The 56,193-nt window shown below is 62.0% G+C and carries 54 protein-coding genes (1 of these 54 running past the window's edge); 15 read left to right on the top strand and 39 right to left on the bottom strand.

What is annotated here, in order from left to right; translation table 11 throughout:
• Positions 1-213: 213 nt before the first annotated feature.
• Positions 214-1,290 carry an S-methyl-5-thioribose-1-phosphate isomerase gene (mtnA, locus tag M8Q45_RS05320; protein WP_249873840.1) on the bottom strand — a complete coding sequence of 359 codons (1,077 nt, stop codon included), beginning with the start codon at positions 1,288-1,290 and terminating at the stop codon, positions 214-216.
• Between the two features lie 106 nt (positions 1,291-1,396).
• Here mtnA and M8Q45_RS05315 point away from each other — a divergent pair, with 106 nt between their 5' ends.
• The 5 genes from M8Q45_RS05315 to M8Q45_RS05295 all read left to right on the top strand — a co-directional run bounded on the left by M8Q45_RS05315 (position 1,397) and on the right by M8Q45_RS05295 (position 6,384).
• A complete protein-coding gene (locus M8Q45_RS05315; RefSeq protein WP_249873839.1) occupies positions 1,397-2,728 on the top strand; it encodes a TRZ/ATZ family hydrolase in 1,332 nt (443 codons plus the stop codon).
• A 60-nt stretch (positions 2,729-2,788) separates the two neighbouring features.
• Complete coding sequence (gene ubiG, locus M8Q45_RS05310; protein WP_249873838.1) at positions 2,789-3,487, top strand: bifunctional 2-polyprenyl-6-hydroxyphenol methylase/3-demethylubiquinol 3-O-methyltransferase UbiG; 699 nt, start codon at positions 2,789-2,791, stop codon at positions 3,485-3,487.
• A gap of 4 nt (positions 3,488-3,491) precedes the next feature.
• Positions 3,492-4,163 (top strand): N-acetylmuramic acid 6-phosphate phosphatase MupP, encoded by a 672-nt coding sequence (mupP, locus tag M8Q45_RS05305; protein WP_181288831.1) that lies wholly within the window; start codon positions 3,492-3,494, stop codon positions 4,161-4,163.
• A 197-nt stretch (positions 4,164-4,360) separates the two neighbouring features.
• The gene (locus M8Q45_RS05300; RefSeq protein ID WP_249873837.1) at positions 4,361-5,101 is read left to right on the top strand and encodes a YciK family oxidoreductase; all 741 of its coding nucleotides are present in this window, start codon (positions 4,361-4,363) and stop codon (positions 5,099-5,101) included.
• A gap of 356 nt (positions 5,102-5,457) precedes the next feature.
• Positions 5,458-6,384 (top strand): GGDEF domain-containing protein, encoded by a 927-nt coding sequence (locus tag M8Q45_RS05295; protein WP_249873836.1) that lies wholly within the window; start codon positions 5,458-5,460, stop codon positions 6,382-6,384.
• A 482-nt stretch (positions 6,385-6,866) separates the two neighbouring features.
• On the opposite strand, the gene M8Q45_RS05290 is transcribed toward M8Q45_RS05295, so the two are convergent.
• The 7 genes from M8Q45_RS05290 to M8Q45_RS05260 all read right to left on the bottom strand — a co-directional run bounded on the left by M8Q45_RS05290 (position 6,867) and on the right by M8Q45_RS05260 (position 14,762).
• Positions 6,867-7,637 (bottom strand): iron-containing redox enzyme family protein, encoded by a 771-nt coding sequence (locus tag M8Q45_RS05290; protein ID WP_283939121.1) that lies wholly within the window; start codon positions 7,635-7,637, stop codon positions 6,867-6,869.
• 79 nt (positions 7,638-7,716) lie between these two features.
• Positions 7,717-10,176, bottom strand: coding sequence for an EAL domain-containing protein (locus tag M8Q45_RS05285; RefSeq protein WP_249873834.1), 2,460 nt, complete (start codon positions 10,174-10,176; stop codon positions 7,717-7,719).
• Between the two features lie 190 nt (positions 10,177-10,366).
• Positions 10,367-12,262 carry an ABC transporter ATP-binding protein gene (locus M8Q45_RS05280; protein ID WP_249873833.1) on the bottom strand — a complete coding sequence of 632 codons (1,896 nt, stop codon included), beginning with the start codon at positions 12,260-12,262 and terminating at the stop codon, positions 10,367-10,369.
• The gene (locus tag M8Q45_RS05275; protein WP_187293339.1) at positions 12,192-12,794 is read right to left on the bottom strand and encodes a DsbA family protein; all 603 of its coding nucleotides are present in this window, start codon (positions 12,792-12,794) and stop codon (positions 12,192-12,194) included. Before M8Q45_RS05275 ends, M8Q45_RS05280 begins: the two co-directional genes overlap by 71 nt.
• A gap of 36 nt (positions 12,795-12,830) precedes the next feature.
• Complete coding sequence (gene trhO, locus M8Q45_RS05270) at positions 12,831-13,772, bottom strand: oxygen-dependent tRNA uridine(34) hydroxylase TrhO (RefSeq protein ID WP_249873832.1); 942 nt, start codon at positions 13,770-13,772, stop codon at positions 12,831-12,833.
• Between the two features lie 156 nt (positions 13,773-13,928).
• Positions 13,929-14,228 carry a BolA family protein gene (locus tag M8Q45_RS05265; RefSeq protein WP_249873831.1) on the bottom strand — a complete coding sequence of 100 codons (300 nt, stop codon included), beginning with the start codon at positions 14,226-14,228 and terminating at the stop codon, positions 13,929-13,931.
• 12 nt (positions 14,229-14,240) lie between these two features.
• Positions 14,241-14,762, bottom strand: a complete 522-nt coding sequence (locus M8Q45_RS05260; protein ID WP_030141033.1) for a DUF2059 domain-containing protein — start codon at positions 14,760-14,762, stop codon at positions 14,241-14,243.
• Positions 14,763-14,953: 191 nt separating this feature from the next.
• Between M8Q45_RS05260 and M8Q45_RS05255 the strand changes: the two genes are divergently transcribed.
• Complete coding sequence (locus M8Q45_RS05255; protein WP_030141034.1) at positions 14,954-16,348, top strand: class II fumarate hydratase; 1,395 nt, start codon at positions 14,954-14,956, stop codon at positions 16,346-16,348.
• 171 nt (positions 16,349-16,519) lie between these two features.
• Here M8Q45_RS05255 and M8Q45_RS05250 read toward each other — a convergent pair whose 3' ends face one another.
• The gene (locus tag M8Q45_RS05250) at positions 16,520-17,482 is read right to left on the bottom strand and encodes a DMT family transporter (protein ID WP_249873830.1); all 963 of its coding nucleotides are present in this window, start codon (positions 17,480-17,482) and stop codon (positions 16,520-16,522) included.
• A gap of 191 nt (positions 17,483-17,673) precedes the next feature.
• Here M8Q45_RS05250 and M8Q45_RS28525 point away from each other — a divergent pair, with 191 nt between their 5' ends.
• Complete coding sequence (locus M8Q45_RS28525; protein WP_502940217.1) at positions 17,674-17,943, top strand: DUF6316 family protein; 270 nt, start codon at positions 17,674-17,676, stop codon at positions 17,941-17,943.
• A 226-nt stretch (positions 17,944-18,169) separates the two neighbouring features.
• Here the strand turns inward: M8Q45_RS28525 and M8Q45_RS05240 are convergent, their stop codons facing one another.
• Positions 18,170-19,354, bottom strand: coding sequence for a thiolase family protein (locus tag M8Q45_RS05240; protein WP_249873829.1), 1,185 nt, complete (start codon positions 19,352-19,354; stop codon positions 18,170-18,172).
• A 104-nt stretch (positions 19,355-19,458) separates the two neighbouring features.
• Positions 19,459-20,970: a polyphosphate:AMP phosphotransferase gene (pap, locus tag M8Q45_RS05235; protein ID WP_249873828.1), complete on the bottom strand. Its 1,512-nt coding sequence runs from the start codon at positions 20,968-20,970 to the stop codon at positions 19,459-19,461.
• 179 nt (positions 20,971-21,149) lie between these two features.
• On the opposite strand from pap, the gene mnmC reads away from it, so the two are divergent.
• From mnmC to M8Q45_RS05210, 5 genes are all read left to right on the top strand, one after another.
• Entirely contained in the window at positions 21,150-23,132 is a 1,983-nt protein-coding gene (gene mnmC / locus M8Q45_RS05230; RefSeq protein WP_249873827.1) for a bifunctional tRNA (5-methylaminomethyl-2-thiouridine)(34)-methyltransferase MnmC2/FAD-dependent 5-carboxymethylaminomethyl-2-thiouridine(34) oxidoreductase MnmC1, read from the top strand.
• A gap of 273 nt (positions 23,133-23,405) precedes the next feature.
• Positions 23,406-25,178: an N-acetylglutaminylglutamine amidotransferase gene (locus tag M8Q45_RS05225; RefSeq protein WP_249873826.1), complete on the top strand. Its 1,773-nt coding sequence runs from the start codon at positions 23,406-23,408 to the stop codon at positions 25,176-25,178.
• Positions 25,179-25,181: 3 nt separating this feature from the next.
• Positions 25,182-26,927 carry an N-acetylglutaminylglutamine synthetase gene (gene ngg, locus M8Q45_RS05220; protein ID WP_249873825.1) on the top strand — a complete coding sequence of 582 codons (1,746 nt, stop codon included), beginning with the start codon at positions 25,182-25,184 and terminating at the stop codon, positions 26,925-26,927.
• A gap of 200 nt (positions 26,928-27,127) precedes the next feature.
• Positions 27,128-28,318 carry an osmoprotectant NAGGN system M42 family peptidase gene (locus tag M8Q45_RS05215; RefSeq protein WP_283939011.1) on the top strand — a complete coding sequence of 397 codons (1,191 nt, stop codon included), beginning with the start codon at positions 27,128-27,130 and terminating at the stop codon, positions 28,316-28,318.
• A 206-nt stretch (positions 28,319-28,524) separates the two neighbouring features.
• On the top strand, positions 28,525-28,752 hold the full coding sequence (locus tag M8Q45_RS05210; RefSeq protein WP_030141043.1) for a YheU family protein: 228 nt from the start codon (positions 28,525-28,527) through the stop codon (positions 28,750-28,752).
• On the opposite strand, the gene csrA is transcribed toward M8Q45_RS05210, so the two are convergent.
• The 3 genes from csrA to M8Q45_RS05195 form a co-directional block, all read right to left on the bottom strand.
• Positions 28,741-28,941 (bottom strand): carbon storage regulator CsrA, encoded by a 201-nt coding sequence (gene csrA, locus M8Q45_RS05205; RefSeq protein WP_249873824.1) that lies wholly within the window; start codon positions 28,939-28,941, stop codon positions 28,741-28,743. The genes M8Q45_RS05210 and csrA overlap by 12 nt on opposite strands.
• A 148-nt stretch (positions 28,942-29,089) precedes the next feature.
• Complete coding sequence (locus tag M8Q45_RS05200; RefSeq protein WP_198797736.1) at positions 29,090-29,422, bottom strand: YnfA family protein; 333 nt, start codon at positions 29,420-29,422, stop codon at positions 29,090-29,092.
• 60 nt (positions 29,423-29,482) lie between these two features.
• A complete protein-coding gene (locus M8Q45_RS05195) occupies positions 29,483-30,298 on the bottom strand; it encodes an SDR family oxidoreductase (RefSeq protein ID WP_030141045.1) in 816 nt (271 codons plus the stop codon).
• Between the two features lie 293 nt (positions 30,299-30,591).
• Here M8Q45_RS05195 and M8Q45_RS05190 point away from each other — a divergent pair, with 293 nt between their 5' ends.
• Entirely contained in the window at positions 30,592-30,744 is a 153-nt protein-coding gene (locus M8Q45_RS05190) for a DUF3309 family protein (protein WP_018606531.1), read from the top strand.
• A gap of 57 nt (positions 30,745-30,801) precedes the next feature.
• On the opposite strand, the gene M8Q45_RS05185 is transcribed toward M8Q45_RS05190, so the two are convergent.
• From M8Q45_RS05185 to ccmA, 12 genes are all read right to left on the bottom strand, one after another.
• On the bottom strand, positions 30,802-32,895 hold the full coding sequence (locus M8Q45_RS05185; protein ID WP_249873823.1) for an LTA synthase family protein: 2,094 nt from the start codon (positions 32,893-32,895) through the stop codon (positions 30,802-30,804).
• Positions 32,896-33,285: 390 nt separating this feature from the next.
• Positions 33,286-34,161 carry a polyamine aminopropyltransferase gene (gene speE, locus M8Q45_RS05180; RefSeq protein WP_249873822.1) on the bottom strand — a complete coding sequence of 292 codons (876 nt, stop codon included), beginning with the start codon at positions 34,159-34,161 and terminating at the stop codon, positions 33,286-33,288.
• Between the two features lie 265 nt (positions 34,162-34,426).
• On the bottom strand, positions 34,427-34,834 hold the full coding sequence (locus M8Q45_RS05175) for a hypothetical protein (RefSeq protein WP_249873821.1): 408 nt from the start codon (positions 34,832-34,834) through the stop codon (positions 34,427-34,429).
• A 14-nt stretch (positions 34,835-34,848) separates the two neighbouring features.
• Entirely contained in the window at positions 34,849-36,051 is a 1,203-nt protein-coding gene (gene ccmI / locus M8Q45_RS05170; protein WP_249873820.1) for a c-type cytochrome biogenesis protein CcmI, read from the bottom strand.
• A complete protein-coding gene (locus M8Q45_RS05165; protein WP_249873819.1) occupies positions 36,044-36,517 on the bottom strand; it encodes a cytochrome c-type biogenesis protein in 474 nt (157 codons plus the stop codon). Before M8Q45_RS05165 ends, ccmI begins: the two co-directional genes overlap by 8 nt.
• Complete coding sequence (locus M8Q45_RS05160; RefSeq protein ID WP_249873818.1) at positions 36,514-37,050, bottom strand: DsbE family thiol:disulfide interchange protein; 537 nt, start codon at positions 37,048-37,050, stop codon at positions 36,514-36,516. Before M8Q45_RS05160 ends, M8Q45_RS05165 begins: the two co-directional genes overlap by 4 nt.
• Positions 37,047-39,035 carry a heme lyase CcmF/NrfE family subunit gene (locus M8Q45_RS05155; protein ID WP_249873817.1) on the bottom strand — a complete coding sequence of 663 codons (1,989 nt, stop codon included), beginning with the start codon at positions 39,033-39,035 and terminating at the stop codon, positions 37,047-37,049. The genes M8Q45_RS05160 and M8Q45_RS05155 overlap by 4 nt, the downstream gene beginning before the upstream one ends.
• A gap of 3 nt (positions 39,036-39,038) precedes the next feature.
• Entirely contained in the window at positions 39,039-39,494 is a 456-nt protein-coding gene (gene ccmE / locus M8Q45_RS05150; protein WP_249873816.1) for a cytochrome c maturation protein CcmE, read from the bottom strand.
• A complete protein-coding gene (ccmD, locus tag M8Q45_RS05145; RefSeq protein WP_007939192.1) occupies positions 39,491-39,667 on the bottom strand; it encodes a heme exporter protein CcmD in 177 nt (58 codons plus the stop codon). Before ccmD ends, ccmE begins: the two co-directional genes overlap by 4 nt.
• Complete coding sequence (locus M8Q45_RS05140; RefSeq protein WP_030141054.1) at positions 39,664-40,419, bottom strand: heme ABC transporter permease; 756 nt, start codon at positions 40,417-40,419, stop codon at positions 39,664-39,666. The genes ccmD and M8Q45_RS05140 overlap by 4 nt, the downstream gene beginning before the upstream one ends.
• A gap of 94 nt (positions 40,420-40,513) precedes the next feature.
• Positions 40,514-41,182 (bottom strand): heme exporter protein CcmB, encoded by a 669-nt coding sequence (gene ccmB, locus M8Q45_RS05135; protein WP_249873815.1) that lies wholly within the window; start codon positions 41,180-41,182, stop codon positions 40,514-40,516.
• A complete protein-coding gene (gene ccmA / locus M8Q45_RS05130) occupies positions 41,179-41,814 on the bottom strand; it encodes a cytochrome c biogenesis heme-transporting ATPase CcmA (RefSeq protein ID WP_030141056.1) in 636 nt (211 codons plus the stop codon). Before ccmA ends, ccmB begins: the two co-directional genes overlap by 4 nt.
• Before the next feature lie 189 nt (positions 41,815-42,003).
• On the opposite strand from ccmA, the gene fliK reads away from it, so the two are divergent.
• Together fliK and M8Q45_RS05120 are read left to right on the top strand one after the other, a co-directional pair.
• Positions 42,004-43,575 (top strand): flagellar hook-length control protein FliK, encoded by a 1,572-nt coding sequence (gene fliK / locus M8Q45_RS05125; RefSeq protein ID WP_249873814.1) that lies wholly within the window; start codon positions 42,004-42,006, stop codon positions 43,573-43,575.
• Positions 43,572-43,895, top strand: coding sequence for an EscU/YscU/HrcU family type III secretion system export apparatus switch protein (locus M8Q45_RS05120; protein WP_030141058.1), 324 nt, complete (start codon positions 43,572-43,574; stop codon positions 43,893-43,895). The genes fliK and M8Q45_RS05120 overlap by 4 nt, the downstream gene beginning before the upstream one ends.
• A gap of 142 nt (positions 43,896-44,037) precedes the next feature.
• On the opposite strand, the gene M8Q45_RS05115 is transcribed toward M8Q45_RS05120, so the two are convergent.
• From M8Q45_RS05115 to flhF, 13 genes are all read right to left on the bottom strand, one after another.
• Entirely contained in the window at positions 44,038-44,433 is a 396-nt protein-coding gene (locus M8Q45_RS05115) for a DUF2802 domain-containing protein (RefSeq protein ID WP_030141059.1), read from the bottom strand.
• 1 nt (position 44,434) lies between these two features.
• A complete protein-coding gene (locus tag M8Q45_RS05110; RefSeq protein WP_024778681.1) occupies positions 44,435-44,920 on the bottom strand; it encodes a chemotaxis protein CheW in 486 nt (161 codons plus the stop codon).
• Positions 44,921-44,992: 72 nt separating this feature from the next.
• On the bottom strand, positions 44,993-45,865 hold the full coding sequence (locus M8Q45_RS05105) for a CheW domain-containing protein (protein WP_249873813.1): 873 nt from the start codon (positions 45,863-45,865) through the stop codon (positions 44,993-44,995).
• 227 nt (positions 45,866-46,092) lie between these two features.
• Positions 46,093-46,884, bottom strand: coding sequence for a ParA family protein (locus M8Q45_RS05100; RefSeq protein ID WP_249873812.1), 792 nt, complete (start codon positions 46,882-46,884; stop codon positions 46,093-46,095).
• A 49-nt stretch (positions 46,885-46,933) separates the two neighbouring features.
• Complete coding sequence (gene motD / locus M8Q45_RS05095; protein WP_249873811.1) at positions 46,934-47,818, bottom strand: flagellar motor protein MotD; 885 nt, start codon at positions 47,816-47,818, stop codon at positions 46,934-46,936.
• A gap of 4 nt (positions 47,819-47,822) precedes the next feature.
• Positions 47,823-48,563 carry a flagellar motor protein gene (locus M8Q45_RS05090; protein WP_030141064.1) on the bottom strand — a complete coding sequence of 247 codons (741 nt, stop codon included), beginning with the start codon at positions 48,561-48,563 and terminating at the stop codon, positions 47,823-47,825.
• Positions 48,563-49,696, bottom strand: coding sequence for a protein-glutamate methylesterase/protein-glutamine glutaminase (locus M8Q45_RS05085; RefSeq protein ID WP_249873810.1), 1,134 nt, complete (start codon positions 49,694-49,696; stop codon positions 48,563-48,565). Before M8Q45_RS05085 ends, M8Q45_RS05090 begins: the two co-directional genes overlap by 1 nt.
• Positions 49,697-49,744: 48 nt before the next feature.
• Complete coding sequence (locus M8Q45_RS05080) at positions 49,745-52,006, bottom strand: chemotaxis protein CheA (RefSeq protein WP_249873809.1); 2,262 nt, start codon at positions 52,004-52,006, stop codon at positions 49,745-49,747.
• Between the two features lie 30 nt (positions 52,007-52,036).
• A complete protein-coding gene (locus M8Q45_RS05075; protein ID WP_030141067.1) occupies positions 52,037-52,822 on the bottom strand; it encodes a protein phosphatase CheZ in 786 nt (261 codons plus the stop codon).
• A gap of 18 nt (positions 52,823-52,840) precedes the next feature.
• Positions 52,841-53,212 carry a chemotaxis response regulator CheY gene (locus tag M8Q45_RS05070; RefSeq protein WP_003183998.1) on the bottom strand — a complete coding sequence of 124 codons (372 nt, stop codon included), beginning with the start codon at positions 53,210-53,212 and terminating at the stop codon, positions 52,841-52,843.
• A 167-nt stretch (positions 53,213-53,379) separates the two neighbouring features.
• Positions 53,380-54,123, bottom strand: coding sequence for an RNA polymerase sigma factor FliA (gene fliA, locus M8Q45_RS05065; RefSeq protein ID WP_030141068.1), 744 nt, complete (start codon positions 54,121-54,123; stop codon positions 53,380-53,382).
• Positions 54,120-54,950 carry a flagellar synthesis regulator FleN gene (gene fleN, locus M8Q45_RS05060; protein WP_003184001.1) on the bottom strand — a complete coding sequence of 277 codons (831 nt, stop codon included), beginning with the start codon at positions 54,948-54,950 and terminating at the stop codon, positions 54,120-54,122. The genes fliA and fleN overlap by 4 nt, the downstream gene beginning before the upstream one ends.
• A gap of 116 nt (positions 54,951-55,066) precedes the next feature.
• On the bottom strand, positions 55,067-56,193 hold the 3' portion of the coding sequence (flhF, locus tag M8Q45_RS05055) for a flagellar biosynthesis GTPase FlhF (RefSeq protein WP_181287414.1). 223 nt of this gene lie beyond the right edge of the window; only the last 1,127 of its 1,350 coding nucleotides appear in the window; the start codon falls outside the window, past its right edge; it ends in the stop codon at positions 55,067-55,069.

Genomic DNA, 56,193 nt, shown 5'->3' with positions numbered 1-56,193 from the left:
ACCGATGACAGGCTGGAATGGGACGAGAGGGGCTCAGAGGCGCTGGGAATCGCGATTCGTGGCTGGATTCGGCTAATTTTCGGGCTTTGCCGGCCCCATCGCGAGCAAGCTCGCTCCCACAGGGATTTTTGTATGCCTGGGAATTCAGGCACGCCGCGCATCCAATGTGTGGGAGCTTGCTCGCGATGGGGCCAGCTCAGACGCCGAAAGCCTTCAATGCAAGCGCTTGCGACACATCAACTGCGCCATCTTCGCCGCATCCGGCCGCTCGACGATGCCTTTCTCCGTCACGATGGCATCGATCAGGTCCGCCGGGGTCACATCGAAGACCGGGTTGAAGGCATCGGCGTCCGCCCCGACCCGCTTGCCGCCGACTTCCAGCAATTCACGGCCATCACGCTCTTCGATCGGAATATCGTCGCCACTGGCCAGGTTCATGTCGATGGTCGAGCTCGGCGCCACCACCATGAAGCGCACGCCGTGGTGCATGGCACACACCGCCAGTTGATAGGTGCCGATCTTGTTCGCCACGTCGCCATTGGCGGTGATGCGGTCGGCGCCGACGATCACCCAGGTCACGCCCTTGGTCTTCATGATGTGGGCGGCAGCGGAGTCGGCGTTGAGGGTCACCGGAATGCCTTCGTTGGCGAGTTCCCAGGCGGTCAGGCGAGACCCTTGCAGCCAGGGACGGGTTTCGTCGGCATAGACGCGCTCGACCATCCCCTCGATGAACGCCCCGCGAATCACCCCAAGGGCGGTACCAAAGCCACCGGTGGCCAGGGCGCCGGTGTTGCAATGGGTCAGGATGGCCTGGGCGTTGCCCTGGTGTTTGCGGATCAGGTCGACGCCGAGCTGGGCCATGGTCAGGTTGGCCTCGCGGTCGCTTTCATGGATCGCGATGGCCTCAGCCTCAAGGGCTGCCAGCGGGTCGGCCTGCTCCTTGAGACGCGCCAATCGGTCGCGCATGCGATCCAGCGCCCAGAACAGATTGACCGCCGTCGGCCGGGAATCGGCCAGCAAGGCAAAATCCGCTTCCAGCGCCGCCTGCCAGTCTCCGCCCTCGGCCAACCGCGCCCGCGCCGCCAGCACCACGCCATACGCCGCACTGATGCCGATCGCCGGCGCACCGCGCACCACCATCGAACGGATGGCCTCGGCCACGCCGGCCGCGCTGGTGTAGCCGATCCAGTTTTCCTCGAACGGCAAAACACGCTGATCCAGCAGATAAAGAGCGCCATCGCGCCAATCGATGGCCTTCACCTTCTCCGCAGCCAACAGTCGATCGCGCATCCTTCACCCCGCACTCATGAACAAAAGCCGCCGATTATAGCGATCCCTCCGCGAAGACGCTCGGGTATACTTCGCCATCCTTTATAACCCATGGAACCGTTCCACGATGCCCAAGCCTGCCGTTGCGCTCGACTTATTATTGCTGCCGACCTGGTTGGTGCCTGTCGAACCCGCCGGTGTCGTGCTCAAGGATCATGGTTTGGGCATCCGTGATGGCTGCATCGTGTTCATCGGGCCACGAGCCGAGGCGTTGAAGTGCGATGCCACGGAAATCCGCGAGCTACCTGGCATGCTCCTCAGCCCGGGCCTGGTCAACGCCCACGGCCACGCGGCCATGACACTGTTCCGTGGCCTGGCGGATGATTTGCCGCTGATGACCTGGCTCGAACAGCACATCTGGCCCGCCGAGGGCAAATGGGTCGATGAAGATTTCGTCCGCGACGGCACCGACCTGGCGATCGCCGAGCAGATCCAGGGCGGCATCACCTGTTTCTCCGACATGTACTTCTACCCCAAGGTTGCCAGCGAGCGTGTCCATAACAGCGGCATCCGCGCGCAAATCGCCATCCCGATCCTCGACTTTCCGATACCCGGTGCCGCCAGCGCCGATGACGCCATTCGTCAGGGCATCGAGCTGTTCGGCGATCTCAAGCACCATCCACGGATCAAAGTCGCATTCGGCCCCCACGCGCCGTACACCGTGGGCGATGAGAACCTGGAGAAAATCCGGGTGATCGCCGAGGAGCTGGACGCGGCCATTCACATGCACGTTCACGAAACCGCCTTCGAAGTGCAGCAGGCTGTGGATAACACCGGCGAGCGGCCAATGGCCCGGCTGGCCCGGGTTGGCCTGTTGGGACCGCGCTTCCAGGCGGTGCACATGACTCAGGTCAGCGACGAGGACCAGGCCCTGCTGGTAGAACACAACTGCAGCGTGATCCATTGCCCGGAATCGAACCTGAAACTGGCCAGCGGTTTCTGCCCGGTGGAGCGCCTGTGGCAGGCCGGCGTCAACGTCGCGGTCGGCACGGACGGCGCAGCAAGCAACAATGACCTGGACCTGCTGGGCGAAACCCGCACCGCCGCCCTGCTGGCGAAAGCCGTCGCCGGCTCGGCCACCGCACTGGATGCCCATCGGGCCTTGCGCATGGCCACGCTCAATGGCGCGCGGGCGCTGGGTATCGAGTCGATCGTCGGTTCACTGGAGGTCGGCAAGGCCGCCGACCTGGTGGCCTTCGACCTGTCCGGCCTGGCGCAACAACCGATCTACGACCCGGTATCGCAGTTGATCTACGCCACCGGCCGCCATTGCGTGAAACACCTGTGGGTGGCCGGCAAGCCGTTGCTGGAGGACGGTCGCCTGACTCGCATGGACGAGGCGCAACTGACCGCCACGGCCCAGGCCTGGGGCCGCCGGGTGAGCGGCCAGAACGAATAGCACGCCCCTTGAGCCACGGCTCGGGGTCACTGATTTTTCAAGTTTTTCGAGGATCTGCACATGAGCAACGTCGACCACGCTGAAATCGCCAAGTTCGAAGCCCTGGCCCATCGCTGGTGGGACCGCGAGAGCGAATTCAAACCGCTGCACGACATCAACCCGCTGCGGGTCAACTGGATTGACGAGCGGGTCAGCCTGGCCGGCAAGAAAGTCCTCGACGTCGGTTGTGGCGGCGGCATTCTCAGCGAAGCCATGGCCCTGCGTGGCGCCACCGTCATGGGCATCGACATGGGCGAGGCGCCGCTGGCGGTTGCGCAATTGCATCAATTGGAATCGGGCGTCAGCGTGGAGTACCGGCAGATCACCGCCGAAGCCCTGGCCGAGGAAATGCCCGGCCAGTTCGACGTGGTGACTTGCCTGGAAATGCTCGAACACGTGCCGGACCCTTCGTCGGTGATCCGCGCCTGCTTCAAGATGGTCAAGCCCGGCGGCCAGGTGTTCTTCTCCACCATCAACCGCAACCCGAAGGCCTACCTGTTCGCGATCATCGGCGCCGAATACATCATGAAGCTGCTGCCACGCGGCACCCACGACTTCAAGAAATTCATCCGTCCTTCCGAACTGGGCGCCTGGAGCCGCATGGCCGGGTTGACCGTCAAGGACATCATCGGCCTGACCTACAACCCGTTGACCAAGCACTACAAGCTGGCCGCCGACGTTGACGTCAACTACATGATCCAGACCCTGCGCGAGGAATAAGTCGATGCGTCTCAAAGCGGTTCTCTTCGACATGGACGGCACGCTGCTCGACACCGCGCCAGACTTCATCGCCATCTGCCAGGCCATGCGCGCCGACCGTGGCCTGCCGCCGATGAACACCCAGCACATCCGCGACGAAATTTCCGGCGGTGCCCGGGCGATGGTCGCCGTGACGTTCTCGATGGACCCGGAATCGCCAGGGTTCGAGGAGCTGCGCCAGGAATTCCTCGACCGCTACCTCAAGGGATGCGCGGTCCACAGCCATTTGTTCGATGGCATGGCCGAAGTGTTGGCCGACATCGAGGCGGCCAACCTCATCTGGGGCGTGGTCACCAACAAGCCGGTACGTTTCGCCGAGCCGATCATGCAGCAGTTGGGCTTGGCCGAGCGCTCGAAAGTGTTGATTTGCCCAGACCATGTGAAAAACAGCAAGCCGGACCCGGAACCGCTGATCCTGGCGTGCAAGATGCTCGACCTGGACCCGGCCAGCGTGCTGTTCGTGGGCGATGATCTGCGGGACATCGAGTCCGGCCGCAGCGCCGGCACCAAGACCTGCGCGGTGACCTACGGTTATATCCACCCGGACGACAACCCCAAGCACTGGGGCGCGGATGTGGTGATCGACCACCCCCTGGCGCTGCGTGAAGTGCTGGATAACGCGTTGTGCAGTTGCTGATCTGAGTACCGCTTTTGTGGCGAGGGAGCTTGCTGTGGCGAGGGGATTTATCCCCGTTGGGTCGCGAAGCGCCCCCAAAATATATCTGCCACCGCAGTACATCAAATCGAACCCAGCGGGGCGGTGCGACGTTTCGCTAAATTCCCTCGCCACAACTGCGCACCACTACGCATTGTTTTGTTTCGTGAGGTTTCTTTATGTTTGACTACTCCGCCCGCCCCGACCTGCTCGAAGGCCGCGTCATCCTGGTCACCGGTGCCGGTCGTGGTATCGGCGCCGCTGCCGCCAAGGCTTATGCCGCCCATGGCGCTACCGTTCTGTTGCTGGGCAAGACCGAGGCCAACCTGACCCAGGTCTACGATGAAATCGAAGCGGCCGGTCATCCACAGCCGGCGGTGATCCCCTTCAACCTCGAAACCGCCCTGCCCCATCAATACGATGAGCTGGCAGCCATGATCGAGACCGAGTTCGGCCACCTCGACGGCCTGCTGCACAACGCCTCGATCATCGGCCCTCGCACGCCGCTGGAGCAGTTGTCCGGTGAGAATTTCATGCGCGTGATGCACGTGAACGTCAATGCCATGTTCATGCTCACCAGCACCCTGCTGCCATTGCTGAAGCTGTCCAAGGACGCGTCCGTGGTGTTCACCTCCAGCAGCGTCGGGCGCAAGGGCCGGGCGTATTGGGGGGCTTATGGCGTCTCCAAGTTCGCCACCGAAGGGCTGATGCAGACGCTCGCCGACGAAGTCGACACCGTTGCGCCGGTGCGCTCCAACAGCATCAACCCCGGCGCCACCCGCACCAGCATGCGGGCCCAAGCCTATCCGGGGGAGAACCCGCTCAACAACCCGACGCCCGAGGAAATCCTACCGGTCTACCTCTACCTCATGGGACCAGACAGCCAAGGCGTCAATGGCCAGGCTTTCAACGCGCAGTAACTGCCCACCTCTCGTCGCGGCGGTTTACCGTCGCGGCGCAGACACCTTCGGTGCATTACCCAGCGAAGCGCCAAGACCTTGCCGCCAGCTGCCCCTCTTATCGCCCCTCACCCGTCAGTAACATGCTGATTTTTTGCGTGTTTTTTTAAAGATGAACCGAATGGCACGACTTTCGCTCTAACCACTCAAGCACGCCATGTCCGGCAAGCAATGGACGTTGAGACGGGATCCGCCAGCGCAAGAAAGCGGACTAAACTCAAACCAATGTCCTTCGGGACTGAAGGATCAGTACGACGCGTAGCCCAGTGCCGCTTCACCCGCCGGCCAGGATCGACTCAGTTAGGGGCTCACGCCATATGAAAACGCCCACGCAGACCAATGCGATCGACTTTGACAGCGCCAAGCTGCAGCGCCTGGGCCTTGCCCAGCCGTCGCCGCTCGTGACGCGGCCCGTCAGCCTTTCACAACTGCGCCAGCAATTGAGCCAGCAGTTGCAGACCAGCCTGGAGCCGCAGAGGATCCTTGGCCTGTTCTTCCGCGAAGTGCAGCGGCTGGTGCCCTTGGATGCGCTGGCCTACCAGCACAAACCCAGCGACCTGCGCCTTGAATTTGGCCAGCGCGGACATCACAGCCTCAGTTACAACCTTAGCCATGAAGGCGAACACCTGGGTGAACTGGTGTTCCGCCGCAACCAGCGCTTCACCAACTCGGAGCAGAGCGAACTCGAGTCGATACTCTCCACGCTGTTTTTCCCACTGCGCAACGCCTTGCTCTATCGCGCCGCCACGCAAAGCGCCCTGCGCGATCCGCTGACCGGTACCGGCAACCGTATCGCCATGGACCAGACGCTGGAACGTGAGATCGACATGGCCAGGCGTCACATGCAGCCACTCTCGCTGTTGATGCTGGACATCGATCATTTCAAGCGGATCAACGATAGCCATGGACATGGCGTCGGCGACGAAGTGCTGAAAGCCGTGGCCGACTCGATCAAGAGCCAACTGCGCAATGTGGATATGGTGTTCAGGTTTGGTGGCGAAGAATTCCTGATCCTGCTGGCCAATACCAGCCGGGACGCGGCGGCCATGGTCGGCGAACGGCTGCGTTACGCCGCCCAGGCACAGGATTACTTTGCCGCAGGCACTCGGATCGAACTGACCGTCAGCCTGGGATGCGCAACGCTGCTGCCCGGTGAGTCTGCTGAAAGCCTGCTGCGCAGGGCCGACAGCGCGTTATACGTGGCCAAGCGCGAAGGCCGGAACCGGCTGACGATGGCGGGCTGAGACTTGTTCTGCTTCTCGTCGACACACCGCCTTCGCGAGCAAGCTCGCTCCCACAGGGATTGGCGGCGCACTTCAAATTTCTGGGTCACCACAAAAACCAATGTGGGAGCGAGCTTGCTCGCGAAGGGGCCAGAACAATCAACGCAAGGTTGACGGTCAGACCGCTTTCGCGAGCAAGCTCGCTCCCACAAGGGAATGGCGGTGCACTTGAAACTTCCGGTCACCACAAAACCAATGTGGGAGCAAGCGCGCTCCCACGAGGGAATGGCGGTGCACTTGAAACTTCCGGTCGCCACAAAACCAATGTGGGAGCAAGCGCGCTCCCACAAGGGAATGGCGGCGCATTTGAAACTTCCGGTCGCCACAAAACCAATGTGGGAGCGAGCCTGCTCGCGAAGGGGCCGGATCAGTCAACGCAGGTTGATGGTCAGACCGCTTTCGCGAGCAAGCCCACTCCCACAGGAGGGTCAAGCTATTGGGGATCAGCTACCCGCCAACGCCAGGCGTTCACGGCTGGGCGCGGTTTTCTCTGCAACGCCTGAGTGTTCCAGTTGCATGCAGCGCTCCAGGAACAGATACATATAGTCGTAGCTTTTGCAGACGGCCTGGCGCAGTTCCATCTGCAACGACTTGCTCGGATTCGTGCCCGCCAGGGTGCAGATGATCTCCAGCGCTTCCCAAGGGTGGGCATCGTCATACTGGGCGTGCATCTTCAGCCACTTCATGGCCCGCTTGCGGTCTTCCTCGGCGAAAGCCGCCGCGTAGACGCCACTGGAACAGACCACCGCCGACCACTCCCCGGTCGCGCCCTCGATGGCGTAGTTGGTCGCGGCAATCGCCACGATCAACGAGTCCGCCGAGCTGGTGTGCCAGCACCAATGACTCAACGCATGCAGCTCAGGTGGCACCTGCTGCGCCTGCAGATCTTCGAGTGTCACGCCATGAGCGGCGCTCCAGTTCACCCAATAATCGGCATGATTGAGTTCGACACGAATGTTGCGCATCAGCCAGCGGCGCGCCATGTCCTCGCCGGGATGGCGGGCAAAGCGCGTCTTGGTGAGGTTTTGTGCCATGTACAAGGCGAACTGTTCGACGACGGGCCAACCACCGATAAGGTAGTGGCGCATGGTCTTGGCGCTGAGTTTGTTGTCGCGCATGCGTTGATACAGTTCGTGTTCTACAACCCGGCGCTTGCTCTCGCCGCAATCTGCAATGAGCTGCTGTGCCCATTGCGGATAGCTCTTGGCGTCCATGAGCGGGCCTGTTCGGTTGAATGTGTCGATCACTGTCGGGCTCCTTTTGATTGTGATTTTCTGCGGATCAACAAGAGTTTCAGCGGAACGTGCCGGGGGCCTTGAACAACAACGGCTGAGGCCTGGCCGGCCTACATTGCAACGTGTCACAGGTAAACATCTGTGGCCGCTCGATGACATACCCCTGAGCGTAGTCCACACCGATTTCCAGCAATGCCTGCTCGATCTGGGCCGTTTCAACAAACTCGGCAATCGTACGCTTACCCATGACATGGCCGATATGATTAATCACTTCGACCATTGCCCGGTTGATCGGGTCGTCCAGCATATCCTTTACGAAACTCCCGTCGATCTTCAAGAAGTCTACAGGTAAATGTTTCAAGTAAGCGAATGAAGACATTCCGGCGCAAAAGTCATCCAGTGAGAAATAACAGCCCAAACCTTTGAGTTCATTGATAAAGCGGATCGCGCTACCCAGATTCGAAATGGCGCTGGTCTCAGTAATTTCAAAACAAATCATTTCCGGCGGAATCGAGTAGGCCGCGAACTGTTTACGCAAGAAGTCCAGGAACGCCTGATCTCCTATAGTCGTGCCTGACAGATTAATCGCACACATGGCCAACGGGCCTTGCCGGGATTCGTTCAGGCATTGGCGAATGATCCTGAAGACATTCTCCACCACCCAGCGGTCCAACGAAGTCATCAAGCCATAGCGCTCCGCCGCCGGAATGAAACTGTCCGGCAGAATCATCCGCCCGGCCTCGTCATGCAGGCGCAGCAATATCTCGATATGCCCACCGCCATGATCCCCCGGGCCCAATGCGGCGATCTCCTGGGCGTAAAGGCAGAAACGGTTTTCCTCCAGGGCCATGTGCAAGCGCTGCACCCAGGCCATCTCGCCGAAGCGCAGGGACAACTCCGAGTCGTCGGCATGGTAGACCTGGACCCGGTTGCGTCCCTTTTCCTTGGCCATGTAGCAGGCCATGTCGGCGGCACGCAGGGACGCCTCCAGGGTGGTCGGGCTCTGGGCGATATGCACCAGGCCGATACTCACGGTGGTCACGAATGGCCGGCCTTTCCAGACGAAATGCAGGTTCTGTACGGTCTGGCGCAGGCCTTCGGCAATTTTCTCCGCGGCCTCCGGCGAGCAGTTTTCCAACAGGATGCCGAATTCATCACCGCCCAATCGCGCCAGCGTGTCGTTTTCCCGCAACCCCGATTGCAGCAATGCACAAATGTGTCGCAACAACTCGTCACCGGCCGCATGGCCACAGGTGTCGTTGACCAGCTTGAATTGATCCAGGTCGAGAAACATGAGGGCGTGGCGCCCGACCTGGCGAGTCAGGTTATGCAGCGCTTGTTCGAGGCGGTACTCGAATTCTCGGCGGTTCGCCAGGCCGGTCAGGGCATCGTGAGTGGCTTGCCAAGACAGATTGGCAATGTACTGGCGCTCCTGGGTCATGTCGTGCAGCACCAGCACCGCACCACTGACTTTGCCGGCGTGGCGGATCGGCGCCCCCACCAGGGTGACCGACACCGTGCTGCCGTCCAGGCGCTGGATCAATTTGGAATGCTCGCTGCCGCCCCCCAATCGTCCGCTCAAGATATGCTCGATCAAGGTCAGCCCTTCAGTCTGGGCATTGTCATCGAGCAGATTGAACAGCGCCGCCAGGGGCAACCCCGTGGCGTGCTCGGCTTTCCAGTGGGTCATCGCTTCCGCGGCGGGGTTCATGTAGGCAATGGCGCCCTCGACGTCGGTGGTGATCACGCCGTCGCCAATCGATTGCAGGGTGATCTGGGCCCGCTCCTTCTCCAACTGAAGCGCATTGGCGAAGACCTGCCGCTGGGCCAGCAGTTTATGGGTGCGCAACAGCGCGAGGACAATCAACCCAAGGGCCGTGGCGAAATTGGTCACGAGCAACAGGCGCAGGATAAACCGCGAGCCCTCGCCCAAGGCATCACTGAATGCCTTCGCGGCTGGGGTCACGGAATCGTTGATGGCGAAGATCTGTGCCTTCCAGCCACGGATATCCGTTTCCGAGGCTTGGCCGGCGCTGATGCTGGCGTGCATCTGCCGGGCGACGTTATCCAGTTCAATCAGGTAGCCATCCCCCACCGTCCAGAGATCGATGGCCTCCTCCAGATAGCTGAAATGACGGAAATTGAGATACAGCCAGATCACGCTGGCTACGTCGTCGGGATGATTGCCGCCCTTGAGAATCCCGGCCCGCGCGGCGTCGAGATCAGGCGGCTGGCGATCCAGTGCTACCCGCAGCTCGTGACCGCCCTCGGGCACGGCGATGGCTTGCTGGTACTTGAGAAAAATCGCCTCGTCACGGCTGTCAGCGTAAAGGTTGAGGTAATAAATGGCGTCTTTCTGGCCCTTGGACCAAAGGCTTTCCCCTGCTACATAACCGCGGACTGCCGACAACACGTAAAGACTGACGCCTCCAAGCAATGCTTGAAATAGCACAACGGCGATAAAAGGCCAGACGATACCCAACAACCGTGGCGTTCCGAGAGTCCGCTTTTGCTTCATGAGGTCCCTTGCACAGACATTGCCATTGAGCACCCGCGAGAATTCCGCTCCTGATTCCACAGCCTAGGCTAGTTTTCAATCCTTCGAACGTCGGGATGACCGGATCGCCTGGCTTTTGGTGGAGATTTGGAAAAATCGGGGGATTTGGCTGATTTTTTTCCGATACTAAGCACAGAAAAGTGCAGGAAACTCAAGGTCGCTGTGTTTGTTGCAAGTGACCATAGAGCCTTGCGTACAAACCACCCTCGGCAATCAGTTGCAAATGGTCGCCGTCTTCGGCGATTTGCCCGCCGTCGAATACCAATACTCGGTCCGCCTGTTTCACCGCGGACAACCGATGAGCGATGATCAAAGTGGTACGCCCACTCAAGAACCGCGCCAATGCTTGGTGAAGGTTGTACTCGGTGGCGGCGTCCAGCGCCGATGTCGCTTCGTCGAGAATCACCACCCGTGGATTGGCCAACACCATGCGGGCGATAGCCAGCCGCTGGCGTTGGCCACCCGACAGCCTCACGCCGGAACGACCGACAATACTTTCCAACCCCAAGGGCAGCGCCCGCACCGTATCTTGGAGCTGGGCAATTTCCAATGCCCGCCAGCAGGCCTCGTCGCTGCAGTCGCGGCCCATGGCGAGGTTGGCCCGCACCGTGTCGTTGAACAGCGCCGGATGCTGGAGCACCACCGCGACGTTTTCGCGGATGGTGTCGAGGCCGATTTCCTGCTGCGTCGCGCCACCAAACCGGATGCTGCCGGCCTGGGGTGTGTAGAGTCCCAGCAGCAATTGCACCAAGGTGCTTTTACCGCCACCGCTGGCCCCTACGATAGCGACCTTCTCACCCGGCGAAATGGACAGGTTCAATCGGTTGAGAACCCTCTCCTCACCGTAGCCGAACGTGAGCCCTTGAATATCGATGCCTACGGTGTCGCGCCCCGTGAACGGGTCGACGCCGCCGCTGTACTGCGGCTCATCGGCCCGCGCCAGCAGTTCGTTGATACGGTTCAAGGCTCCGCCCGCCGCGTAAAAGGCGTACTGCAGGTTCAGCAGTTGTTCGACCGGGCCGATCATGAACCAGAGGTAGCTGAACACCGCCAGCATCTGGCCGATGGACAGGTCGGAAAACAGCACGGTGAGCATGGCCGCGGCGCGAAAGATATCGATGCCGAACTGGAACAGAAGACCGCTGGCACGGTTCGAGGCGTCGGTTTTCCACTGCGAACTCACCGCGTAATCGCGCACTTCCCTGGCGCGCATCCCCAGCCGCCCGAGGAAAAAACCCTGGCGATTGCCGGCGCGCACTTCCTGTATCGCATCCAGGGTCTCGGTCAGGGCCTGGGTGAAGCGCGAGGTGCTGTCGTTTTCCAGTTTCTTCAGGTGCTTCACCCGCTTGCCCAACTGCACCGTGGCGTAGATCACCAGCGGGTTGAACAACAGGATCAGCAGTGCCAGCTTCCAGTGCATCCACATCAGGATGCTGGCAGTGCCCACCAGCGTCAGCATGGCGACCAGGAAGCGGCTAAGGGTTTCGCCAACAAACTTGTCGAGGGTGTCGAGGTCGGTGACCAGGTGCGTGGTCACGGTACCGCTGCCCAGGCTTTCGTATTCCTTCAATGAAATTCGCTTGAGGCGTTCGATCAGCCGGACACGGATGCGATAGACGATGTCCTTGGCCAGGCTGGCGAACAGGCGCGCCTGCAACACGTTGAACACCAAGGCGCAGCAGCGCAGCGTCAGGGTGACCAACAGCATCAGTCCTATATAACCGGCCGCGCTCTGCCAAGCCGTTGGCAAGGCGAGGTTCATGATCTTCAACGCCGCATCGCCGTGGCCCAACAGCACCTCATCCACCAACAGCGGCAACAGCAACGGGATGGGCACGCTGCACAAGGTGGCCAGCACGGCCACGCCGTTGGCGATCCACAAGGCTTTTTTATGTTTGAGGGCCAGGCGACGGATTTCTGCCCAGCTCAACCGATCGATAGGCGACGGGGCCGACGCGTTGACGTTGGGCAGGTCATCAGGCACAGGTCGCCCGCTCCAGCCAGCGTCCCAGCAATGGCGCCAACTGCTCCAGGGGCTGGTAGCCATTGGTCAGCAGGGCCAATTGCCCGTCACGCTCGGCCAGCAGCGTGGGGAACCCGGCGATGCCAAGGTCCTGTACCCAGGTGAAATCCGCAGCGGTGGCAGCGTGTTGGTCGGCACGGTCGAATGCCGCGGCGAACTCGATCCGCGGCAGTCCGGCCTGTTCGGCCAACTCAACCAGGATGCTGGCGCGGGTCACGTCGCGACCTTCGACGTAAAAAGCCTGCTGGATCAGCTTCACCAGTTTCCAGGCCAGGTCCGGCGCCAGGCTGCGGGCCGTCACCAATGCCCGGCAAGCAGGCTCGGTGTCGTAGACAAAACCGTCGGGTAATGCCCCTTCAAAGTTGAACGGCTGGCCGGTGGCCTGGGTGACCGCCTGCCAATGTTCAAGAATGTAGCGCCGGGTCGTCGGCTCCAAGGCCGAGCCGCTGCCGGTGCGCAAGCCGCCCACCACCAGGTGCAACTCCACGCCTGCGGCCTGCGCCTGCTCGACCAATGCCTGCGCCACCGGCGCGAAGCCCCAGCACCAGGAACACATCGGGTCCATCACATACAGCAGGCGCGATGCCATGGCTTAAGCCTCGGAGGATGATTGCTTGTAGTTGTAGCCGATCGGGTGAGGCATGTTGCGAGCCTTGGCCAGCTCGATCTGCTTCTGCCGGTCGATGGCGCTGCGACGGGTCTTCTCGCTCAGCTTGTCCCAGCAATGCGGGCAACTGATGCCCGGCACATAGTGCTCCGAAGCGCGATCTTCCACGCTTACCGGCGTGCGGCACGCATGACATTGATCGTAGTCGCCTTCGCTGAGGTCGTGGCGCACCGTCACGCGGTTATCGAATACAAAGCAGTCGCCGCGCCATTTGGTTTCTTCCTGGGGCACCTCTTCGAGGTATTTCAGGATGCCGCCCTTGAGGTGATAGACCTCTTCGAAACCTTCACCGAGCATGTAGCTCGAAGCCTTTTCACAGCGAATGCCACCGGTGCAGAACATGGCGACCTTCTTGTGCCGGGTCGGGTCGAAGTTGGCTTTGATGTACTCGGGGAATTCACGAAAGCTGGCGGTCTTGGGATCGACGGCGCCTTCGAAGGTGCCGATGGACACTTCGTAGTCGTTGCGGGTATCGATCAACAGCACTTGCGGATCGCTGATCAGCGCGTTCCAGTCCTGCGGCTCGACATAGGTGCCAACCCGCTTGTTCGGGTCCACCCCTTCCACGCCAAGGGTGACGATCTCTTTCTTGAGCTTGACCTTGGTGCGGTAGAACGGCTGCTCGTCGCAGTACGACTCCTTGTGGTCGATGTCGTCCATGCGCGGATCGTTCTTGAGCCAGGCCATCAACCCGTCGATCCCCTCGCGGGTGCCGGAAACGGTGCCGTTGATGCCTTCTTCGGCGATCAACAAGGTGCCTTTGATGCCGTTGTCGAGCATGGCCTTGAGCAGGGGCTCGCGCAGCTCGACGTAATCTTCCAGGGTGACGAACTTATACAGTGCCGCCACGACAATGGGGGGTGTCATGGGTATTTCTCCAGGTGGCTACCCTCGCAAAGGGTGAACCGGATGCGAAAAAAAACGCGCCGGGTGAGCGGCGCGTTGCGGATTGTAGCAAAAAAGCAGCTTCAAGCTTCAAGCTTCAAGCGGCAAGCCTCAGGGTTGTAGCTTGTAGCTTGAAACTTATAGCTCGCTACCCCCAGCACAGGTCGGCGAAGCCGGGGCCGCGTCGATCTGTGCCCACTCTTCAGGCGTGTAGGTGTGCAGCGCCAGCGCGTGGAATTCGCCCATCAGCTCGCCCAGCGTGCCGTAGACCTTCTGGTGACGCTTGACCCGATTGAGCCCTTCGAACTGCCGGCTGACCACCACCGCCTTGAAATGGGTTTGCAGCCCACGGCTGTGCATGTGGCTCTCGTCCAGCACTTGCAGGTGCTCGGGCTGCAAGAGCCCGAGGGTCGATTCAATGCGTTGTTGCATGCTCATGCCGGGCTCCGCTCAGGGCTTTTTCTTGGCCGGCGCGGCGGCTTTTGGTTCGAGCTCGGCGGTCATGTCCGCCAGCAGCTTGTTGACCACCGGTACCGCGCTTTCAAGCTTGGCCTGGGTCAGTTGCGCCGACTGCTGGGTCAGCTGTGGCATTTTTTCCAGGACTTTCTTGCCCAGGGGAGACTGATAGAAGGACACCAGGTCCTTGAGCTCCGACTCGCTGAAGTTGCTGGTGTAGAGCTTGACCATGTCCGGCTTGAGCTTGTTCCAGCCGATGGCCTGGTCCAGCGCGGCGTTGGCCTTGGCCTGGTAAGTCTCGAGGGTGGCTTTTTTCGATTCCGGAGCCTTGGTCTGCTCGAAGCGCTGGGCAAACATCTGCTGCACTTGCATGTACACCGGGGTGCCCAGCTTGTCGGCGTGCGCCAGGGTCAGGAACGCTTCGGCACTGGCGTTGTGGCTGGCGGTATCGGCGAGGACAGGGCCGCTGGCACACACCAGAGCAACTGCGGTACAGATGGCACGAAGACGGGTCATCGAGTTTCCTTATCTAACAGGCGAGGTAAAACCCCAAGGGCGACCATTCTGCGCCTAAAAAACGCCGGGGCTCAACCCCGACCCTTGGCGGGTCCGATTGACGGACCGAACCGTACACTCCTAGATTGAGGGAACCGGTAGGGCCCACCAGGGCCTAAACTGCGCATTCAGCCTTACAGGAGTTTGACCCGATGAGCCGTATCGAAACCGACAGCCTTGGCCAGGTTGAAGTCCCGGATGAGGCCTATTGGGGCGCCCAGACACAGCGCTCCATGATCAACTTTGCCATTGGCAACGAACGCATGCCGCTGTCGGTGCTGCACGCCCTGGCACTGGTCAAGAAGGCCGCCGCGCGGGTCAATGACCGCAACGGTGACCTGCCCGCCGACATCGCCCGCCTGATCGAACAGGCCGCCGATGAGGTGCTGGCTGGCCAGCATGACGACCAGTTTCCCCTGGTGGTCTGGCAGACCGGCAGCGGGACCCAGAGCAACATGAACGTCAACGAGGTGATCGCCGGGCGCGCCAATGAGCTGGCAGGCAATCCTCGCGGCGGCAAGAGCCCGGTGCACCCCAACGATCACGTCAACCGGTCCCAGAGCTCCAACGACTGCTTCCCCACCGCCATGCACATCGCCGCCGCCCAGGCCGTTTACCAGCAGTTGCTGCCGGCCATCAGTGAATTGTCCGGCGGTCTCGCGGAACTGGCGGCGCGCCACATGAAACTGGTCAAGACCGGCCGCACCCACATGATGGACGCCACGCCGATCACCTTCGGTCAGGAGCTGTCTGCGTTCATTGCCCAGCTCGACTACGCCGAACGGGCGATTCGCGCAGCCTTGCCAGCGGTCTGCGAGCTGGCCCAGGGCGGCACGGCGGTGGGCACCGGGCTCAACTCGCCCCATGGCTTCGGCGAAGCGATTGCCGCTGAATTGGCGGCGCTGTCCGGCTTGCCCTTCGTCACCGCGCCCAACAAGTTCGCCGCCCTGGCGGGCCATGAGCCGCTGACCACGTTGTCTGGCGCGTTGAAAACCCTGGCCGTGACGCTGATGAAAATCGCCAACGACCTGCGCCTGTTGGGCTCCGGGCCTCGCGCCGGTTTTGCCGAAGTGAAACTGCCGGCCAACGAACCAGGCAGTTCCATCATGCCCGGCAAGGTCAACCCGACCCAGTGCGAGGCCTTGTCGATGCTGGCCTGCCAGGTACTGGGCAACGACGTGGCCATCGGTTTTGCCGCCAGCCAGGGCCACTTGCAATTGAACGTATTCAAGCCGGTGATCATCCACAACCTGCTGCAATCGATCCGTCTGCTGGCCGATGGCTGCAGCAACTTCCAGCAGCACTGCATCGCCGGCCTCGAACCGGACGCCGAGCAGATGGCGGCGCACCTGGAACGCGGGTTGATGCTGGTGACGGCGCTAAATCCGCACATCGGCTACGACAAATCGGCGGAAATCGCCAAGAAGGCCTACAGCGAAGGGCTGACGTTACGGGAGGCCGCGTTGCAGCTGGGGTACCTCACCGATGAGGAGTTCGAGGCCTGGGTCCGGCCGGAAAACATGCTGGAGGCCGGTGGCCAGGGCTGAGTTTTTTGTTGTCTCAAAGACCGTCATCGCGAGCAAGCTCGCTCCGCCAGGATCAGTGTGGACGTCAATGTCGTGTTCGCAGGCGAATCCGGGTGGGAGCGAGCTTGCTCGCGATGGCGCCGGCAGGCTCGATATCACCGCACCTGACAGCCACCTCGCTCCCTCAGCGGTCTAGCGACCGACAGCCAAACGCTCACGCCGGGCCCTGAGCCCGGCGATGAGCGATGGGCCCAATGCGACCAGCGCCGATCCCAGCACCACCAGTACCGCCCCGCCATACCCCAGCAGGTTGATCTGTTCGGCATGAACGTAATCGGGCCACCACCAGGCCGCCATCGCCACGGCGGCGAAGGTCACCAGCGGCGTGATCGCCAGGGTCGCGCTGACCCGCGAAGCTTCCCAATGGGCCAGCGCCTCGGCAAACGCGCCATAGGCAATCAAGGTATTGAGGCAGCAGGCGAGCAACAGCCAGCCTTGCAGAGGACTCAGTTGCAACGCCTCCAGCGGATGGACCCAAGGTGTCAGCAACAGCGCGCAGAACAGGTAGATCACCATCATCACCTGCAACGAATTCCATACCGTCAGCAGTTGCTTCTGGCCGAGGGCATAGAACGTCCAGACGGTCGAGGCCAGCAGCACCAGCAAGACGCCCGCGGTGTAGTCACTCAGGGATGTCAGCAACTCGGTAAGGCGCTGGTTGAAGAACAGCGCGAAACCGATCAGCAGCACCAGCAAGCCGATGCCCTGCCCCACGCTGAAACGCTCCTTGAACACAAACAGGCTGGCAACCAGCAACATGATCGGGCCCATCTGCACCACCAGTTGCGCGGTGCCGGGACTCAAGCGGTTCAAGCCCATCAGGTACAGCACGTAGTTACCCACCAGCCCCAACACCGCCATTCCCACCAGCCAACCGCCACGGCGGCCGAGCACCTTGCGGCTGGGCAAGCGCCTGGTGGCCGCCAGATAGACGAAGAGCAGGCTGCCGGACACTATCAGTCGAAACCAGGTCACCGTCACCGGATCCATCACTTGCAGCACTTGCTTGAGCTTGATCGGCAGGATTCCCCACAGCAGGGCAGTCAACAAGGCAAGGAACAGCCCGTAGACCCAGCGACCGGACGAAATGTGCATGCAACCCTCGAAGCCAAGACATGAACGCCCATTCTAGGCCCGGATCGATCGGTGCACACAGGCACAGTTGGGCATTCGCCGCTGATGGAATTGTAGGGGTCGTAGCCGTCGATCGGCTGGACAGGCGCAAATCGACGACACCACATATGCTCAATTGAGACGACCACGCTGCCCCCCTATGGAGACCCGAAATGCCAGGAACGCGCGCCCAAGATACAGACGCCCCGAAGACAATATTCCGCAGTGACCGGATCTGTCGGGTAAACGGCGAGTTTTATTTCAATACGCGCGAAGGCACCCAGGAAGGTCCGTTCGAGACTCGCGAGGTTGCGGAGCAGGAGGTCGCGGCGTATATCCAACGCATGATGCTGCTGGCCAAACCGCCAGCAGAAAGGTTCGAGGCGCCCGCGGCAAGGGAGCCTATTCCCGCCGGACCGGTACGTGTAGGAGCTGCCGAGTGAAACGAGGCTGCGATCTTTCCCCAGACACTTGAATCTCAAGCGAAAGATCAAAAGATCAAAAGATCAAAAGATCAAAAGATCAAAAGATCAAAAGATCAAAAGATTAAAGATTAAAAGATCGCAGGCTTCGCCAGCTCCTACCCAGCGCCTACTCAGCGCCTACCCAGCGCCTACGGGGTCGAGCGGGAGCAAGCCCCCTCGCCGCGATAGCTGTTGAAAACAGCGGCTATCGAACCGCCTCGAACAACCCCGTCGCACCCATCCCACCGCCGACGCACATGGTCACCACGCCATAGCGCAGGTTGCGCCGTTGCAGTTCCCGCACCAGATGCCCCACTTGCCGAGAGCCGGTCATGCCGAACGGGTGGCCGATGGAGATCGACCCGCCGTTGACGTTGTATTTCTCATTGTCGATTTCCAGCCGATTGCGGCTGTAGAGGCATTGGGAGGCAAACGCCTCGTTGAGCTCCCACATATCGATGTCGCCGATCTGCAGGCCCTTGGCCTTGAGCAGCCTCGGCACCGAGAACACCGGGCCGATGCCCATCTCGTCCGGCTCGCAACCGGCCACGGTAAAGCCGCGGAAAAACGCCTTGGGCTTGAGCCCCAGGGCCAGCGCTTTTTCCAGGCTCATCACCAGCGTCATCGAGGCGCCGTCGGACAGTTGGGAAGAGTTGCCCGCCGTCACCGAGCCGTCTTCGGCGAACACCGGCTTCAAGCCGGCCAGGCTTTCGTAGGTGGTATCGGGACGGTTGCAGTCATCACGGTCGACCACGCCATCCAGGATCTGCACGGCACCGGTGTGCTTGTCCTCGACCCGATACTTGACCTTCATCGGCACGATTTCATCGTTGAACAGCCCTTCGGCCTGGGCCCGGGCCGTGCGCTGCTGGCTCTGCAAAGCGTAGCGGTCCTGTTCCTCGCGGCTGACCTGGTAGCGGCGCGCGACAATCTCGGCGGTTTGGCCCATGGGGAAATAGATTCCCGGCACTTGCTCCTTGAGCAGGGGGTTGATCAGGTTGTCGGTGTTGACACTCTTCATGGTCAGGCTGATGGACTCGACGCCGCCGGCGACGATGATCTCGCTGCAACCCGAGGCGATCTGGTTGGCGGCGATCGCGATGGCTTGCAAGCCCGAAGAACAGAAACGGTTGAGGGTCATCCCGGCCGTGCCGATGCCCAGTTGCGAGAGCACCGCCACGTTACGCCCGATGTTGAAGCCTTGGGCACCCTCGTTGGAACCGGCGCCGACGATGCAATCCTCGACGTTGGCCGGGTCGATGTCGTTACGCGCCAGCAACGCGTTGACGCAATGCGCCGCCATGTCGTCCGGACGGGTCATGTTGAACTTGCCGCGAAAGGACTTGGCCAATCCGGTCCGTACGCTGTCGACGATCACCACTTCACGCATGGCGGCACCTCATTGTTGTTATCGGTTAAGAGTGGAATCGAGGATAGATCCACCCCATAACCGAACGCGACAATCATTCACCCCGCGTATGCGTGCCCATCGGGCTAGTTCTTTTTCCGCGCTTGCCTGGCGGAGCGCTCGAACGCGGCCTCCAGGGCATCATTGAGCGTTCGCAATACCTTGACCCGAGCCCAACGCTTATCGTTGGCTTCCACCAAGGTCCAGGGCGAAATTTCGGTGCTGGTGCGATCGACCATGTCGCAAACCGCCGAGCGATAGGCGTCCCACTTGTCCCGATTGCGCCAATCGTCCTCGGTGATCTTGAAGCGCTTGAAGGGGATTTCCTCGCGCTCCTGGAAGCGCTCCAATTGGGTTTGCTTGTCGATCGCCAACCAGAACTTCACGACCACCACGCCGGCGTCGGCCAGCTGTTCCTCGAAATCGTTGATCTCACCGTAGGCCCGCAGCCAATCGGCACGGCTGCAAAAGCCCTCGACCCGCTCCACCAACACCCGCCCGTACCAGGAGCGGTCGAACATGGTGAATTTGCCCCGCGCCGGAATGTGCCGCCAGAACCGCCACATGTAGGGGTGGGCACGTTCCTCCTCGGTGGGCGCGGCAATCGGCACGATGCTGTACTGGCGCGGATCGAGCGCCGCCGCGACCCGGCGAATCGCCCCGCCCTTGCCCGCCGCATCGTTGCCTTCGAACACCGCCACCAAGGCATGCCGGCGCATGCGCTTGTCCCGCAGCAGGCCAGCGAACCGGGCCTGCTCGGTGATCAGCTGTTCCTCATAATCGACCTTGTCCAGGCGCAGCGTCATATCCAGGCTGTCGATCAACGTCACCTGATCATCCAGCGCGGGCAATGGTGCCACGTTAACCTTTTCCGCCTTCACCCTTGGCCGATCCAAGGCCTGGCGCAGCCCTTCGAGCAGGATCCGCCCGACCGCGAGGCTGCGGTAACAGGCATCGACGCCTTCGATCACATGCCACGGCGCGTAGTCGCGACTGGTGCGGCGCAGCACCCGCTCGCCGTACTTGACGAACTTGTCGTAGGTCTGTGACTGCTGCCAATCCAGCGGGCTGATGCGCCAGCTGTGCAGCGGGTCGTCCTTGAGGCTTTTGAGGCGCGCCTTCATCTGTTTCTTGGACAGGTGGAACCAGAACTTGAAGATCAGCGCGCCTTCATCGCAGAGCATTTTTTCCAGGCGCTCGGCACCGTTGATCGCCTGGTCGAGCCGCGGGTCCTTGAACTCACCGTGCACCCGCCCCTGCAGCATCTGGCTGTACCAGTTGCCGAAGAAAATCCCCATGCGGCCCTTGGCCGGCAACATCCGCCAATAACGCCAGGCCGGTGGCCGCGCCAGCTCTTCATCGGTCTGCTGGTCGAAGGTGCGCACTTCGATCAGTCGCGGGTCCATCCATTCGTTGAGCAACTTCACCGTCTCGCCCTTGCCCGCGCCTTCAATGCCGTTGATCAGCACAATGACCGGAAAACGACCTTGCTGGTGCAGCTCGAATTGCGCTTCGAGCAACGCCTCCCGCAGCGCCGGGACCTGCGCCTCGAAAGTTTCCTTATCAACGACGTGACCGATTTCAGCGGATTCGAACATGGGCAGCTCCTTCCAGGAATGGGGCAAGACTAGCGGATTGGATGCGACCCGTTTCGACTCATTTGTCTGGGACAAGATCGCAGCCTCGCTTCGCTCGGCAGCTCCTACGAGCATGCAAGCAACGCAGCAATTGACAATCGATCAGCTAGAATGGCGCCTTCGTTTTTACCGAGCCTGTCATGACGCCCATTCAACACCACGCCCAACTCGACTGGGACGACCAGGGCCGCCCGCGTTCCCGGGTGTTCAACGACGTGTATTTTTCCGACCGGTCGGGCCTGGAAGAAACCCGCTACGTGTTCCTCCAGCAGAACAACCTCGCCGAGCGCTTTGCCGCGCTGGCGGACAACGGGCGGCTGGTGATCGGCGAAACCGGGTTTGGCACCGGGCTGAATTTTCTCTGCGCCTGGCAGTTGTTCGAGCAATGCGCGCCGGCGGGGGCGCGGCTGCATTTTGTCAGTGTCGAGAAGTTTCCCCTGGGCCCCGAGGACCTGCGCCGGGCACTGGCCTTGTGGCCCGAACTGAAGGTCCAGGCTGATCAGTTGCTTGGGCAGTACCTCGCGATTCACCAGGGTTTCCAACGCATGACGCTGGCGAACGGTCGAGTCACCCTGACGCTGCTGATTGGCGATGCCCTCGAGCAGTTGCCGCAGCTGGACGGACACATCGACGCCTGGTTCCTCGACGGTTTCGCCCCGGCGAAAAACCCCGAGATGTGGACCGCCGAGCTGTTCGCCGAACTGGCGCGACTGGCCGCGCCGGGGGCCACCCTCAGTACGTTTACCAGCACCGGTTGGGTTCGGCGATTGCTCAACGCGGCGGGTTTCAAGATGAAACGCACGCCGGGTATCGGCCATAAATGGGAGATTCTTCGCGGTGTGTTCCTCGGCTGGCCGGATCAGGCGCCTAAGCCTGCTCCGGCAAAACCCTGGTACGCCCGCCCCGCCCTGCCTGCCTGCGAGCGTCGGGCCCTGGTGATCGGTGGCGGGCTGGCCGGTTGCGCCAGCGCCGCCAGCCTCGCCGCTCGTGGCTGGCAGGTGACCTTGCTGGAGCGTCACGCCGGTGTGGCCGAGGAAGCCTCCGGCAATCCGCAAGGCGTGCTGTACCTCAAGCTGTCGACCCATGGCACCGCGCTGTCGCAGATGATCCTCAGCGGTTTCGGCTACACGCGGCGCTTGCTCGAACACCTGCAACGAGGCCTCGACTGGGACGGCTGTGGTGTCCTGCAACTGGCTTTCGACGCCAAGGAAGCCGAGCGTCAGGCGCGCTTGGCCGAGGCGTTTCCGGCAAGTCTCTTGACGGTCCTCGATCGCGACGAGGCCGAGGCGAAATCGAGCATCGGCTTGCCCAGCGGCGGCTTGTTCTACCCCGAAGGCGGCTGGGTGCACCCGCCAGCGCTGTGTCGCTGGCAGGCCTCGAACCCGGCGATCGCGCTGCAGCCACACCGTGAAGTGCTGGAGCTGCGCCGCGTCGACGGCCAATGGCAGGCCTGGGACGGTGAACGCTGCGTGGCCAGCGCACCCGTCGCAATCCTCGCCAGCGCCGCTGAGATCAAACGCTTCGAGCCCGCCGCCGAGCTGCCCCTCAAGCGTATTCGCGGACAGATCACCCGCCTGCAGCAAACCGCCCGCAGCCAAAGCCTGGCGACGGTGGTCTGCGCCGAGGGCTATGTGGCCCCGCCACGCATGGGCGAACACACATTGGGCGCCAGTTTTGATTTCCACAGCGACGACCTGACCCCCACCGCCGCCGAGCACGCCGGCAACCTGCAGATGCTCGAAGAGATTTCCGTCGACCTGATGGATCGGCTGGACGCCCGCGCCTTGGACCCGGGGCAGTTGGAGGGCCGTGCGGCGTTTCGCTGCACCAGCCCGGACTACCTGCCGATTGTCGGGCCGCTGGCCGATCACCCAGCCTTCATCGAAGCATATTCGGCCCTGGCCAAGGATGCGCGCCAAGTGCCTGACACGCCGTGCCCCTGGCTCGACGGCCTCTACGTCAACAGCGGCCACGGCTCCCGAGGCCTGATCACCGCGCCGCTGTCCGGCGAATTGATCGCCGCCTGGCTGGAAAACGAACCGCTGCCGCTGCCGCGAAGCGTCGCCGAGGCCTGCCATCCAAACCGGTTTGCGTTGCGGGCGGTGATTCGGGGCAAGGCCTGACAACAATCGACGGTTAACCAACTTCTCTGTGGGAGCGAGCTTGCTCGCGATAGCGGTAGATCAGACGTTAATAGGGTGCCTGACACAACGCCATCGCGAGCAAGCTCGCTCCCACAAAGTCTTCGTCGGTCTGAAGGGCCTGCACTCCCCACCCGTCGGCTTATAACGCATCGATATAAAACTCACAGCCATCCCACCGGTCAGTTCCTGAGTACCCGCCCTTTCGGCGTGTATGGCTTGCCCCCTCCCCAACGGAAAAACCGGTAAGGACTTATGTGCGGATTAGCTGGAGAGTTACGTTTCGATCAACAACCTGCGGACCTTGCGGCCGTAGAGCGAATGACCCATCACCTGGCCCCTCGCGGCCCCGACGCGTGGGGTTTCCATAGCCAGGGGCCCATTGCCCTCGGCCATCGACGCCTGAAGATCATGGACCTGTCCGACGGCTCGGCCCAGCCGATGATCGACAATCACTTGGGCCTGTCCCTGGCGTTCAACGGCGCGATCTACAACTACCCGGAACTACGGACTGAACTCGAAGGCCTGGGCTACGCCTTTTATTCCGGCGGTGATACCGAAGTGCTGCTCAAGGGTTATCACGCTTGGGGCGAAGCGCTCCTGCCCAAGCTCAACGGCATGTTCGCCTTCGCCATCTGGGAACGTGACGCCAAGCGGCTGTTCATCGCCCGCGACCGACTCGGCGTAAAGCCGCTGTACCTGTCACGCAACGGCCAGCGCCTGCGCTTTGCCTCGGCATTGCCGGCACTGCTCAAGGGCGGCGACATCAACCCGGTGCTCGACCCGGTCGCCCTCAACCACTATCTGAATTTCCATGCCGTGGTCCCCGCACCGCGCACCTTGCTGGCCGGCATCGAGAAACTGCCGCCGGCGACCTGGATGCGCATCGAGGCGGACGGCAGCACCGAGCAGAAAACCTGGTGGACGCTGCCCTACGGTCCCCGGCCCGATGAGCAGAACCTCAACCTGGAAGACTGGATCGAACGCGTACTGGACAGCACCCGCGAAGCCGTCGCCATTCGCCAACGCGCCGCCGTCGATGTCGGCGTGCTGCTGTCGGGCGGCGTGGATTCGAGCATGCTCGTGGGGCTGTTGCGCGAGGTCGGCGTTGACGACCTGTCGACGTTCTCCATCGGTTTCCAGGACGCCGGCGGCGAGCGCGGCGACGAGTTCCAGTATTCGGACCTGATCGCCAAGCACTACGGCACGCGCCATCACCAATTGCGCATCGACGAAACAGAAATCATCGAACAGTTGCCCGCGGCGTTCCGCGCCATGAGCGAACCGATGGTGAGCCACGACTGCATCGCTTTCTACCTGCTGTCGCGGGAAGTGGCCAAGCACTGCAAAGTGGTGCAAAGCGGCCAGGGCGCCGACGAGCTGTTCGCGGGTTATCACTGGTACCCGCAGGTCGACGGGGCGAGCGATCCGTATGCGGCCTATCGCGCGGCCTTCTTCGACCGCAGCTACGAAGAATATGCCGCCACCGTGCAGCCCAAGTGGCTCACCGCCAACGACGCCGCCGGAGACTTCGTCAAGGAACACTTTTCCCAGCCGGGCGCCGATGCCGCCGTCGACAAGGCCTTGCGCCTGGACAGCACGGTGATGCTGGTGGACGACCCGGTCAAGCGTGTCGACAACATGACCATGGCCTGGGGCCTGGAGGCGCGCACACCGTTCCTCGACTGCCGGCTGGTGGAGCTTTCCGCGCGGGTACCGGCGAAATTCAAGCTGCCCGACGGCGGCAAGCATGTGCTCAAGGAAGCCGCACGCCGGGTGATCCCGAGCGAGGTCATCGACCGCAAGAAAGGCTATTTCCCCGTGCCGGGTCTCAAGCATCTGGAAGGCGACACCCTGGCCTGGGTCCGTGAACTGCTGCTGGATCCAAGCCAGGATCGCGGCCTGTTCAACCCGACCATGCTCGATCGCCTGCTGACCGACCCCAACGGCCAACTGACGCCGTTGCGCGGCTCGCGGCTGTGGCAATTGGCGGCGCTGAACCTGTGGCTCAGCGAGCAAGGAATCTGATCGATGAAACCCCATGCGAACCTTCATAACCAACGACTCTTGCGCGGCCAGCCGCCGTCCTACGAACGCTTGCAGGCGCGGCTGGCCGAAGACGGCAGCGAACTGGGCGCCGATCCGATCGCGGTGCATTGCGGCTGGGGCCGGCTGTTGATCGGCCATACGTTTCCTGACCCGGCGAGCCTGGCCCGAGAGCTGCTCAACGAACAACCCGGCGAGCGTGATATCGCCCTGTACGTCGCCGCGCCCCAGCAGGTCTTGGGCCTGGAGCCAACGCAGCTATTCCTCGACCCCTCCGACACCTTGCGCCTGTGGTTCAGCGACTACCGGCAATCCACGAGGGTGTTTCGCGGCTTCCGGATTCGCCGCGCCCAGAGCGACAGCGACTGGCAGGCCATCAATCAGCTTTACCAGGCCCGCGGCATGCTGCCCATCGACCCGGAGCGATTGACGCCACGGCACCAGGGCGGTCCGGTGTACTGGCTGGCCGAGGACGACGATACCGGTGCGGTGATCGGCAGCGTGATGGGCCTCAATCATCAGAAAGCCTTCAACGATCCGGAAAACGGCAGCAGCCTCTGGTGCCTGGCGGTTGACCCGCACTGTCCACGTCCCGGCGTCGGTGAAGTGCTGGTGCGTCACCTCATCGAACATTTCATGAGCCGTGGCTTGAGCTACCTCGACCTGTCGGTGCTGCACGACAATCGCCTGGCGAAAAACCTCTACGCCAAGCTCGGCTTCCGCAACCTTTCGACCTTCGCGATCAAGCGCAAGAACGGCATCAACCAGCCGCTGTTCCTCGGACCCGGCCCCGAGGCGCAATTCAATCCCTATGCCCGCATCATCGTCGAAGAGGCGCACCGACGCGGCATCGAAGTGCAGGTGGATGACGCCGAAGCGGGGCTGTTCACCTTGGTGCACGGCAGCCGTCGGGTTCGTTGTCGCGAATCCCTGAGCGACCTGACCAGCGCGATCAGCATGACGCTCTGCCAGGACAAGAGCCTGACGCACAAGGTATTGAAAAACGCTGGCCTCAACCTTCCGGCACAGCAACTGGCGGGCAACGCCGATGACAACCTGGCGTTTCTCGATGAGCACGAGCGCGTGGTGGTCAAGCCGCTGGATGGGGAACAGGGCCAAGGCGTCGCGGTGGACTTGCGCACGATCGAGGAAGTGCAGGCCGCCATCGAAGCCGCCAAGCGCTTTGACAGTCGCGTGCTGCTGGAAAGCTTCCACGAAGGGTTGGACCTGCGCATCCTGGTGATCGGTTTTGAAGTGGTCGCTGCGGCGATCCGTCGTCCGGCGGAGGTGATCGGCGATGGCCAGCACAGCATCGGCGCGCTGATCGAAGCCCAGAGCCGGCGACGGCAGGCGGCGACGGGCGGCGAGAGCAAGATCCCCATGGACGCCGAGACCGAGCGTACCTTGCGCGCCGCCGGCCATGACTACGACAGCGTGCTGCCGGCGGGCGAACATCTCTTCGTGCGACGCACGGCGAACCTCCATACCGGCGGCGTCCTGGAAGACGTGACCGCCATCCTTCATCCGACCCTGGCCGATGCCGCGGTGCGCGCTGCACGAGCGCTGGACATTCCCATGGTCGGCCTGGACCTGCTGGTCCCGGCGGCCGATCAACCGGATTACGTGTTCATCGAAGCCAACGAACGCGCCGGCCTGGCCAACCACGAACCGCAGCCCACCGCCGAGCGTTTTGTGGATTTGTTGTTTCCCCATAGCCAGGCGGTGGCCTGAGACCTTTGTGGCGAGGGAGCTTGCTCCCACCGGGCCTGTAGGAGCTGCCGAGCGAAGCGAGGCTGCGATCTTTCCAGTGACACTCGAATCCCAAGCGAAAAGATCAAAAGATCGCAGGCTTCGCCAGCTCCTACAGGCCCATCGCGAGCTAGCTCCCCCGCCACGGGCTCCGTCATTCCAATATTCCGCGAGGAGTTTCCATGATCAGTAAAATTCCCGAACCGGACCTCGAATACCTGCAGAAAGTCCTGTTGGAAATGCTCGCCATTCCCAGCCCGACCGGGTTCACCGACACCATTGTGCGGTATGTCGCCGAGCGGCTCGAAGAGTTGGGCATCCCTTTCGAAATGACCCGGCGCGGCACGATCCGCGCCACCCTCAAGGGCCGCAAGAGCAGCCCGGACCGGGCGGTTTCGGCGCATCTGGACACCATCGGCGCCTCGGTACGGGCCATCAAGGACAACGGCCGCCTGACGCTCGCCCCGGTGGGTTGCTGGTCGAGCCGGTTTGCCGAGGGCAGCCGGGTCAGCCTGTTTACCGACACCGGCGTGATTCGCGGCAGCGTCCTGCCGTTGATGGCATCCGGTCATGCCTTCAACACCGCCGTGGACGAAATGCCCATCAGCTGGGACCACATCGAACTGCGCCTGGACGCCTACTGCGCCACCCGCGCCGATTGCGAAACATTGGGCGTGGGTATCGGCGACTACGTGGCCTTCGATCCCTTGCCGGAGTTCACCGAAAGCGGCCATATCAGCGCCCGCCACCTGGATGACAAGGCCGGGGTCGCCGCGCTGCTGGCGGCGCTCAAGGCCATTGTCGACAGTGGTGAAGAGCTGCTGATCGATTGCCACCCGCTGTTCACCATCACCGAGGAAACCGGTAGCGGCGCGGCGGCGGCGCTGCCCTGGGACGTCAGCGAGTTTGTCGGAATCGACATCGCCCCGGTCGCCCCTGGCCAACATTCCAATGAACACGCGGTGAGCGTGGCGATGCAGGATTCCGGTGGTCCGTATGACTATCACCTGTCACGGCACTTGCTGAAACTCGCCAAGGAAAACGAACTGCCGGTGCGCCGCGACCTGTTTCGCTACTACTTCAGCGACGCCCATTCGGCGATCACCGCCGGCCACGATATCCGTACCGCCCTGCTCGCCTTCGGTTGCGACGCCACCCACGGCTACGAACGCACCCACATCGACAGCCTGGCCGCGCTCAGTCGCCTGCTCGGCGCCTACATCCTCAGCCCACCGGTGTTCGCCAGCGACGCACAACCGGCCCAAGGGTCCCTGGACCGGTTCAGCCACCAGATCGAACACGATGCGCAGATGGAAAGCGATACCCGAGTGCCGTCGGTGGACAGCTTGATCGGGCAGCGTTCGGATAGCTGACCCACGTTCACCGCCCGACATATCGGCATCGCGAGCAAGCTCGCTCCCACAGGAATCAGAGGTGGACACCTATCCTGCGATCAACCCGGATTACTGTGGGAGCGAGCTTGCTCGCGACGAGCCCAGGACACACCGCGCAAAACCCAGGCTAGCCGCCACAGCCCATCCGCCGTAGCATCCGCCCAAATGTCTAGCGGAGCCCTGTCATGCTGATCCCACACGAGCAACTCGAAGTCGATACCCTCACCCGCCTGATCGAGGATTTCGTGACCCGCGACGGAACTGACAACGGTGATGACACCCCGTTGGAAACCCGCGTCCTGCGAGTCAGGCAAGCCCTGGCCAAAGGCCAGGCCTTGATTGTCTTCGATCCCGAGAGCGAACAGTGCCAGTTGATGCTCAAGCACGATGTGCCCAAGCATCTATTCGACTGAACACCCCTTGCGCGCGGACCGGGCCTTTTTCTTCTGGATCTTCTCGTAGATTTCGAACCGGTGGACATCGACGTGCCTTGGCGCCTCCACGCCGAAACGCACGGTACTCCCACTGACCGATAACACGCGGACAGAAATGTCATCGCCGATGGAAATCAGTTCACCAATGGTGCGGCTTAATACGAGCATGGTTATGTTCCTTAAGAAGGTCTGGACCTCGACCATGCCCGGCCTATTTTCCATGCACAAGATGCTGGCGATAAATCAGTAATCCCCTACAAACAGGGACCCCAGTGCCTGAAGGAAATGTCCTGCAAAAACCCGATTTCGACCTGATTCATGGCCCAGTGAGTCGCGGGCCGAACAGAATCACTCCCGCCCCCAACACGCAAAGGGCCACGCCAATCCAGTCGGAACCCAACGGTCGCACACGCTCCACCACCGCCAACCAGCCGATCGAGGCGACGATGTAGATCCCGCCATAGGCGGCATAGGCACGACCGGCGTAAGTGGCTTCGATACGGGTCAACAACACGGCGAACAGTGTGAGACTGAGCAGTGCCGGCGCGATCCACCAGGCGCTCTTGCCCTGGCGCAACCACATCCAGAAGGCGTAGCAACCCGCGATCTCGAAGAGTGCGGCGAGAAAGAACCAAAGGTAATTGAACATGGGGGGTGGTCCATCAGGAAGGCACGAGGGCGCCATCCTGATGGATGCCGGGAACGCGGGTCAACCCAGGTTCTGGCGGGCCTTGGCGCGCATTTTGTCAGCCATGGCGGTCATTTCGTCGTAGAGCGACTGTGGGTTTTTCTGCTTCATGGCCCAGGCCGCGCGCCCCTGTTCGTGGGGCAGGATCATGAACTGCCCTTCGGCGACCTGCAGGTAGATGTAATCGGCGATCTCAGCAGCCGTGATGGGCGAGCTTTCCAGCAATTTCCCGACCTGGGCCTTCATGGCCGGGGTCGGCCCGCGGAAAGAATCCAGCAAATTGGTCTGGAAGAATGACGGGCAGACCACATGCACGCCGATTTCCTGCTGGGCCAGCTCAACCAACAGGCTTTCCGACAAGGCCACGACGCCGGCCTTGGCCACGTTGTAGTTGCTCATGGCGGGGCCTTGCATCAGCGCCGCCATGGAGGCGATGTTGATGATTTTGCCGCGACTTTTTTCCAGCAGCGGCAAGAACGCCTTGCAGCCCTTGACCACACCCATCAGGTTGATTGCGATCTGCCAGTCCCAATCCTCCAGGGACAGTTCGCTGAAGAACCCGCCCGACGCCACGCCGGCGTTGTTGACGATAACGTCGATGCCGCCGAGCTTTTCCTCGCAGGCCTGGGCGAATGCCGTGAGTTGGCTGTAGTCACGGACATCGCAGCGTTGGACGAACCCGTCGCCGCCCGCTTCGCGCACCTGCCTGAGCGTTTCCTGGAGACCTGGCTCACTGACGTCCGACAAGGCCAGGCGCCAGCCTTCGCGGGCCCAGCGCAGCGCGATTTCGCGGCCCAGGCCTGAGCCGGCACCGGTGATCATCATGCGATTTTGCATAGGGAAACAGCCTTGTTGTTCCGGGAGAGATAGGCCGAGTGTAGCGAAGGCACCGGCCCGACCCACGCTCCATCAGATTGCTGAATGGCGAGGGCAAACCATGGGAGGTCTTGAAGTCATGCCTTGGGACTCAGTGGCGACGCCAGGGCCATGCGCTATATCGAACGGCAAAAAACTTTGAATTTTTTACAGGACGTTACGGTCGGACTTTATAAGCCGCCCGGATTTAACGCATGCGCGCTGGCAGTTGAAAGTTTTAATCACTGATGAACTGACCAATAAGGAAATCAACAATGGGCACTATTCTTATCATCATCCTGATCCTCCTGCTGATCGGTGGCCTGCCGGTCTTCCCGCACTCCAGAAGTTGGGGTTACGGCCCGTCCGGTATCATCGGCGTAGTCTTGGTGGTGCTGTTGATCCTGCTGTTACTTGGCAAGATATAAATCCCAAGCGCAAAAAAAAAGAGGCCTTCAAGGCCTCTTTTTTTATTCACTGGAATATCAGTCCGGCTTGCCGTCAACAACGCCGGCGGTGTTATCCAACAGGCTCTTGGTCGCGGTTTGCAAGAACGATTCAAGTTGGGTTTTCATCTCGCCAGTCTCCGGGGCATCCGGGATGATTTCTGCGTGCGGGTTGGCGCCCAGTTCATAGCGAAACATCTTCGGTGCCATTGCCTTTTCCTCTGGCAATACCAGGATCTTGTCGTTGTGGATCAGCGCGGTGGTCTGGTCGCTGCCCGACGGCTTGATCACCCCAAAGCCGCTGTCGCCTGGCGGCAGGTTCAACAAGTCGCGGCCCCAGCATTGGTTGCGCACTTCTCCGCCGAGCCGGCCCATGATGGTCGGGACGATATCGACTTGGGTGCCAACGGTGTGATTGCGCTGGCCAAACTTCTCCTGGACGCCTGGCCCGATCAGCAGCATCGGCACGTTGAAACGGCCCAGGTCCATCTCGGTGATCTGGCGCTCGTTGCCAAAGCCATGGTCGCCGACCACCACAAACAGGGTTTCCTTGAAATAAGGCTCCTTGCGCGCCTTCTCGAAGAACTGGCCCAGCGCCCAGTCGGAGTAACGCATGGCGGTCAAGTGTTCGTTCAGGCGCCCACGGTCAGTGACCGGTTCCACCGGTAACGGCGTCGGCAGTGCGTAGGGCGTGTGGTTGGACAGGGTTTGCAGCAAGGCATAGAACGGCTTGCCGTTTTCCCGGGCCTTGAGCTCGATGAGGCCACGGTCGAACATGTCCTGGTCGGAGACGCCCCAGGTCGGATCGGAGAACACCGGGTTGACGAAATCGTTACGGCCGATGAAGGTGGTCATGCCCTGGCTGCTGAAGAAACCTGACTGGTTGTCCCAGGCAAAATCGCCGTTGTAGACATACACGTCGTCGTAATCGCGAGCGCTGAGCAATTGCGGCAGGCCCGACAGCTTGTGGCTGCCTTCCGGCGTCTGCATCAGGTATTCGAAACCTGGCAGGTTCGGGAAGCACGCCATGGTGGCGAACATGCCCTGGTGGGTGTGGGTGCCGTTGGAGAAGAAACGATCGAACAGCAGCCCTTCCTTGGACAACTTGTCGAGGTAAGGCGTGATGTTGCCCGGCGCGCCCAAGGCGCCCACCGAGTGACCGGCCATGCTTTCCATCAGGATCACGACCACGTTCTTGATCGGCAGGGTCTTGTCGGCCGGCGGCGTGTAGTCGCGGCGCACCGCGGCGGTCTCGGTGTCGACGAGTTTATCGTCGGGCAGCACCAGCATGTTGCGCACGGTCTGTTGTGCCAGCGGCTGCTCGAGCGTGGCTTTCCAGATGTTGTCACGGTCTTCGGACATCCGGCTCTTGGCCGCCGCTACCAGGGAGAGCGTGCCATTGAGGCCCAGCTGGTTGGCGAAGTTCGAATCGGTGGTGTAGACATCGCCCCAGCGCAAGGGCGGACCTTGGCGCAAAGTGCCACGAGCCGCGACCACGGCCACCAGCAGGCAGACCATGAACACGGCAATACGCGCGTACCACGGAGCGATCTGGCGCGTACCGATGCTGCCACCGCTGAACGGCCCACGTGGGCGAGTGGCGCGGTCGGCGCCCTTGAACGCCAGGCTCAGGATGATCGTGCCGCCGGCCCAGGCGAGCAGATAGCGCACCACCGGGAAGCCGTACCAAAGCATGCTCATTACGGTTTTCGGGTCTTCCTTCACGTATTGGAAGACCAGGCCGTTGAGGCGCTGGTGGAACTCACGATAGAAATCCATCTCCATCAAGCCCAGGAACAGCGCGATGCTGGAGGTGACGGTCAGCCAGAAACGAAAGAACCCACGTGCCGCCATGGCCCGCGCACTGAACAACGCCAGCAGCAACGGAATGCAGAGATAGACGACCAGCCGCAGGTCGAAACGCAGGCCATTGACAAACGCTTCCACGAAGGTCGAGGCCGGCGTGTCGAGGATCATCTCGCGGTTGTAGACCAGCAACGCCACGCGCAGCAGGCTGAACATGATCATCAGCACCAGGGCACAGAGCAGCGTGTAGGCCAGGTGCGATTTGACGGTCGGTTGCAGCAGGCGATGCGTGGTGCGCTGCTGACTCAGGGCGTCCGGGATTGCCATGTCGTTTGAGGACCTATTGAAGTGGGGTCAAAAGTAGGAATTACAGCGCGCCCTCTGTCGAGCCATTCAAGGCCGGGGCTTGCGCGAAAGCGCAGATCTTGCACGAACGGCCATGGCATTGCCATTAAATAACCGGGCGTAAAAGCGCGGAGGATTGTCCGCAAGGTTTTGTGAAAATTTCGTTCAATGAATATTTCGCAACACAAAAGTGCCCACTCACCAGAGCCGAACACCGTTGTGGCGAGGGGATTTATCCCCGCTGGGCTGCGCAGCAGCCCCATGGACTTACCTGACACACCCAATTGCTTGAATGTTTGTTGGGGCCGCTGCGCGGCCCAGCGGGGATAAATCCCCTCGCCACAAAAGCATCTTGCGACAACTTTCAGGATTTCAGTCGTTACTCGGCTTGTTGATCGCCTGCAACACATACTGCGGCATGGCGAACGCGCCGATGTGAATCTCGGGGTTGTAGTAGCGCGTCACGATGCCACTGCCGATGAACCGCTCGCGCAAGGCTTCACGGGACAGCTTGCGGTAGGCCGTATCGGTCGAACCCCAGGCGAAGGTCATGGCACCGCCGATGTAGGTCGGCACCGCGGCCTGGTAGAAATGCCAATCGGCGAACAGGCCACGCAGGCGCCCGGCGGTGGTCTGGACTTCGCCCAGTTGCATGAACGGCGTGCCGTTCTGGGTCACCAGGATCCCGCCCTCGTTCAGGCAACGGCGGCAGGCCTGGTAGAAGTTTTCCGAAAACAGCACCTCGCCCGGACCGATCGGGTCGGTGGAGTCGGAAATGATCACGTCGAATTTTTCCTCGGTGGTGGCGACGAAACGCATGCCGTCGTCGATCACCAGGTTCAGGCGCGGGTCGTCGTAGGCGCCCTTGGAGTGGTTGGGCAGGAATTCCTTGCACATGTCCACCACGGTACCGTCGATTTCGACCATGGTGATGTGCTCGATGCCCGCATGCTTGGTCACTTCCCGCAGCATCCCGCCGTCACCGCCACCGATGATCAATACACGCTTGGCCGCGCCATGGGCCAGGATGGGAACGTGGGTCAGCATCTCGTGATAGATGTATTCGTCGGCTTCGGTGGTCTGGATCACCCCGTCCAAGGCCATGACCCGGCCCATGCGCGGGTTTTCGAAGATCACCAGGTGCTGGTGTTCGGTGCGCACTTCGTGCAGCAGCTTGTCCATGCGAAAACGCTGGCCATAGCCTTCGTAGAGGGTTTCCAGGTAATCGCCGGTCGGGGTGGTCGTCATGGTCAAATGCTCCAATCAATACGCGGTTGCCCAATGAGGCTCGCAAAGGCGCGCATTCTACGACGCTGGGGATGACAGGTCGAACCTCAACTGTCTGACGACGCAACGCAGCCAAGGGAGCTTGCTCCCGCTGGACCTGTAGGAGCTGCCGAGCGAAGCGAGGCTGCGATCTTTTTAATGACACTCGAATCCCAAGCGAAAGATCGCAGGCTTCGCCAGCTCCTACAGGGCCCAGCGGGAGCAAGCTCCCTCGCCACGGGGGCTTTTAGTGAAACTTCTGCCCCAGCCCTGCTGGCACGCCTTCGATGGTGGTGTCTTCCCACGGACCGTTCGGGCTGACGGAACGACTCCAGCCGTTATTCCAGCGGTAGTAGGTGCGTTGGCGATAAAAAGTATTGGGCTGTTTATCGAGTACATAGACCCCGAGCTTGGCATCCCAATGGCTGTTGCCGCCCGGCGGCGGGGCGAAACTGGCGGAGGTACGCGGCAGCGGCTTGGCCGGTTTGTTCGGCGTCACCGGTTTGCCCGGCGCGGTCGACGGAACCGGCTTGGTGGTCGGTGTCGAGGGCGGGATGGGTGGCAACGGCGCCGAAGGCTCGGTCGGGCGTTGGACCGCACAAGCGCTCAGGCCCAGGACGAGCGTGAGCAGGGTGATACGAGCGATGGCGGTCATGGGGCGTGTTCCTGTCATTGGTCCGGACTGTCGATGGTCAATTGTTGCGGCGCGGTGGTGCTGCTCGCCAAGGGCTGGCTGCGACCGATCCACTCACCGGCGGTCGGCTGGCCGGCCCGGGAGATGCGTGCCACCAGTTGGACTTCCGGGAAGTTCGACAGTTTCAGTTGCGGCATCATTGCGTCCGCGTCCCCGAGTTCGACGCTGGCCGGCAGGTCGGCGACAGTCAGGCGCTTGGCTGCCAGCGGTGCCGGCGGACCGGAAACGGCGCGGGCAAAAATGAACACGCTGTCGCCCGGTTGCACCTTGGCCTTGAGTGCCGGAGCCAGGTCGACACGAACCTTGAGCAGCGCAGCGGTCTTGGCTGCCGGCGCCTGGACGACCTTGCCACCACTGGCCTGGAGCTTCTCGGTGGCGCGGGCGATACCCCCTTGCAACGCTTCACGGGATTTATCGCCTTCAGGCAACTGGGCCAGCAGGCGGCCCCAGTAATCGATCGCGTCCTGATAGCGCTCGCCTTCAAACGCGGCGATGCCCAACAGCCCCAGGCTGGTGACTTCCTTTGGATCGAGCTTCAGTGCCTCGTCGGTCAATGCCTGGACCTTGTCCGACCATTTCTTGCCATCAGCGAAGTATTGCGCCTGGGCCCATTGGCCCAACAGCTCCGGCTGGCGACCCGCGACCGCCACGGTGCGTTCGAAGATTTTCGCCGCGTCCGCCGGCCGGTCCTGGGCCATGTAGGTCCGGCCAAGGAAATACAGGCCCTCGGCAGAGTCCGGCTGCGCCGCCACCGCACGCTCAAGGCGCAAGGTCATCTCTTCCATCGACTGTGGCGCCTGGGCGAACTCGCGGGTCAGCTCGACTTTGTCGCTGGCCCCGAAATGCAGGTACAGCGCCAGGCCCAACACCGGCACCAACACGGCGGCGAGCAGCGGCAACGGCTTGCCCAGGCGCGATTCACGCGGCGCATCGGCGCCCTCGGTATCGGCCAGCAGTTCACGGGCGGCCTCGGCGCGACCGGTGTCCAGTTGGGCCGCATTGAGCACGCCCTCCTCCCGCTCGGCCTGCAATTCAGCGACGCGCTCCTGATACAGCGCCACGTTCAGCGCGGTGCGGTCTTCTTCCAATTGGGCACGACGGCCACGCAACACGGGGATCAATAGGAAACTCAGGGCAACCAGGAGAAGCAGCCCTGCGGCGAGCCAGAAATCAATCATGCTTGGTTTTATCCAACAGTTGGTCGAGGCGCTGGCGCTCTTCGACAGAAAGCGTGTCCGGGGTGGCACTGCGCTGCACCCGGCGGCGGCGCACGATCACCGCGATCACCACGAAACCACCCAGCAGCAGCCCGGCGGGGCCGAACCAGAGCAGCGCGGTCTTGGAGGACAGGGCCGGGTTGTAGCGCACGAACTCACCGTAGCGATCCACCATGAAATCGATGATCTGCTGGTTGTCCTTGCCCTCGCCGAGCATGCGGAAGATTTCCTTGCGCAAATCAGCCGCGATCGGCGCGTTGGAATCGGCGATGTCCTGGTTCTGGCACTTGGGGCAGCGCAGTTCCTTGGTCAGGTCGCGAAACCGCTCGCGCTCGGCGTCGTTGGCGAATTCGTAGGTATCGATGGCGGCGTGGGCCACGCCGGCCAGGCTCAAGCCGAGAATGGCCGCGGCTAACCAACGCTTCATGGCTTGGCCTCATCCACCAGGGCCTGGTACTTGGCGGCCAGTTTCTCGCGCCAGACCTGCTCGTCGATCACACCGACGAACTTGTCGCGAATGACGCCCTTGGCGTCGATGAAAAAGGTTTCCGGCGCACCGTATACACCCAGGTTCAGGCCCAAGGTGCCTTCTTCGTCGCGGATGTCCAGCTGATAGGGGTTATGGAACTCGGCCAGCCACTTCAAGGCGTCGGCATTGACGTCCTTGTAGTTGACGCCGTAGATCACCACGCCGTTCTGCGCGAGCTTGTTCAGCACCGGGTGCTCGACCCGGCAGGAAATGCACCAGGTGCCCCATACGTTGACCAAGGCCGGCTTGCCCAGCAGGTCGGCGCGGGTCAGGGTCTTGTCGCCTTGCACCGATGGCAGGGAAAACTCCGGGAACGGCTTGCCAATCATCGCCGAAGGCAGCTCCGACGGGTTCAGGAACAGCCCCCGATAAAGGAACACCGCAACGAGCAGGAACAGCGCCAGCGGCACTACCATCAACCAACGTTTCATGCAGTGGCTCCTGTTGCACCCAGGGCTTCACGCACCCGGGTCTTCACTTTGACGCGATAACGCCGATCCAGCGCTGCCAGTGCTCCGCCCAGGCCGGTGAGCAGGCCACCGAACCAGATCCAGCGCACGAACGGCTTGACGTGGACCCGCACCGCCCAGGCGCCATCGCCCAGGGACTCGCCCAGCGCCACATACAGGTCGCGGGTGAAGCCGGCGTCGATGCCGGCTTCGGTCATCACCGAGTTCTGCACGGTGTAGAGGCGTTTCTCCGGGTGCAGCACGGTGATCTCCTCGCCGTTGCGAATGACCCGCACGGTGCCTTTGTCGGATGTGAAGTTCGGCCCCTCGAAATGCTTGGCGCCCTCGAAGACGAACTGGTAGCCGCCCAGGTCCATGGACTCGCCCGGCGCCAGGCGCAGGTCACGCTCGGCGCTGTTCTGGCTGGACAGCACCACGCCGAGGGCGCAAACGGCGATGCCCAGGTGGGCGAGTTGCATGCCCCAATAGCTCCGGGTCAGGGTTGGCAGGCCCTTGATCAGGCCTTTGTGGCGGGTCTTGTCGAAGATGTCCCGGACACCGGCCAGCAACACCCAGGCCGCCAGCACGAAGGTCGCCAGCACCGCCCAGTTGAAGTCGCCGTAGGCGATGCCGGCTACCACGGCCAGGGCAGCCGTGCCCAACAGCACCGGCGTGAGCATGCCCATCAGCCATTTGACCGGCGTGTCCTTCCAGCGCACCAGCACACCGATCGCCATCACCCCCATCAGGATCGCCATCAGCGGAATGAACAGCGCGTTGAAGTACGGCGGGCCGACCGACAGCTTGGCACCGGACAACGCGTCGAGCACCAGCGGATACAAGGTGCCCAGCAGAATCATCGACGCGGCCACCACCAGCACCAGGTTGTTGCCCAGCAGCAGGGTTTCCCGGGACCAGAGGTTGAAGCCGACCTGGCTCTTGACCACGGGCGCACGCAGGGCGAACAGCGTCAGCGAACCGCCAACGACAAACAACAGGAACATCAGGATGAACACGCCACGCTCAGGGTCCGAGGCAAAGGCATGCACCGAGGTCAACACGCCGGAGCGCACCAGGAACGTTCCCAGCAGGCTCAGGGAGAATGCCGCGATGGCCAGCAGCACCGTCCAGCTCTTGAATACGCCGCGCTTTTCCGTGACCGCCAGCGAGTGGATCAGCGCCGTGCCGACGAGCCATGGCATGAAGGAAGCGTTTTCCACCGGATCCCAGAACCACCAGCCGCCCCAGCCGAGTTCGTAATAGGCCCACCATGAACCGAGTGTGATGCCGATACCGAGGAAGGCCCAGGCGACAATGGTCCACGGGCGCGACCAGCGCGCCCACGCGGCGTCGAGGCGACCACCGAGCAAGGCGGCGATGGCAAAGGCGAACGCCACGGAAAAACCGACATAGCCCATGTAGAGCATCGGCGGATGGACGATCAGGCCGATGTCCTGCAGGAGCGGGTTAAGGTCCCGGCCATCCATCGGCACTTGCGGCAGGATCCGCTCGAAAGGGTTGGACGTGACGATCAGGAACAGCAGGAAACCGGTGCTGATAATGCCCATGATCGCCAGTACGCGGGCGAGCATCACCTGGGGCAACTGCCGGGAGAACACCGACACCGCAAAGGTCCAGCCGGCGAGGATCAATGCCCAGAGCAGCAGCGAACCTTCGTGGGCGCCCCACACCGCGCTGAACTTGTAGTACCAGGGCAAGGCGCTGTTGGAGTTGCTGGCGACGTATTCCACGGAAAAATCGTCAGTCATGAAGGCGTAGGTCAGGCAGCCGAAGGCGAACAGCATGAACGCGAACTGCCCCCATGCCGCTGGCTGGGCCAGGCTCATCCACAGGCGATCGCCACGCCAGGCACCGAGCAACGGCACCACGGCCTGGACCAGGGAAAAACACAGTGCCAGGATCATGGCCAGATGGCCCAGCTCGGGGATAAAAATGCCGGTGGTCATCGATCAACCCTCCTTAACGGGCGCGGGCGCCGACTGGCCGCTGTCTTTCAGGGCCTTGGTGACTTCCGGCGGCATGTATTTCTCGTCGTGCTTGGCCAGCACCTCGTCGGCCACCACTACGCCGTCGGCGTTGAGCTTGCCCAAGGCGACAATGCCCTGCCCTTCGCGGAACAAGTCAGGAAGGATGCCGCGATAGGTGATGGTCACGGTCTTGTTGAAATCGGTGACATTGAACTTCACGTCCAGCGAATCCCCGGAACGCTCCAGCGAGCCCTTCTCCACCATGCCGCCCGCGCGAATGCGGGTGTCCTTCGGCGCTTCGCCATTGGCGATCTGGGTCGGGGTATAGAACAGGTTGATGTTCTGCTGCAGGGCACTGAGGGCCAGGCCGACCGCGGCGCCGACGCCGACCAGGATCGCCAGGATGATGACAAGACGTTTTCTACGCAGCGGATTCACTGACCGTTCTCCCGGCGCAGACGACGCGCCTCTTGTTGCAGATACCGCTTGCGGGCCAGGATCGGCGCCGCCACGTTGAGGGCCAGCACCGCCAGGCAAATGCCGTAGGCCGACCAGACATACAGGCCGTGATGGCCCATGGCGAGGAAATCGCCGAATGACGCAAAACTCATCGAGCGGCCTCCAGGCTGTTCTGTACTTCGGCTTTCACCCAACTGGCCCGGGACTCGCGCTTGAGCACTTCGAGGCGCATGCGCAGCAGCAACACCGCGCCGAAGAAGCAGTAGAAACCCAGCGCGGTCAGCAGCAGCGGCAGCCACATCTCCACCGGCATCGCCGGTTTCTCAGTCAGGGTGAAGGTCGCGCCCTGGTGCAGGGTGTTCCACCACTCCACCGAATACTTGATGATCGGGATATTGATGACCCCGACAATCGCCAACACCGCGCAGGCCTTGGCGGCGCTGTCACGATTGCTGATGGCGTTGCCCAGCGCAATAAGACCGAAGTACAGGAACAGCAGGATCAGCATCGACGTCAGTCGCGCATCCCAGACCCACCACGAACCCCAGGTCGGCTTGCCCCAGATGGCCCCGGTGACCAGTGCCACGGCGGTCATCCAGGCGCCGATGGGCGCGGCGCATTGCAGGGCCACGTCGGCCAGTTTCATTTTCCACACCAGCCCGACCACACCGCAGACCGCCAGCATCACGTAGATCGACTGGGCCAGCATCGCCGTCGGAACATGGATATAGATGATGCGGAAGCTGTTGCCTTGCTGGTAGTCCGGCGGCGCGAAGGCCAGGCCCCAGACCACGCCGATGCCGATCAGCAACAGGGCGGCGACGCTCAACCAGGGCAGCATCCTGCCGCTGATGCCGTAGAACCACTTGGGTGAGCCGAGCTTGTGAAACCAGGTCCAGTTCATTGCTGTTTCCATCACGGTTGCGGCTCGCATCGCGAACCGCCGGGTCGGCCTTTTCCTTCCTAAGAAGTGGTCAATTCTTGACCAGGCCTCGTTATTATTCGCCGACGCTGATCTTCAGGCCAGCGGCTATTGCAAAGGGTGTCAGGGTTATCGCCAGGGCGGTCAAGCTCCCAAGCCACAGCAGATAACCGGTGGCCGGCATGCCTTGCAGCGCGGCTTGCAAAGCGCCGCTGCCCAGGATCAAAACCGGTATGTACAACGGCAGGATCAGCAAGGCCAGCAACAAGCCACCACGCTTGAGCCCGACCGTCAGCGCCGCGCCCACCGCGCCGAGCAGGCTCAGCACCGGTGTGCCCAGCAGCAGCGACAACAACAGCACCGGCATGCAGGCGGCAGGCAAACCCAGCATCATTGCCAGCAATGGCGAGAGCAGCACCAGCGCCAGCCCGGAAAAAACCCAGTGTGCCAGTACCTTGGCCAAAACCAGAAGGGCCAGGGGGTGCGACGAAAGGACCCACTGTTCCAGGGATCCGTCTTCGAAATCACTGCGGAAAAGCCCGTCCAGCGAGAGCAGCACCGACAAAAGTGCCGCCACCCAGACCAGTCCCGGCGACAAGGTTTGCAACAATTGAGTCTCCGGCCCAACCGCCAGCGGAAACAACGCGATCACGATGGCGAAGAACACCAGCGGGTTGGCCAGTTCGGCCGGACGACGGAACAACAGGCGCGCTTCACAGGCAAGCAACAGGCCAAAGACACTCATACCGCCCAGTTCCCCAGGTCAATGCTGCGATAACCGGAGGGCATCCGGGCCAAGGTGTGGTGCGTGGTCAGCAGCACCATGCCGCCGTTTTCGCAGTGCCGGGCGAGGTGTTCTTCAAGCTGCGCCACGCCTTGCTTGTCCAGGGCGGTAAACGGCTCGTCGAGGATCCACAGCGGCGGACTGTCCAGGTACAGCCGCGCCAGGGCGACGCGGCGCTGCTGGCCGGCCGACAAGGTATGGCTCGGCACGTCCTCGAAACCTTTCAATCCTACCGCCGCCAACGCCTGCCAGATCGCCTCGCGCCCGGCCGGACGATGCAGCGCGCAGAGCCAACTGAGGTTTTCTTCGGGAGTCAGCAGATCCTTGATGCCGGCGGCATGGCCGATCCACAACAGATTGCGCGCCAGCTCGCTGCGCTGGCTATGCAGCGGTTGGCCGTTGAGCAGGATCTCGCCGGCGGTGGGCTGCATCAACCCGGCCAGCAGGCGCAGCAGACTGGTCTTGCCACTGCCGTTGGGGCCACTGATCTGCACCATATCGCCACGCGAGAGTCTCAATTCGAGATTTTCGAAGAGCAGCCGCAAGTCTCGCTCACAGGCGAGGCCGACGGTTTGCAGGAGAGGACTGGTCAAGGGATCGCGGGCCTTATACGGTTCAAGTCGGCCATGCAGCGGCCGTTAAAGTAGTGCAGCATAGATGCATTGATGGCCTGTTCCACAGAGCTGCGTCAAACAATTGCAAGGTTTTTGCCACTCTCCGGAAGGCGGGCGGCATTATACATGTGAAGCCCCCTCCGGGCTGATTCCAAGGTAAGACCGCGAATGACAGGCGACATGAACATCCCGCCACTGCCCCAGGTCACGGCAACGACACGCATGCCCGCGGTGACGGGCGAATTGCTCAAGTTGCTGGCACCCGCCGAAGGGCTGATCGGCCCTGGCCAGACGGCCCAGGCCGAGGTGCTGTCGCTCAAGCAGGCGGACCAGACGTTTCAGTTGCTGCTCAAGGTCACGCTGGAAAGCGGTCGCCAAGCCACCGTACAGGCCACCAGCACCCAGCCATTGCCCCAGGGCACCAGCCTGGCCGTGACCCAGCCGTCCGCCAGCAACCTGGCGATCACCGTGCAGCAGGCCCTTGCCTCCAGTGTCGCCACCCTCACCCGAATCGACACCGCGCAGTTGCCCGTGGGCACCTTGTTGCAAGGCAAGGTGCTGACCAGCCAGGCCTTGCCGCAACTGCCCGGGCAACCCGCCGTGTATCGTTCGCTGGTGAGTTTGCTCAATACCGCCCAGGCCGGCAGCACCTTGGACATCGAAAGTCCGCAACCCCTGCGCATCGGCATGCTGTTGAGTGCCCAAGTGCAAGATGCGCAGACGCTGAAATTCGTGCCCCTGAGCAATCGCCAGGAACAACTGGCGGTGAGCCAGCAATTGGTGACGCAGATGAGCCGCCAGGGTTCGCTGGACAGCCTGCTCAGCGCCCTGCAGAACCTTCCCGCCACTGATGACACCGGCCCCGAGCTGCGCGCAGCGGTGACGCGCCTGCTGGCCGGCCTGCCGGATATCCAGCAATTGACCACGCCCAAGGGCCTGGCCCAGGCCATGGTCGCCAGCGGCGCGTTTCTCGAAAGCAAACTGCTGGCCGGACAGCCACCAAGCCTGGCGCCGGACCTCAAGGGCGACCTGCTGAAACTGATCGCCCAGTTGACACCCGCCCTGCCCGCCTCCACCAACCTCTCTGCCGTCATTGCCGCCAACACACTGGCCCAAGCCCTGCCCAGCTTTGTCCGCAGCGCCCTGGGGATGCTCGGCCAAGTCAGCGCCAAGCCACAACCCACCAGTTTTCCATTGCCCTCGCGGCTGTTGAAGGGACAAGACGAAGAAGGCGACCTGGAGCACCTGCTGCGCCTGGCAGCCGCCGCCGTTTCACGGCTGCAAAGCCATCAATTGTCGAGCCTGGAGCAAACCGGGCTGACCGATGACGGTCGGCTGATGAGTACGTGGCAACTGGAGATTCCGATGCGCAACCTGCAGGACATCGTGCCGCTGCAGGTCAAGTTCCAGCGCGAGGACACCGCCGCCCGGGAACAGCCGGACGAACGCCGCGAACAACCCGAACCGAAACAGCAGCTTTGGCGGGTCGAATTGGCATTCGACATGGAGCCGCTGGGGCCGCTGCAGATTCAGGCCCAGTTGCTCAGTGGCAGCCTGTCCAGCCAGCTCTGGGCAGAACGGCCGTACACCGCCAGCCTGATCGAACGGAACCTGACCGCATTGCGTGAACGCCTGGTGACGTGCGGGTTGAACGTCGGCGACCTCGATTGCCACCTCGGCACCCCGCCCCAAGGCCCCAAGACTCGGCTGGAACAACGCTGGGTGGACGAAACCGCATGAACACAGAACCCCGCCAGGCCATCGCCCTCAAGTACGACGGCCACCACGCCCCGACCCTCACCGCCAAGGGCGACGAAGCCCTGGCCGAGGAAATCCTGCGCATCGCCCGGGAAAGCGAAGTGCCGATTTATGAGAATGCCGAATTGGTGAAGCTGCTGGCGCGCATGGAGCTGGGCGACAGCATCCCGGAAGAGTTGTACCGCACGATTGCCGAGATCATTGCGTTTGCGTGGAACCTGAAGGGCAAGTTCCCGCAGGGGTTTGATCCGCATGCGCAGAGTGTGGAGAAAGATGTGACGGAACGTGGGGATGATTACTGAGCCTTCAGCGATTTGAAGTCAGGCGCCGTGTAGGAGCTGCCGAGCGAAGCGAGGCTGCGATCTTTTCCCAGACAATTGAATATCAAGCGAAAGATCAAGATCAAAAGATCGCAGCCTCGCTGCGCTCGGCAGCTCATGGCAATCAGCCGCCCTTGTGCAACTTGCTCATCAATTCCGCCTCGGCCTGGGTCAGGCCGCACGCCTGGGTCAGTTCGTCGATGCTGGCGCCCATGCCGACCAGTCGGGCGGCTTGGGCGAAGGACAGGCTGGAGGGGTCGCGCTGTTCCAGTTGCGCCAGTTTGTCCGGCAACGGCGCGACCACGGCACGCAGCTCATGGAGCGCTTCGCCCATGCGCACGGTGCCGTTCTGATAGTCGTCGACACGCTTGGCCAGGTCCTTGATGCGCTGGTCGCGCAGCGCATCACCCTGGGCCTGTTGAGCGGCGATATCCCGCTGGCCACGTATGTAGGACAAAAACATCGCCAGCGTGCCTGCCCAGAAAAGGAACAGGACAATGACTGCTACCTCAAGAATCAAATCAGATACTCTCCAGTTCCGACCACTCTTCTTCGCTCATCATTTTTTCCAGTTCGACCAGGATCAGCAACTCATTGTTCTTGTTGCAGACGCCCTGGATGAACTTCGCCGACTCTTCGTTACCGACGTTAGGCGCGGTTTCGATTTCCGACTGACGCAAGTAAACCACTTCGGCCACGCTATCGACCAGGATACCGACCACTTGCTTGTCGGCCTCGATGATCACGATACGGGTGTTGTCGTTGACCTCGGTGGAGTTCAAGCCGAAACGCTGGCGGGTGTCGATGACGGTCACGACGTTACCGCGCAGGTTGATGATGCCCAGCACGTAGCTTGGTGCACCCGGAACCGGGGCGATCTCGGTGTAGCGCAGCACTTCCTGCACGCGCATCACGTTGATGCCGTAGGTTTCGTTATCGAGCTTGAACGTCACCCATTGCAAGATCGGATCTTCGGAACCCTTGAGAGACGACGCCTTATCATTCATACCCTGACCCCTCGAAAAACCGCCTGTGGCGGTGTGTGTTCTGTCCGGCGGCGCCCTGCGCCGCCGGTTGTCTTATTTCGGTTTCCGGACCGGCTTGGCGCCGTCCAGGTGTTTTGCCCCGCCGCTGGCGATCAGCTCCGCCAGTTCGGAAACGTCCAGCAAGGCGCACATGTGTTCGATCACCGTACCGGCCAGCCATGGCCGTTGCCCTCGATGGCTGCGCCACTTGATTTCATTCGGGTCCAGGCGCAGCGAACGGCTGACCTGATGCACCGCCAATCCCCATTCGTAACCCTGCACTGAAATCACATACTGCAGGCCCTGGCGAAAATCATCGCGATAACGGTCCGGCATGACCCAGCGCGCAGTGTCCAACACTTTCAGGTTGCCGGCCTGGCTCGGCAGGATTCCGAGGAACCACTCCGGCTGGCCGAACAACGGCGTCAATTCCTGGCCGGCCAGGGAGTAGATCGACCCCAGGCAAACCAACGGCACCGCCAGGGTCAACCCGGCCACGTCGAACAACAGACACTCAAATGGCTCGGCGGCCCACGCCGGACGGTCATCGACCTGCACCGGCGGCGGTGTATTGCTCGGCGGCAGGTGGATTTCCACCACCGGCGTCACCAGCCCCTGCAGCAACGGGGCTACGGTGGAGACCGGCGCCAGGATCGGCGCGGGGGCTTCCATCACCGCCACCTGAGGCTTGATGAACGGTGCCTCGACCGCAGCAACAATCACCGACGCCTGTGCGTCACGGGCCTGCTCTTCGAGCACGGCCGCCTGAAACTCGTCCAGCACCACCTCGGCTTCGACGGGCTCGGGCAATGCCTCGACCGCGCTCGGCGACGCTGGCAATTCTTCGGTCGCTTCCTGCAAGAGCCCATCCAGATAGGACTGCAAGGCCATTTGCGGGCGCGAGGTTGTCTTGATCGGGCGGTTCATGGGAACTGTGCGCCACTTGAAAAGGTTATCGGCATGAATGCCATGAGACTTGAGCTCGCAAAACTGTCAGGCATCCGAGTAGGCGCTGCCGAAGGCTGCGATCCTTTGATCTTGGTCTGCGGAGTATCCATGCTCACTGAAAGATCGCAGGCTGCGCCAGCTCCTACAACGCCAGTTCCTACAACGCCAGCTCCTACAACACCTGCTTCCACATACAGAGATTTCAATCAGGCCACCTGCTGCGGAACGAGCTGCTGGGCCAGCAGGTGCTTGAGAAGCGCGCGATAGGCCAGTACGCCACGGCTCTTGCCATCGAACTGCGACGGCGTCACACCGGCACGGCTCGCATCTCGCAGGCGGGTATCGACCGGGATGTAGCCTTGCCAGATGTCATCCGGGTACATGTCGCGCAATACCCGCAGGGTACCGAGGGACGCCTGGGTGCGACGGTCGAACAAGGTCGGCACGATAGTGAACGCCAACGATTGCTTGCGGGAACGGTTGACCATCGCCAGGGTGTTGACCATGCGTTCCAGGCCTTTCACCGCCAAGTGTTCGGTCTGCACCGGGATCACCAATTGCTGGCTGGCCGCCAACGCGTTGACCATCAGCAGCCCCAGCAACGGCGGGCTGTCGATGATCGCGTAATCGAAATCCTGCCACAGTTGCGCCAGACTCTTGGCGATCACCAGGCCCAGGCCGCTCTGGCCCGGCGACTGGCGCTCCAGGGTGGCCAAGGCGGTGCTCGACGGCAACAGGGAAATCCGCTCATCACTGGTCGACAGCAGCAATTGCCCCGGCAAGCCCTCGGGCACGGTGCCCTTGTGCAGGAACAGGTCGTAGTTGCTGTGCTCCAGGTTGTCGGGATCGTAGCCGAAATAACTGGTCATCGAGCCGTGGGGGTCCAGATCGACGATGACCACGCGCTTGCCCGCCTCAGCCAGCAAACCGGCTAGAGCGATGGAGGATGTGGTTTTGCCCACACCACCTTTTTGATTGGCGACTGCCCAGACTCTCATTCGGATCGTTCCTCCCGGTCGAGACGCGCTCGACCGAGAAATAGCTCGGTTATAAAGCCGGTGACGGAGAATTGACGGCGTTCTGTCTTACCGGCGACTTGACCGGGGTCGGTGCAGTTTGTGTGCCAGCCCGCTTCAATGCCGCATCCGGTTTTGCATTGGCCGTGCCGGTGCCGGTCAGGCTGCGACGCACATCGAGGTTGCGCGAGACCACCAGCACCACTCGCCGGTTGCGCGCGCGCCCTTCTGCGGTGGCGTTGTTGGCCACCGGCTGGAACTCGCCATAACCCACCGACGCCAGGCGACCGGGGTTGACGCCCTGCATGGCGAGCATGCGGACGATGCTCGCCGAACGGGCCGAAGACAGTTCCCAGTTGGTCGGATACTGCGCGGTGCGGATCGGCTGGTCGTCAGTGAAGCCTTCGACGTGGATCGGGTTGTCGAACGGTTTCAGGATCGCCGCGACCTTGTCGATGATGTTGAAGGCCATGTCGCTGGGCATGGCGTCGCCGCTGCCGAACAGCAGGCTGGAGTTGAGTTCGATCTCGACCCACAACTCGTTGCCACGCACGGTCATCTGGTTGGAGCTGATCAAGTCGCCGAACGCGGCGCTGATGTCATCGGCAATGCTTTTCAACGGATCGCTGCCACCGGCAATGCCGGCGTCGACCTGTTCGGCATCCTTGACCAGCGGCTTGGCGGGGGTCACGGTCTTGGGCCGCTCCTCGCCAATCGGAATAGGCTTGAGGGCCCGGTCGGAATCGGTGAAGACGCCGATCAACGCCTCGGAAATAACCTTGTACTTGCCTTCGTTGACCGAAGAGATCGAATACATGACCACGAAAAAGGCGAACAGCAGCGTGATGAAGTCGGCATAGGAAACGAGCCAGCGTTCATGGTTGACGTGTTCTTCGTGATGTCTGCGACGTGCCATGGCCTTAGTCCATGAAGCCCTGGAGCTTCAACTCGATGGAACGCGGGTTTTCACCTTCGGCGATCGACAGGATCCCTTCCAGCAGCATTTCGCGGTAGCGCGACTGGCGCAACGCGATGGATTTGAGCTTGGCCGCGATCGGCAGCAACACCAGGTTGGCACTCGCCACGCCATAGATGGTGGCGACGAAGGCCACGGCAATGCCGCTGCCCAGTTGCGATGGGTCGGCCAGGTTGCCCATCACGTGGATCAGGCCCATGACCGCACCGATGATGCCGATGGTCGGCGCGTAGCCGCCCATGCTCTCGAAGACTTTCGCCGCTTCGATGTCGCGGGCTTCCTGGGTGTAGAAATCCACTTCCAGGATGCTGCGGATCGCTTCGGGTTCGGCGCCGTCCACCAGCAACTGCAAGCCCTTGCGCGAGTAGTTGTCGGGTTCGGCGTCGGCCACGCCTTCCAGGCCCAGCAGGCCTTCCTTGCGAGCGGTCAGGCTCCAGTTCACCACGCGGTCGATGCCGCCGGCCAGGTCGACCCGAGGCGGAAACAGAATCCACACCAGGACCTGCATGGCTCGCTTGAAGGCGCTCATGGGCGACTGCAACAGCGCAGCGCCGACGGTGCCACCGAGCACGATCAATGCGGCGGGACCGTTGGCCAGCGCGCCAAGGTGGCCGCCTTCCAGATAGTTGCCACCGATGATGGCGACGAACGCCATGATGATGCCGATCAGGCTGAGCACATCCATTACAGGCAGGCCTCGACCAGATGCTTACCCATGTCATCCAGGCTGTAGATCGCATCGGCGAGGTCGGCTTTGACGATCGCCATCGGCATGCCGTAGATCACGCAGCTGGCTTCATCCTGGGCCCAGATCGCGCTGCCGCCCTGCTTGAGCAAGCGGGCGCCCTCACGACCGTCGGCGCCCATGCCGGTGAGGACCACCGCCAGAACTTTGTCACCGTAGGATTTCGCCGCGGAACCGAAGGTGATATCCACGCAAGGCTTGTAGTTCAAGCGTTCGTCGCCCGGCAGGATCTTCACCGCGCCACGACCGTCGATCATCATCTGCTTGCCACCTGGCGCCAGCAGCGCCAGGCCTGGCCGCAGGATGTCGCCATCCTCGGCTTCCTTGACGCTGATGCGGCAGAGTTTGTCCAGGCGCTCGGCAAACGCCTTGGTGAAGGCCGCGGGCATGTGCTGGATCAACACGATCGGCGCCGGGAAGTTGGCCGGCAATTGGGTCAGGACCCGTTGCAGTGCCACCGGACCACCGGTAGACGTGCCGATGGCGACCAGTTTGTAGGCCTTGCGCTTGGGCGCTGGCGACGACGGACTGGTTGGCGCCGGGCGAGCAGGAGCAGGTGCCGGAGCACTGCGGACCGGTGCCGGATTGAAGTTGCTCGACGCCGAAGGCGTCGGCGCTGGCGCGGGCGCAGCAGTCGGCGCAGGCGCCGGTGCGCTGTAGGCACTGACGCGGCGGTTGCTGCGGGAAATGCTGTGGACCTTCTCGCACAGCAACTGGCGGACCTTGTCCGGGTTGCGCGAAATGTCCTCGAAGTTCTTCGGCAGGAAGTCCACCGCCCCGGCGTCCAGCGCATCGAGGGTGACCCGAGCGCCTTCATGGGTCAGGGAGGAGAACATCAAAACCGGGGTCGGGCAGCGCTGCATGATATGCCGCACCGCCGTGATGCCATCCATCATCGGCATCTCGTAGTCCATGGTGATCACGTCCGGCTTGAGCGCCAGGGCCTGATCGATCGCTTCTTTGCCGTTGGTCGCCGTACCGACGACCTGAATGCTCGTGTCCGCCGAAAGAATTTCCGAGACGCGGCGGCGGAAAAACCCCGAATCGTCCACCACCAGGACTTTAACTACCATAAACACTCCGTTAGACGAGGCGCGGCGTCGGGCCGCGCCCCTCCAGAATCAAATACGCCGGGCGGCGTAGCGCTTGAGCATGCTTGGCACATCGAGGATCAACGCGATGCGGCCGTCGCCGGTGATGGTGGCGCCGGACATGCCCGGGGTGCCCTGGAGCATCTTGCCCAACGGCTTGATGACCACTTCTTCCTGGCCCACCAACTGGTCGACGACAAAGCCGATTCGCTGGGTGCCCACCGAAAGGATCACCACATGGCCCTCGCCCTGCTCGACATGGGCGGCAGAGCTGACCAGCCAACGCTTGAGGTAGAACAGCGGCAGCGCCTTGTCCCGCACGATGACCACCTCCTGGCCGTCGACCACGTTGGTGCGCGACAGGTCGAGGTGGAAAATCTCGTTGACGTTGACCAGCGGGAAGGCGAACGCCTGGTTGCCCAGCATCACCATCAGGGTCGGCATGATCGCCAGGGTCAACGGGACCTTGATGACGATCTTCGAGCCCTGGCCCTTGGTCGAGTAAATGTTGATCGAGCCGTTGAGCTGGGAAATCTTGGTTTTCACCACGTCCATGCCCACGCCACGACCGGACACGTCGGAGATCTCGGTCTTGGTCGAGAAGCCCGGGGCGAAGATCAGGTTGTAGCACTCGGTGTCGCTCAGGCGATCGGCCGCGTCCTTGTCCATCACGCCACGCTTCACCGCGATCGCTCGCAGGACGTTCGGGTCCATGCCCTTGCCGTCGTCGGAGATCGACAGCAGGATGTGGTCGCCCTCCTGCTCGGCGGCCAGGATCACCTTGCCGCTGCGGACCTTGCCAGACGCTTCGCGTTCTTCCGGCGACTCGATGCCGTGGTCGACCGCGTTGCGCACCAAGTGGACCAGCGGGTCGGCCAGGGCCTCGACAAGGTTCTTGTCGAGGTCGGTCTCTTCACCCACCAGTTCCAGGTTGATTTCTTTCTTGAGCTGGCGAGCCAGGTCGCGAACCAGGCGCGGGAAACGCCCGAAGACTTTCTTGATCGGCTGCATCCGGGTCTTCATGACCGCGGTCTGCAAGTCGGCCGTGACCACGTCGAGGTTCGACACGGCCTTGGACATGGCTTCGTCCTGGCTGTTGAGGCCCAGGCGCACCAGGCGGTTACGCACCAGCACCAGTTCGCCGACCATGTTCATGATCTCGTCCAGGCGCGCGGTGTCGACCCGCACCGTGGTCTCGGCTTCGCTGGCCGGTTTTTCCGCGGGTGCAGCCGCTGGAGCACGGGCTGGCGCCGGAGCGGCGGCAGCAGCGGGTTTCGGTGTCTCGGCCTTCGGTTCCGGTGCCTTGGCGGCCGGCTTGGGCGCAGCCTTCGCGGCGGGTGCGGCTGTCGCGGCGGCGGTGGTTGCAGCGGCGGGCGCGGCGGAAGCCTTGCCGACTTCGCTGAACTTGCCCTTGCCATGCAGCTCATCGAGCAGCGATTCGAATTCGTGGTCGCTGATCAGGTCACTGCCGGCCGCCGCCGCTGCTGGCTTGGCCGGGCTCGGCGCGGAGGCGATGGCCGAATCCAGCGCATCGACGGCAAAGTTGCCCTTGCCGTGCAACTGGTCGAGCAAGGCTTCGAATTCGTCGTCGGTAATGTCGGAGTTATCCCCCGCTGCCTTTGGCGCAGCCGGGGCCGCCGGCGCTGCGACCGCATCGGGGGCGAACTGGCCCTTGCCGTGCAACTGGTCAAGCAGCGACTCGAACTCATCGTCGGTAATTTCATCGCTGGCAGCGGCATCGGCGGCTGGCGCAGCAGGTGCGGCAGGCGCCTCGGCTTCGGCCTTGACGGCGTTCAGCGAGTCCAGCAGCGATTCGAATTCATGATCGGTGATGTCGCCCGATTCCTCGGCGACCGGCTCTTCCACAACAGGCTCGGCCACCGGTGCGGCTTCGTCAGCCGACTGCGGCTCGGCCAGGCGCGACAGCGCGGCAAGCAGCTCGGGCGTGGCCGGGGTGATCGGCGAGCGCTCGCGCACTTCGCTGAACATGCTGTTGACCGCATCCAGCGCTTCGAGCACCACGTCCATCAGTTCCGAGTCGACGCGACGCTCCCCCTTGCGCAGGATGTCGAACACGTTCTCGGCAATGTGGCAGCACTCCACCAGCTCGTTGAGCTGGAGGAAGCCGGCGCCTCCTTTTACAGTGTGGAAACCGCGAAAAATTGCATTGAGCAGATCCGCATCATCAGGTCGGCTTTCCAGCTCGACCAGCTGTTCGGACAGTTGCTCTAGAATCTCGCCGGCCTCAACCAGGAAATCCTGAAGGATCTCTTCATCGGCGCCGAAGCTCATTAATGGCTGCTCCTAAAATAGGGCTAAAAACTAGAATCCAAGGCTGGACAGCAAATCGTCCACATCGTCCTGACCGGACACAACGTCTTCTCTTTTATCGGCATGAATCTGCGGACCTTCACCCTGAGAGAGATGTTTTTGTGGATCTTTTTCAGCAAGCATCGCTTCACGGTCGTGTTCGATGCCGGCAAAGCGGTCGACCTGGCTAGCCATCAACACCAGTTTGAGCAGATTGCTTTCCACTTCGGTGACCAGTTGGGTCACGCGCTTGATTACCTGGCCGGTGAGGTCCTGGTAATCCTGGGCCAACAGAATGTCGTTGAGGTTGCTTGCCACGGCGCGGTTCTCGGCGCTGCTGCGTGTCAGGAAACCGTCGACCCGCCGGGCCAGCTCCCGAAATTCCTCGGCGCCGACTTCGCGACGCATGAACCGTCCCCAATCGGTGCTCAACGCCTGGGCTTCCTCGCTCAGGCCGTTGACCAGGGGCGTTGCGCTTTCCACCAGGTCCATGGTGCGGTTGGCCGCGGCTTCGGTCAGCTTGACCACATAGCCAAGGCGCTCGGTCGCGTCGGTAATCTGCGAGACTTCCTCGGCCTGCGGCATGTTCGGATCGATCTGGAAATTGACGATCGCGCTGTGCAGTTCACGGGTGAGCTTGCCGACTTCCTGGTACAGACCACGATCCCGGGTCTGGTTGAGCTCATGAATCATTTGAACCGCATCGCCGAAGCGGCCCTTTTCAAGGCTGTCGACCAGTTCGCGGGCATGTTTTTTCAGGGTCGATTCGAAATCGCCCATTGAAGATTCGTTGTCCATAGCTCCCCCGTGGCGCCGTTAACCGATGCGTTCGAAGATTTTTTCGATCTTCTCTTTCAACGCCTGGGCCGTGAAGGGTTTGACCACATAGCCGTTTACACCGGCCTGGGCCGCTTCGATGATCTGCTCGCGCTTGGCTTCGGCAGTGACCATCAGCACCGGGAGATGCTTGAGTTTTTCGTCGGCGCGCACATGGCGCAGCAAGTCGATACCGGTCATGCCAGGCATGTTCCAGTCAGTCACCAGAAAGTCGATGCTCCCGCTGTTGAGAACCGGAATGGCAGTAGTGCCATCGTCGGCCTCGACCGTGTTGGTGAACCCAAGGTCACGCAACAGGTTTTTTATGATCCGCCGCATCGTTGAGAAGTCATCAACGATGAGGATTTTCATGTTCTTGTCCAATTCGACCTCCAAGCAGTCTTAAACGCGCCCAGCACCTGAACGCGCCATTTCAATCAATCCGGCACAACACTCGACAACGGTCTGGAGCACAACGGATGGAGACTGGCGTGGCATTTGCCATGCCTGCCCCGCTCGCAGCATCTCCGCACCGCCTGTCAGCGTGCTCGCCACTCCCCCAAACGCCCCCGTAAACGGGCCGCGCACTGGCTGTGTAACTGGCTGACCCGCGATTCGCTGACTCCCAGGACCTCACCGATTTCCTTGAGGTTCAGCTCTTCGTCGTAGTACAGCGCCAAGACCAGTCGCTCACGCTCCGGCAAATTGGCAATCGCTTCGGCCAACGCACTCTGGAAGCGTTCATCTTCCAGGTCGCGCGATGGCTCCATGTGAGCACTTGCGCCATCCTCATGCAGCCCCTCGTGTTCGCCGTCCTGCAACAGGTCGTCGAAACTGAACAGGCGACTGCCCAAGGTATCGTTCAAAATCCCGTAATAATCGTCGAGACTCAATTGGAGTTCGGCCGCAACCTCATGATCTTTAGCGTCACGCCCGGTTTTAGCTTCAATCGCGCGAATCGCGTCACTGACCATACGGGTATTGCGGTGCACCGAGCGCGGCGCCCAGTCGCCCTTGCGGACTTCATCGAGCATGGCGCCGCGAATGCGGATACCGGCATACGTCTCGAAACTGGCGCCTTTGCTCGCGTCGTATTTGTTCGCCACTTCCAGCAGGCCAATCATGCCTGCCTGGATCAGGTCTTCGACCTGGACGCTGGCTGGCAAGCGTGCCAGCAAGTGATAGGCGATGCGCTTGACCAATGGCGCGTAACGCTCGATCAATTCGTATTGGGCGTCCCGTGCCGATTTTTTGTAGAGATGGTTGTAACCGCTGGCTGTCATAACACGGGCCCTGCTGTTTGTTGCACAAGACGCTCGACGAAAAATTCCAGATGCCCGCGTGGGTTGGCCGGCAGTGGCCAGGTATCGACCTTCTGGGCGATCGCCTTGAACGCCAGCGCGCATTTGGAACGTGGAAAGGCTTCATATACGGCACGTTGCTTCTGGACCGCCTTGCGTACGCTTTCGTCGTAAGGCACTGCGCCGACGTATTGTAGGGCGACGTCCAGGAAGCGATCCGTGACCTTTGTCAACTTGGCGAACAGGTTGCGTCCTTCCTGCGGGCTCTGGGCCATGTTGGCCAGGACGCGGAACCGGTTCATGCCATAGTCGCGGTTAAGCAGTTTGATCAGGGCGTAGGCATCGGTGATGGACGTCGGTTCGTCGCAGACCACCAGCAGGACTTCCTGGGCGGCGCGGACAAAACTGACCACCGAGTCACCGATGCCGGCAGCCGTGTCGATCACCAGCACATCGAGGTTATCGCCGATGTCGCTGAAAGCCTGGATCAGGCCAGCGTGCTGCGCCGGGGTCAGGTGCACCATGCTCTGGGTGCCGGAAGCGGCCGGCACGATGCGAATCCCGCCGGGCCCCTGCAGGAGCACGTCGCGCAGTTCGCAGCGGCCTTCGATCACGTCCGCCAGGGTGCGCTTGGGTGTCAGCCCCAGCAGCACGTCGACGTTCGCCAGGCCCAGGTCGGCGTCCAGCAACATGACCCGTCGGCCTAGCTCTGCCAGGGCCAGGGACAAGTTCACTGACACGTTAGTCTTGCCGACGCCACCTTTGCCGCCGGTCACCGCGATCACCTGTACGGGATGCATGCTGCCCATGTTCGTTCTTTACCTTGTCTTACTTAGACGGAGGCCACATTACTGGCTGCGCGTTCACATATGGAACAATGCATGGCAGACCATCGATGTAGGTACAAAAAATATTCATGAATACCTCAGCCAACCTGCTTGGTCGGACTGTGGTAGATATCAGCGAACATATCAGCCATGGCTTCTTCGCTGGGTTCTTCCTGCATTTGCACACTCACGGCACGACTGACCAATTGATGACGGCGCGGCAGATGCAAATCATCCGGGATCCGCGGCCCGTCGGTCAGGTAGGCCACCGGTAGTTCATGACCGATCGCCAGGCTCAACACCTCGCCCAGGCTTGCCGTTTCGTCCAGCTTAGTCAGGATGCAGCCGGCCAGCCCGCAGCGTTTGTAGCTGTGGTATGCGGCGGTTAGAACCTGTTTCTGGCTGGTGGTTGCCAACACGAGATAATTTTTTGACTTGATGCCACGTCCGGCCAGGCTTTCCAGCTGCATGCGCAGGGCCGGATCGCTGGCTTGCAGGCCAGCGGTGTCGATCAGCACGACGCGCTTGCGCATCAACGGTTCCAGCGCCTGGGCCAGGGACTGGCCCGGATCCACATGGGTCACCGACACATTGAGGATCCGCCCCAGGGTCTTGAGTTGTTCCTGGGCGCCGATGCGGAAACTGTCCATGCTCACCAGGGCGATACTCTGGGCGCCGTACTTGAGGACATAACGGGCCGCGAGCTTGGCCAGGGTGGTGGTCTTGCCCATGCCGGCCGGGCCGACCATGGCAATGACACCGCCCTCTTCCAATGGCTCGACTTCCGGCGTGGCGATCATCCGCGCCAGGTGCGCCAGCAGCATGCGCCAGGCCTGGCGAGGCTCGTCGATGCCATTGATCAGCGCCAGCAGATCGCGCGCCAATGGGCCGGACAGACCAATGCGTTGCAGGCGACGCCACAGGTTGGCCTGGGCTGGACGGCTGCCTTGCAGTTGGTTCCAGGCCAGCGAACCGAGCTGGACTTCCATCAGCTCGCGCAGGCTGTTGAGTTCGAAGCGCATCGAGTCGAGGGCGCGCGGGTCGACACCCCGGGCAGGCGCGGCGGGTGCTGGCTCCGGACGACGCGGCTCGGCCGGCGTGGCCTCGACCAGCGGTTCGGCGGCGGTCAGCGGCAGGCCTGCAGTCAGTGGCTGGCCGGCGAACAATTGACGATTGGTGCCCGCGCTCGCCGCGCCTTCGCTGCTGCGCAGGCTCAATTCGGCCT

This window comes from Pseudomonas sp. T1.Ur, from assembly GCF_023516725.1.
Lineage (GTDB): Bacteria > Pseudomonadota > Gammaproteobacteria > Pseudomonadales > Pseudomonadaceae > Aquipseudomonas > Aquipseudomonas alvandae.
This window is presented reverse-complemented; position numbering and strand designations above follow the sequence as displayed.

Excerpts from the sequence above, each read along its gene's own strand:
- mtnA (WP_249873840.1), bottom strand. The coding sequence starts at position 1,290 with ATGCGCGATCGACTGTTGGCTGCGGAGAAGGTGAAGGCCATCGATTGG.
- M8Q45_RS05315 (WP_249873839.1), top strand. The coding sequence starts at position 1,397 with ATGCCCAAGCCTGCCGTTGCGCTCGACTTATTATTGCTGCCGACCTGG.
- ubiG (WP_249873838.1), top strand. The coding sequence starts at position 2,789 with ATGAGCAACGTCGACCACGCTGAAATCGCCAAGTTCGAAGCCCTGGCC.
- mupP (WP_181288831.1), top strand. The coding sequence starts at position 3,492 with ATGCGTCTCAAAGCGGTTCTCTTCGACATGGACGGCACGCTGCTCGAC.
- M8Q45_RS05300 (WP_249873837.1), top strand. The coding sequence starts at position 4,361 with ATGTTTGACTACTCCGCCCGCCCCGACCTGCTCGAAGGCCGCGTCATC.
- M8Q45_RS05295 (WP_249873836.1), top strand. The coding sequence starts at position 5,458 with ATGAAAACGCCCACGCAGACCAATGCGATCGACTTTGACAGCGCCAAG.
- M8Q45_RS05290 (WP_283939121.1), bottom strand. The coding sequence starts at position 7,637 with ATGGACGCCAAGAGCTATCCGCAATGGGCACAGCAGCTCATTGCAGAT.
- M8Q45_RS05285 (WP_249873834.1), bottom strand. The coding sequence starts at position 10,176 with ATGAAGCAAAAGCGGACTCTCGGAACGCCACGGTTGTTGGGTATCGTC.
- M8Q45_RS05280 (WP_249873833.1), bottom strand. The coding sequence starts at position 12,262 with ATGGCTACCAGCCCCTGGAGCAGTTGGCGCCATTGCTGGGACGCTGGC.
- M8Q45_RS05275 (WP_187293339.1), bottom strand. The coding sequence starts at position 12,794 with ATGTGTTCCTGGTGCTGGGGCTTCGCGCCGGTGGCGCAGGCATTGGTC.
- trhO (WP_249873832.1), bottom strand. The coding sequence starts at position 13,772 with ATGACACCCCCCATTGTCGTGGCGGCACTGTATAAGTTCGTCACCCTG.
- M8Q45_RS05265 (WP_249873831.1), bottom strand. The coding sequence starts at position 14,228 with ATGAGCATGCAACAACGCATTGAATCGACCCTCGGGCTCTTGCAGCCC.
- M8Q45_RS05260 (WP_030141033.1), bottom strand. The coding sequence starts at position 14,762 with ATGACCCGTCTTCGTGCCATCTGTACCGCAGTTGCTCTGGTGTGTGCC.
- M8Q45_RS05255 (WP_030141034.1), top strand. The coding sequence starts at position 14,954 with ATGAGCCGTATCGAAACCGACAGCCTTGGCCAGGTTGAAGTCCCGGAT.
- M8Q45_RS05250 (WP_249873830.1), bottom strand. The coding sequence starts at position 17,482 with ATGCACATTTCGTCCGGTCGCTGGGTCTACGGGCTGTTCCTTGCCTTG.
- M8Q45_RS28525 (WP_502940217.1), top strand. The coding sequence starts at position 17,674 with ATGCCAGGAACGCGCGCCCAAGATACAGACGCCCCGAAGACAATATTC.
- M8Q45_RS05240 (WP_249873829.1), bottom strand. The coding sequence starts at position 19,354 with ATGCGTGAAGTGGTGATCGTCGACAGCGTACGGACCGGATTGGCCAAG.
- pap (WP_249873828.1), bottom strand. The coding sequence starts at position 20,970 with ATGTTCGAATCCGCTGAAATCGGTCACGTCGTTGATAAGGAAACTTTC.
- mnmC (WP_249873827.1), top strand. The coding sequence starts at position 21,150 with ATGACGCCCATTCAACACCACGCCCAACTCGACTGGGACGACCAGGGC.
- M8Q45_RS05225 (WP_249873826.1), top strand. The coding sequence starts at position 23,406 with ATGTGCGGATTAGCTGGAGAGTTACGTTTCGATCAACAACCTGCGGAC.
- ngg (WP_249873825.1), top strand. The coding sequence starts at position 25,182 with ATGAAACCCCATGCGAACCTTCATAACCAACGACTCTTGCGCGGCCAG.
- M8Q45_RS05215 (WP_283939011.1), top strand. The coding sequence starts at position 27,128 with ATGATCAGTAAAATTCCCGAACCGGACCTCGAATACCTGCAGAAAGTC.
- M8Q45_RS05210 (WP_030141043.1), top strand. The coding sequence starts at position 28,525 with ATGCTGATCCCACACGAGCAACTCGAAGTCGATACCCTCACCCGCCTG.
- csrA (WP_249873824.1), bottom strand. The coding sequence starts at position 28,941 with ATGCTCGTATTAAGCCGCACCATTGGTGAACTGATTTCCATCGGCGAT.
- M8Q45_RS05200 (WP_198797736.1), bottom strand. The coding sequence starts at position 29,422 with ATGTTCAATTACCTTTGGTTCTTTCTCGCCGCACTCTTCGAGATCGCG.
- M8Q45_RS05195 (WP_030141045.1), bottom strand. The coding sequence starts at position 30,298 with ATGCAAAATCGCATGATGATCACCGGTGCCGGCTCAGGCCTGGGCCGC.
- M8Q45_RS05190 (WP_018606531.1), top strand. The coding sequence starts at position 30,592 with ATGGGCACTATTCTTATCATCATCCTGATCCTCCTGCTGATCGGTGGC.
- M8Q45_RS05185 (WP_249873823.1), bottom strand. The coding sequence starts at position 32,895 with ATGGCAATCCCGGACGCCCTGAGTCAGCAGCGCACCACGCATCGCCTG.
- speE (WP_249873822.1), bottom strand. The coding sequence starts at position 34,161 with ATGACGACCACCCCGACCGGCGATTACCTGGAAACCCTCTACGAAGGC.
- M8Q45_RS05175 (WP_249873821.1), bottom strand. The coding sequence starts at position 34,834 with ATGACCGCCATCGCTCGTATCACCCTGCTCACGCTCGTCCTGGGCCTG.
- ccmI (WP_249873820.1), bottom strand. The coding sequence starts at position 36,051 with ATGATTGATTTCTGGCTCGCCGCAGGGCTGCTTCTCCTGGTTGCCCTG.
- M8Q45_RS05165 (WP_249873819.1), bottom strand. The coding sequence starts at position 36,517 with ATGAAGCGTTGGTTAGCCGCGGCCATTCTCGGCTTGAGCCTGGCCGGC.
- M8Q45_RS05160 (WP_249873818.1), bottom strand. The coding sequence starts at position 37,050 with ATGAAACGTTGGTTGATGGTAGTGCCGCTGGCGCTGTTCCTGCTCGTT.
- M8Q45_RS05155 (WP_249873817.1), bottom strand. The coding sequence starts at position 39,035 with ATGACCACCGGCATTTTTATCCCCGAGCTGGGCCATCTGGCCATGATC.
- ccmD (WP_007939192.1), bottom strand. The coding sequence starts at position 39,667 with ATGAGTTTTGCGTCATTCGGCGATTTCCTCGCCATGGGCCATCACGGC.
- M8Q45_RS05140 (WP_030141054.1), bottom strand. The coding sequence starts at position 40,419 with ATGAACTGGACCTGGTTTCACAAGCTCGGCTCACCCAAGTGGTTCTAC.
- ccmB (WP_249873815.1), bottom strand. The coding sequence starts at position 41,182 with ATGAGTGTCTTTGGCCTGTTGCTTGCCTGTGAAGCGCGCCTGTTGTTC.
- fliK (WP_249873814.1), top strand. The coding sequence starts at position 42,004 with ATGACAGGCGACATGAACATCCCGCCACTGCCCCAGGTCACGGCAACG.
- M8Q45_RS05120 (WP_030141058.1), top strand. The coding sequence starts at position 43,572 with ATGAACACAGAACCCCGCCAGGCCATCGCCCTCAAGTACGACGGCCAC.
- M8Q45_RS05110 (WP_024778681.1), bottom strand. The coding sequence starts at position 44,920 with ATGAATGATAAGGCGTCGTCTCTCAAGGGTTCCGAAGATCCGATCTTG.
- M8Q45_RS05105 (WP_249873813.1), bottom strand. The coding sequence starts at position 45,865 with ATGAACCGCCCGATCAAGACAACCTCGCGCCCGCAAATGGCCTTGCAG.
- M8Q45_RS05100 (WP_249873812.1), bottom strand. The coding sequence starts at position 46,884 with ATGAGAGTCTGGGCAGTCGCCAATCAAAAAGGTGGTGTGGGCAAAACC.
- motD (WP_249873811.1), bottom strand. The coding sequence starts at position 47,818 with ATGGCACGTCGCAGACATCACGAAGAACACGTCAACCATGAACGCTGG.
- M8Q45_RS05090 (WP_030141064.1), bottom strand. The coding sequence starts at position 48,563 with ATGGATGTGCTCAGCCTGATCGGCATCATCATGGCGTTCGTCGCCATC.
- M8Q45_RS05085 (WP_249873810.1), bottom strand. The coding sequence starts at position 49,696 with ATGGTAGTTAAAGTCCTGGTGGTGGACGATTCGGGGTTTTTCCGCCGC.
- M8Q45_RS05080 (WP_249873809.1), bottom strand. The coding sequence starts at position 52,006 with ATGAGCTTCGGCGCCGATGAAGAGATCCTTCAGGATTTCCTGGTTGAG.
- M8Q45_RS05075 (WP_030141067.1), bottom strand. The coding sequence starts at position 52,822 with ATGGACAACGAATCTTCAATGGGCGATTTCGAATCGACCCTGAAAAAA.
- M8Q45_RS05070 (WP_003183998.1), bottom strand. The coding sequence starts at position 53,212 with ATGAAAATCCTCATCGTTGATGACTTCTCAACGATGCGGCGGATCATA.
- fliA (WP_030141068.1), bottom strand. The coding sequence starts at position 54,123 with ATGACAGCCAGCGGTTACAACCATCTCTACAAAAAATCGGCACGGGAC.
- fleN (WP_003184001.1), bottom strand. The coding sequence starts at position 54,950 with ATGGGCAGCATGCATCCCGTACAGGTGATCGCGGTGACCGGCGGCAAA.